Below are 57,671 nucleotides of genomic sequence, written 5' to 3'. Positions count from 1 at the left end.
TTATGGAATAAGAGAAATAAGAACACCTATTTTTGAACATACAGAATTATTCCAAAGAAGTGTAGGAGATACAACTGATATTGTTCAAAAAGAAATGTATACTTTTAATGATAAAGGTAATAGAAGCATTACTTTAAAACCAGAAGGAACTGCTCCAGCTGTTAGAGCTTTCATAGAAAATAGATTATTTAATGAAGCACAGCCTACAAAATTATATTATATATCACCAACTTTCAGATATGAAAATGTCCAAAAGGGAAGACTGAGACAATTTCACCAATGTGGTATAGAAGTATTTGGTTCTAAAGAACCAACAATGGATGTGGAAGCAATTAAAGTAGCTATGGATACTTTAAATAAATTAGGCTTAAAGAGTTTAAGTCTTCATATCAATAATTTGGGATGTCCAACATGCAGAGCTAAGTATAATGAAGCATTAAAGAAATTCTTACAAGAAAATTATGATGGACTTTGTGATACTTGTAAGTCAAGATTTGAAAAGAATCCTATGAGAATCTTAGATTGTAAAGAAAAGAAATGTAATGAAATCACAAAAAATGCTCCACAAATATTAGATTATGTATGTGAAGAATGTGAAACTCATTTTAATACTGTAAAAGAATATCTTGATGTTTTAGGAATTCCTTATGTAGTAGATCCAGGCATAGTTAGAGGGCTAGATTATTATACAAAAACTATTTTTGAAATAATCAATGATGATTTTACAGTATGTGGTGGAGGAAGATATGATAAGCTTGTAGGAGAGCTTGGAGGACCAGAAGTACCAGCAGTAGGTTTTGCAATTGGCATGGAAAGAATAATATTGACTCTTGAAAATGAGGGAATTGAGATTCCAAAAGAAAATCATATTGATTTATATATAGCAGCAAGAGGCGAAGAAGAAAAGAAGATTGCATTTAAGCTTGCAAGTGAATTAAGAGTTTTAGGTGCAAAATGTGAAATAAACCATATGGGAAGAAGCGTAAAAGCTGAGATGAAATATGCAAATAAATTAGGAGCAACATTCACTGTGATTTTAGGTGAAGATGAATTAACTAACAAGAAAATGAACTTAAAGAGAATGAGTGATGGTGAAATTTTTGAAGTTGCAATGAATGACTTGGCGGAAATTGTTAAAATAGTAAGTGAAAAATAGTAAAAAAACTATTGTTAATTGTAAATTTTTGATTTCTATTATACAATAAAGAGAAAGATGTTTTTAAGAACTGCATGATAAAGACAAAGCAGTTTTACCAGTTTCAGTTTATTAAAAATACTGAGGGTTTATATATTGAAATGTTATTTGTAATTTAATTTTCAATACATAAAATATTTATGCCTATAATTAAAGATTATAATGATTAGGCATAACGTAAAAAATTGCAGTGAATTTTTTATTGAACTGTCAACTGATTAAAGGAGGAATAACAAAATGGGTGAAGCTTTAAACGGATTAAAGCGTACAATGATGTGTGGCGAACCTAGAGAAGAACATGTAGGTAAAAAAATTACCTTAATGGGATGGGTTCAAAGAAACAGAAAACTTGGCGGACTTGAATTTATCGATTTAAGAGATAAAACAGGTATTATGCAGGTTGTTTTTGGTGAAGAAATAAATGCTGAAGCTTTTGAAAGAGCTAAAAATGTAAGACCTGAATACTGCTTGGCAGTAACTGGTGAAGTGGTTAAAAGAGAAAGTGTTAATGAAAATATGCCTACAGGTTTTGTAGAATTAAAATGTGAATCTATAAAAATACTTTCTGAATCTGAAACTCCACCAATAATAATAAAAGAAGATTTGGATACAGCTGAAGACATCAGATTAAAATATAGATATTTAGATTTAAGAAGACCTGACATGCAGAGAATCTTCCAGATTAGAAGTAAGACAACCAAAGCTATAAGAGATTATTTAGAAGAACATAATTTCTTAGATGTTGAGACACCAGTTCTTGGTAAGTCTACTCCAGAAGGAGCAAGAGATTATTTAGTTCCATCAAGAAACTATCAAGGAAAGTTTTATGCACTTCCACAATCTCCTCAATTATATAAGCAGTTATTAATGATGTCTGGATTTGACAGATATTATCAAATTGCAAAGTGTTTCAGAGATGAAGACTTAAGAGCTAACAGACAGCCTGAATTTACTCAGGTAGATATGGAATTGAGTTTTGTAGAGCAAGATGACATAATGGAATTAAATGAAGGGTTAATAGCTTATGTATTCAAGAAAGTAGCAGATGTGGATGTTAAACTTCCAATTAAGAGAATGACATTCAAAGATGCCATGGAAAAATACGGTTCAGATAAGCCGGATTTAAGATTTGGAATGGAAATTACAGATATAACAGAAGATGTTAAGAATATGGATTTTGTAGTATTCAAATCTGCAATTGAAGCTGGTGGATCTGTAAGAGCATTATGTCTAAAGGGAGGTGCTTCTCTTGGAAGAAAACCTCTTGATAAACTTGGTGAATTTGTTAAAACTTACAAAGCAAAAGGTCTTGCATGGATTCAGCTTAAAGAAGATGGAATTAAATCATCAATAGCTAAATTTCTTACTGATGATGTTACAGAAGCAATAGTTAAGACTATGAATGCTGAAAAGGGAGATGCTATTTTAATAGTAGCAGATAAAAATTCAGTGGTATTCCCAAGCTTAGGTGCATTAAGATTACATTTAGCTAAAGAATTTGATTTAATAAAAGATAAAAATGAATTTAACTTTACATGGGTTACAGAATTCCCATTCTTTGAATATAGTGAAGAAGAAGGAAGATATAAGGCTTGTCACCACCCATTTACAGCACCTATGGATGAAGATTTAGAATTTGTTGAATCTGATCCAGCAAGAGTAAGAGCTAAAGCATATGACTTAGTATTAAATGGTGAAGAACTTGGTGGAGGATCAATTAGAATTCATGATACAGCTGTTCAGGAGAGAATGCTTAAAGCTTTAGGATTCACTCAGGAAAGAGCTTGGGATTCATTTGGATTCTTATTACAGGCATTGAAATTTGGAGCACCACCACATGGTGGATTAGCATTTGGATTAGACAGAATGATAATGTTCCTTGCTGGAACTGAAAATATCAAAGATGTTATAGCATTCCCTAAGAATCAGAATGCATTCTGTTATTTAAGTGAAGCTCCAAATGTAGTTGAAGAAAAGCAGTTAGATGATTTAGGAATAAAGATTGCTCCTAAAAAAGAAGAAAAAATAGAGGAATAAGAATTATCTTAAATAAGAATGGTGCATTCATTAAATATTTTAGTGAATGCACCATTCTTTAAACGTACAGGAAATTATAGAATTTTTTAAAACTGAAACCTAGTCATACCAATGGATTAAAGAGGTATGGAAAGGCAAAAATGCTTGTTAAGAGCTACAAAAACGATTAATAAATTATTTATTTAGAAGGTTATATCTATGTAAATATGTGTATTGTATTTAAAGATCCAGAGGAAAGAATATATCCATTAGAAGGAATATATTCAAAAGAATGTCTTCCATATATAAAAGAAATGATAGATAATAATTATTATAGGCTTACTTCTCTTGTAAATAGAGTAAATGGAAAATTAAAAAGCAAGATGTTGCGAAAAATATCTATTTTATAAAAGTTTAAAAAAGGATGATTACATATGAAAATGATAAATACAGTAGATGCTGTAGGACATATATTATGTCATGATATAACAAGAATTGTAAAAGATGTAGTAAAAGATACACCATTTAGAAAAGGTCATATAGTGAAAGAAGAAGACATACCAGTACTTCTTTCTCTTGGCAAAGAGCATCTTTATATATGGGAAAAGAAAGAAGGAATGTTTCATGAAAATGAAGCTGCAGAAATTCTTTTTAACATATGTAAAAACGACTATATGAAAGGAACCGAAATAAAAGAAGGAAAAATTGAATTAATAGCTGACTGTGAAGGATTATTCAGAGTTGATGTGGAGCGTCTTGATAAAATAAACGAACTTGATGAAATAATGATAGCAACAAGACATACAAACTATGCTGTAAAGAAAGGCGACAAATTAGCAGGAACAAGAGTAATCCCTCTTATTATTGAAGAAAGTAAATTAGAAGAAGCAAAAAAGATAGCAGGAGATAAACCTCTTTTAGAACTTATTCCTTATAAAAAAATGAAAGCAGGTGTTGTTACAACTGGAAGTGAAGTATATCACGGAAGAATAAAAGATACATTTACACCTGTAATAATAGAGAAACTTAAGGAATATGGAATTGAAGTATGCTGGCATAAAGTTGTAAATGATGATAATGATATGATTATAAATGCTATAAAAGAAATAAAAGAAAGTGGAGCTGATATGATTTTATGTACAGGAGGCATGAGTGTGGATCCTGATGACCTAACTCCGGGAGCAATTAAAAAAAGTGGAGCAGAAATTATTACTTATGGAGCACCAGTTTTACCAGGAGCAATGTTCCTTTTAGGATATTTTGAAGATGGAACACCTATTATGGGACTTCCAGGCTGTGTAATGTATTCTAAAGCAACAGTATTTGATTTAGTGCTTCCAAGAATAGCAGCAGGAGTAAGGGTAACTAAGAAAGAAATAAGCAGAATGGGCCATGGAGGTCTGTGTTTCTCATGTAAGGTATGTACATATCCTAGATGTGAGTTTGGTAAAGGAGCACAATAATATTATGAAATTAAGAATACAACTTGAAGAAGCAGTTTCAATAATGACAGAAGCAAAACCTCCAACAGGATGTAATGTATTAATAGATATAAAATCTGGAACTTCAAAATTAAACAAAGGTGACAAAGTAGATGTAATTTTAATATAATCTATATTAGAAGTGATTGGATGATATGATGTTTTTGGTAAAAATATCATATGTTAAAAAATGAAGTTCTATAATTGGCATATTATATATAAGACAGGAGATGAAAAAACATATGGGAAATAAACTAACTCATTTTGATTCTAATGGAAATGCTATAATGGTTGATGTTTCAGAAAAAAATATAACCAAAAGAACTGCAACAGCTAAAGGAAAAATATATGTAAACAAAGCTGTTATTGATGCAATAATAAATAATACAGTTGAAAAGGGAGATGTTCTCGGTGTTGCACGAGTTGCTGGAATAATGGGAACTAAAAAAACTTCAGAATTAATTCCTATGTGCCATCCTCTTATGATAACCAAATGCAGTGTAGATTTTAATATAAATGAAGAAGATAATTATATTGAAGCAGTATGTACTGCAAAAGTTACTGGAAAAACAGGAGTTGAAATGGAGGCTCTTACAGGGGTAAATATTGCATTACTCACTATATATGATATGTGTAAGGCTATTGATAAGACCATGGAAATCACAGAAGTGCATTTAGCACGAAAAACAGGTGGAAAAAGTGGAGATTTCATAAATGAAAAATAATAAAAATAGTGTGGTAATCTTGAAGGTTTTAAAAATTCGAGTATCCTAAACTTGAAATTGTAAGAAAGGGAAATTCAGAAAACAGTATCTGTAAAAAGGAAAGTTTTCTTGCACTGGCAACTGATACTATGATTAAAAATATTGAAAAACAAGATAAAATAAAGATTCTTGATTTAAATAATACAAATGAAATGGCAGATTTTGTTTTAGAATATTATTATAGGGTGGTGCAATAATGTATGAAAGATGTATACAAAAGAAAAATAGATTATATTAGAATTTCTATTACAGATAGATGTAATCTTAGATGTGTGTATTGCATGCCAGAAGATGGAATAAATTTAATTAAACATGATGATGTTTTGTCTTATGAAGAAATAATGAGGTTATGTACATTATTTTCTAAGGTGGGTATAAGTAAAGTGAAAATTACGGGAGGAGAACCTCTTGTAAGAAAAGATGCATATAAATTAATTAGGAGCATAAAAAAAATAGATGGAATTGACAATGTGACACTGACTACAAATGGAATACTTCTTGAAGAACAGATTGATAATCTTGTAAAATCAGGTCTTGATGCTGTTAATGTGAGTATTGATACTTTAAAAAAAGATACATATAAAGAACTTACCCGTATTGGAGATGTGGAAAAGGTACTTAGAGGAATAAGAAAATCCCTGCAATATAAACATCTGAAAGTTAAGCTTAATTGTGTTCCTATAAAAGGAAAAAATGAAGATGAAATTATTGATTTAATAAAATTATGTAAGAATGAAGATTTAAGCATACGATTTATAGAAATGATGCCTATAGGACTTGGTAAAGACATAAAGGGACTTAATGATGAAGAAATAATGTCCTTAATAGAAAACAAAATAGGAAAACTTATTCCATATAATAAAAAGATGGGTAATGGACCTAGTAATTATTATAGTCTTGAAGGATATAAAGGTAAGATTGGTTTTATAAGCGCAATAAGTCATAGGTTTTGTGAAAATTGTAATAGAGTAAGACTTACATGTGAAGGATTTTTAAAAGCATGTCTTCAATATGAAACAGGTATAGATCTTAGAAAGATGCTGAGAAATGGAAATAGTGATGAAGAAATAATGGAAGTCATAAAATCAACAATATATAATAAACCTAAAAGTCATAACTTTAAACTTGTTAAGAATGAAGAAGAAAATATTGAACACAGAAGAATGTCTCAAATAGGTGGATAAATTTAATTTTATATGCTTAAAAATTAGAAGAAAGAATTAGGAAGAGGCGTAAACAATGGGAAGAGTAATAGCAGTTTGCATAAGTGAAAAAAGAGGAACAGTTAAGAAAAATATTAAAGAATGTAATATTATTGAAGGATATGGATTAGAAAATGATGCACATGGAGGAAATTGGCACAGACAGGTGAGTCTGCTTTCTTATGACAGAGTTAAAGAATTTAATGAAAGAGGCGGAAATGTAAAAGATGGTGATTTTGGCGAAAATCTTTTAATTGAAGGATATGATTTTAAGACATTTCCAGTAGGAACAAAATTTAAATGTAATGATGTAATACTTGAATTGACACAGGTAGGAAAACAATGTCATTCACATTGTGAAATATTTCATAGAGTTGGGGACTGCATAATGCCAAGAGAAGGAGTGTTCACAAGAGTGATTCATGGTGGAAAAATAAGAGTGGGAGATGAGTTTATAGTATGTTCAGAGTAGCGGTGATAACTTCAAGTGATAGTGGATATGAAGGTAAAAGAGAAGATAAAAGTGGTGCTGAAATTGAAAAGATAGTAAAAGAATATGGATATGAGGTAGTGCATAAAATAATTCTTCCAGATGAAAGAAAATTGCTTTCAGATGAAATGAAGAGAATAGCAGATGAAAATATAGCTGATCTTATTTTGACAACAGGTGGAACAGGATTTTCACCAAGAGACTGGACACCTGAAGCGACGATGGACATATGTGAAAGAATTGTACCAGGAATACCTGAAGCAATGAGAGCATATAGTCTGTCAATAACTAAGCGTGCTATGTTAAGCCGTGCTACGGCTGGAATAAGGAAAGAAACATTAATAATAAATATGCCAGGAAGCCCCAAAGCAGTGAATGAATGTTTAGAATATATAATAAGCGAATTAGATCATGGATTGAAAATATTAAAAGGTATTGAATCAAATTGCGCAAGAAAATAAAATATATAGAGTAAAAGCACATATGGTTAACTTTTGTTGTGCACCAAAAGTTAATATATGTGCTTTTTGTATTTGGAGTTTGTAATTTAATGCGTATACTATTAATGGCAATTAGAATAATATAGCATCATTGCTTTATATATATCAATAAACTTTTTGCAAAGCTTACTAATAACTAGATTAAAGAGTTTATCTTATGAAAGAGGATGGAATCTCTTTCATAAGATTTCTTAGAAATACACAATAATTTCTAAAGAGTTTAGATTTTAATTAGAATAATTTTGAGTAGTATTCTACTACTAATGAATCATTAATTTGAATTGGAACTTCATTTCTTTCTGGGAATCGTACAAGACTTCCAGAAAATTCAGCTTCATTCTTAGTTAAATAAGGATAGACATTAAGTATGTTAGATAAGAAATTTTCTCTGAACATTTCGTTCTTTTGAGATTTTTCTCTTAAAGCAACAACATCACCTATGTTAACATTGAAAGAAGGTATATTTACCTTTTCTCCATTAACTAAAATGTGTCCATGTACAACCATTTGGCGAGCTTGAGCTAATGAACTTGCAAAGCCAAGTCTGTAAACTATATTATCAAGTCTACATTCAAGTCTTTTTATTAGAGCATAACCAGTCTGATCTTTATCTTTAAATGCTTTTTTTGCATATGTAGCAAACTGCTTTTCCATAACTCCATAATAAGCTCTTAATCTCTGCTTTTCTAATAATTGTGCACCATAAGCAGATAATTTCTTTGAATCTCTTGCTGAACCATTTCCAGCTCTTTTCATTGCTTTTGGATGACCGTTTACATTTAATCCCAATCTTCTACATAACTTAAATCTTGGTCCCATCATTTTTGCCATATTTTTATCATCTCCGTATTTTCTAAAGATTTGCCGCGATAAAATTAAGCCCATAACTAATATAACACAAAAAAACAAAGATGTAAATGAAAATCATTATCGTTTTAAAATTTTTTTGAAACTTCTCAGAATAAAGGAATATAATGGAAAGAAGTATCTGAAAATTTTTAGCTATTAATATAGAAAAAGCAGTGGGAGCTTTGTTGTTTTTAATTTTTGATTTTATACTTAAGCATATGAGAAAGGAAGAATTCAGAAACTTTGAATTCTTCCTTTTTTATATAAATAATTATAGAAATTTTTAAAATTCAAGTCTAGCAATATCATTAATGGATTAATAGGTGCTAAATAATATAAAGTTTAATAATTTCAATTTATCTTTGAATTTAAATTTGTTCTGGAAAATATGAACTTATGAATAGTAATTCTATTTTTGATATTGTTGAAAAATTCATAAAAAACATAGCAAAGTGTTATGAGAATAGGAATATAAATTAATTGCCATAAAACATTGGAAGATATCCATGAAATATTGAGTGCAGATTCAATATATACTACAGTGTCAATAATTAATGGATGAATTAAGTAGATTCCTAAAGTATGTTTACCTAATTTATTTAATATTGTATTTTTTAAAATATTATTATTTTTTAAGAAGAAGATAAAAATTAAAACAGATAGTGGAATTGTTGAAAAAAAGTAATTTCCAGAATTACTGAATAAAAAGATATACATAAATCGTTCGCATATCATTACACAAAACAGAAGAATTATTGCTACAGAATATTTGAAATTGGAAATTTTCTCTGTAATATTGAGAAGTACTGATTCTTTTTTCTTTATAAATGCGCCCAATATACAATAAAATAATCCATAAAATACTCCATCTCTTACACGCCAGAAAGGTATATTTGTTAAAACAGGAATTAAAATTCCTATAATATTTAATATAAAGGATAGGATTAATGCTTTAGTTAATAAACTCTTACTAATTAAAAAATGCAGTATTGGAATTATAAGAATCATAGCTGATAAATACCATAAGTGATATTTTACGATTCCAGTTCCATAATATATATCACGTATATGAAACTGGTAAAAGTAATTGTGGATATTATAAAATAAATCTTTGAAATTTGTTATGTTAGACATAGTAATTATTATTACACTATAAAGAATATAAATGCCAGTCCATGTTATAAAGGTCTTAATAAGATTTAAAGTATATTTTCTGCTATATTGTTTAGTACATTTATTATAAAAAAAATATCCTGTTGTAATAAAAAATAAAGGAACACAAACTCTTGCGATGGTATTTATGATTTTACCTGTAAGTCCCCATTCCATCTGCCCTATCAATGTGCCATGTACAAACACTACTCCAAAGATACATAGAAATTTTAGTGAATCTAATGAATACTTTCTTTCATTCAAAATTTTTCCCTCCAATTCAAATAGACGTTAATATACATATATTATTTCTTTAAATATAATATTCAAAAATATAGTAATGCTTTCAATAGGAGTAAAATGATAAAAGATTTTATTGTTTAAAATAGTACAATGATTTTTGAATAAATCAACATAATTTATAGTCAAAAATAATTATAAAACATACTTTAATAATATAAGATATGTAAAAAGTGAGGGATTATATATGGATTTGAGTAATGTAAAAGCACTAACTGCAAAGATTTTATCATATATAAAAAATGAATATGCTAAAAAGGAGGATATTCCAAAGGTAACTAATGATTTGACTGATGAATTGAAAGATAACTATGATTCTGCATATGTTCACAGTCAGATAAAACATGCTCCTTATGAAGCAGAAGAAAATAAAATAGACAGTATTACTATAAATAATGTAAAAATGATACCTGATAATAATAAAAATATAAATATAATAATTCCTCAATCAGAATTAAGCAATGATGATATTATAAAAGCTGTAGAATCTGTCATATCAGAAATAGAATCAACTAATTAGCAAATTGAATGATAAAGGGGCGTAATTAAATATAGAATTATAGAAATGATGAAATATTACGCCCCATTGAAAAAGTCTCCATCATGTCAGATTTACAATATATTCATCAGTAGCATTATTGCAGGGCTTTATCAAATTATTCACGACTATTGAATTGGAGGGAACATCAAAATTTATGAAACTGTTTGGAGCGATTAGAACATTGTTTCCGATTGTTATATTTCCAACTAAAGTAGAATTAACGCCAATCCATACTTTATTTCCTATTTTTGGGGAACCTTTTCTTTTACCACGATTTTCTTGACCAATAGTAACTCCTTTATGAATATTTACATTATCTCCTATTATTGCATCCGGATTGATTGTTATTCCAGAAAAATGTCCAAGATAAAGTCCTTTTCCGATAGTAAGGTTATATGGAATTTCAATGGTTTTAAAATTTATAAATAGAACTTTTTTTATTATTCTAAAAAACAGGCATCTGTATTTTTTATCTTCATAATGTTTGCACATTCTCAAAATAACAGAAAATCTAAACCCTTTATTGAAAAAGAATTCTTTTATCAGGCTGAATTTACTGTAATCTTGTTTATATCTCATATAATCAGATTTTATAAGTTTTTTAACATTATAGTTCATAAATATATCTCCAATCGGTTATATAAATTGAAAATTACAGATAGATTTTTATACTAAGATACATATCTGCAAAAAAGTAATCTAATATTATGTATATGCACTCACAAATTAATATAAGTCAGAATATTAATATATTAAGTTATAAAAATCTTAACATTAAATTCATGGTAATAATTAAGAAAAAGGAGAAATTTAAATAATTGAATACAGAAAATATAAAAATATTAGTAAAAGAAATTCTTGATTATATTAAATATAAATATGTATCAAAAAAAGAAATTAAAACAATAATAGATAATCTTAGTAATGTAGATGATAAAAATTATAGTTCAGATAAGGATATTATTTCTCTCACAAGTAATAGAAGAATTCAAAAAGTAGGATCATCAATTGGACAGCTATCTGAACAGATTTTAGTAAAAGGAAATTCATTATTTCAAAAAGATAAATCTAAAATATATTCAAAGGAGTATATAAATGGGTATGTTTTGAGAAGTGTGGGAGATTTGGATGATAATAAATTATATATTAAGGCATCAAATATTCCTGTAATAAATATAGGAGATATAACAATATCTTATGACAACAATACAGCAAGACTTATAAAAATGGAGAATATAGAAAGATTTAAATTGGGAAAATCATATTATTTATATGGTGAAAATAATAGACATATAAAAATGGTGGCGAATTATAAAGAAGGATATGAAGATTATTTTGGATTTACTAATATCTTTAAGTTAAGAGAGTCTGCTGAATTATCATCTTTCAGATTTTACTGTGATGGAGATTATTATGGACAAGGAATCGATGCAGGTGCAGAAAATATATATTTTAAAGATATGACAACAAAAGAAAACAGCAGCAATACTGATTATATTGAAATTTCTTTAGACAGCAGTCTTAAAAGAATAGGAGATATATATGATAGTTTAGATTTAAAAACTGGTTTGTTAAAAAGATTCATTGGCAGTAGAAAGTATAAAAATGGAGATGAAAGTGATCATAATGTACTTACTGATTATAGTACAACTTTTTATATATTGGAACAGCCTATAGAAAAGAAAATAGATATAACACAATGGAGATTGCGATTATTGGAAAATAGTTATCTCATATTGGATAATAATATAATTCCAACAGTTACATTAAAATATAGAAATTCTAATGTGAAATATGTTGAAGGATATTCAAATCCACTTCTTAAAGGTGCAGCAGGAGATGGAATAGAAGATGACAGCAGATTTTTTAATAGTAACTATAATTATATTCCTGATAAATATACATTTAAAATAGATAAAAAGACAGCATTACTTCTTCATAATACAAATATTTTTGGAAATGGAAATGTATTAATAAAAGATTTTCCTTATGATTCAAGAAAATCTCAATTACAGGGGTTCATTAATGCTAAGGATATTAAGGATGAAGTAAAGATGGCAATGAATCTTCCTAATGAGGCAGTACCAAATGGAGCTCAGATGAGAATGAGAGTAAGTGGATGGTTCCCTTTTGAAAGTGCTGAAATACCATCAGGATATAAAGTTATAAATGCATGGGGAGGAGTATATATAATTAAAGGTAAAAAATATCCCAAGAAAGCTTTTGTTCATATTGCAAATCTAACAGTGCTGGGATATAGAGAATCAACCAAAGGCTGGGAGATATTGAACAATCCTGATAATATTTATGGCAAATTTTATTATGAAGACTTTCATAATGAAACATTTTTGAATCCTGCTGATTCTATATCAAATCACATATACACAGCAGAAATAGATTCAAGTTCAAGTGGCAGACTTCTGCATTTATGGTGCAATCAGCATTATGTATCAGATTTGGACACTGATTTTAAATATATATGTGTATACATGGATGCATGGGTTACTGGAGATGGGTCAGGCAGCAGTAATAGTGATGTTGCAGATATTTTTGTGGCAAATGCAGGCAGTGATGTGAGAGTCAATTATGATACTAGTGTAAGAGAAATGTGTGGGGGAAGATTTATAAAATTAAAAAATTATCCAAGAAGATGTTATGCTACTAATTTAAATGCAGATTTGGCAGATGAATATGTTACTCAAGGATTAATAGATAAAATTCAATATTCAGCAGCAAGAGTTTATGGAAGAAGTTATGACAGACCTAGAGCTCCAATGAAGGGAGAATATTATTTTGATTATGAAGTTAATAAGATTTTGTACTGGAATGGTTCTCAATGGGTGGATTCACAAGGAAAAATAGAAAATTAGATGCTATATTGTCTTGAATTTAAGTTATACTGAGAATATTTAAATTATAATGATATTCTCAGTATAATGAAGAAGTGATATATCCTAATCTATTAAAAATTTTTCTACAATTTTTGCAGCATCTTCAATACATCCAGGACATGAACGTTTTACAATACCATCATCGATTCCTTTAAGTTCTTTACATATTGTAGAAGTATTCATTTCTTTAAATTCCTCAGCTAATTTTTTTGCAAGAGCATAAGAAGAAGCTTTTGTACTTCCAGGTTTCACAAGTCCATTACTGTTTTTTAATCCAGCAAGCATGAGAACTCCAGAGAGTGCACCACATGTACTCTGCATGCCACCCATTCCAAGGCCAAAACATTCAGATAATCTAAATGCAGTTTCTTCATCTACTCCAAACAAATCACAATATGTACAAACAATTGCTTGGGCACAATTATAACCCTTATTATGCTTTTCAGCAGTAATACTAATTCTACTATCCATTTTGAAAATTCCTCCCAAATAAATTTTGATTCATTAAAATAACTATTTAAAATCTCTTTAATAGAAGTATAACATTTATAATATTATTTCTGCAAATTTATAATGTAAATAATGAAAATGAATTCACATAAATTTATATTACAAGCATGCAAAAGAATAAAAGTTAGTATAAAGTAAAAAAACCATGCATAAGATTTAGATATAACAATTAGTAAAGTAAAGCTGATTTATGTAGTAAAGCTTTGCTAGGAGGGGTGTGTGGATGCAAGAGATAAATTTTGAAGATAATGAGGTGAAACTCAGGCAGCAGATTTTATCTAAAAAAATATATGAATTTATTAAACGTGCATTTGATATTATATGTTCTATTGCAACATTAATAATAATAAGTCCAATACTTTTAATAGTTTCTGTACTTATTAAAATTGAATCTCCAGGGCCAGTAATATTTATGCAGGAGCGTGTTGGAATAAATAAAAAAACATTTAAAATGTATAAGTTTAGATCCATGGTAGCAAATGCAGAAGAATTAAAATGTAAACTGGTTGAGAAGAATGAAAGAAATGGTCCTATGTTTAAGATGAAGAATGATCCAAGGGTAACTAGAATAGGCAGATTTATTAGAAAGACAAGTATAGATGAATTACCACAATTGATAAACATATTAAAAGGAGAAATGAGTTTTGTGGGTCCTAGACCATCTCTTCCAGATGAAGTTAATCAATTTGAACCATGGATGTTAAAACGATTGATAGTGAGACCGGGATTAACATGTTATTGGCAGGTAGGAGGACGAGATAAGATTGATTATATAGATTGGATGAAACTAGATATTAAATATGTTGATGAAAGAAATATATGGGTTGATTTAAAACTTATATTTAAAACTTTCTTTGTACTTTTAGGTGATAAAAATGCAAGTTAAGATTACAGTATATTATGTTTTAATTAATAATGTATAATTGGCAAATTACAATAAAGTATGAAATTACAGAAAGATTTTTTGATTATTGTGCTGATTCATTTTTAGAATATGTATATGAATTGAAAAATATAAATATATTTTTATAGAAGGAAAATGAGCATTTTCAGTTGTGTGGAAAATGCTTTTTTTAATTCTATATGAAATTATATTTTTGTACAATATATGGATAATTTTAAAAAAGAGCAAAAGCATAAAAATATATGTTGCAATTAACTTTTTACTCTTTTATAGAAATTTATATTACCATAAATAATTTGTGGTAATAACAGGACAATCATTAACATAAAATTAAATATGCAATGATTATGTAATTGTAGTTATATATTAAATCAGATTTCTATTTATATTCAATTGAAAAGAAGGTGGGGTTATGTTATGTGCATTAATAATGGCAGGGGGGAAAGGAACAAGGTTCTGGCCTTTATCTACAGAAGAGAAGCCTAAACAGTTTTTAAACCTTTTGGGAAGCAGAACGATGATTCAAATGACAATAGACAGGATAAGATCCATAATTCCTATGGAAAATATATTTATATGTACTGTGTCTGCATATGTTGGTTTAGTGAAAGAACAGGTACCAGAAATACCAGAAGAAAACATAATAATAGAGCCTGAAGGCAGAAATACTGCACCATGTATTATTTTATCTTCAATTATAATAAACAGAAAATTTAAAGATGCTGTTATGGTAGTACTGCCTTCAGATCATTTGATAAAAAATAATGATGAATTCAGAAACATAATTTTGAATTGTAATGAATTCTTGAAAAAAAATAGAAACGCATTAATAACTATTGGAATGAAGCCAGATAGGTCTGAAACAGGATATGGATATATAAAATATGATGAAAAACCAGAACAAATAATAAATAAAAGTTTTTTAAAAGTTAAGAGATTTATAGAAAAACCTGAATTAAAAAAAGCAGAAAGTTATTTAAGAGATGGAAATTATCTTTGGAACGGAGGAATATTTTTATGGAGGATTTCTGGAATTTTAAATGAGACTAGAGAATACTGTCCTGAAATATATGAAGAACTGAAGAATATTAAAAATGTAAACCAAAATGAATTGGATATGGCTGTAAAAGATAAGTATTTAAAAGTTAAATCTATATCTATAGATTATGCTGTTCTAGAAAAATCAAAGGAAATATATGTTGTACCTGCAGCTATTGGCTGGGATGACATTGGTACATGGAAATCTATTGAAAGATATAAGAAGAAGGATGTATATAATAACATTACAAATAGCAATACATTAATTATTGAGTCTAAGTCTAATATAACAATAAACAATGAAAAAAAAGTAATAATGATAGGTATTAATGATGTATTAACAATAGAAACAGAGGACTGCTTTTATATTATAAATAAAGATTATATGGATAATTTGAAAGAGTATAGAAATGAGATTTAATAAATTTGAATTATATGGGAGGTGTGATAATGTGCAGGATTAAATTATTGAATACTGAAGTTGATAATTTAACTATGGACGAAGCAATAAAAGAAATTGAAAAACTTATCTTAAAAAAGAAGATAAGTTATGTTGTAACCCCTAATGTAGATCATATAGTAAAACTTGAAAGTGATTCGGAAATGAAAGAAGCATATATGAATGCAGATTTGATTCTGACAGATGGAATGCCTCTTGTATGGATATCTAAAATTAAATCCACATCTATAAAGGAAAAAATATCAGGTTCAGATTTGTTTCCCAAAGTATGTGAACTTGCAGCTAAAAAAGGATATACAGTATTTTTATTAGGTGCAGCTCAAGGTGTAGCTCAAAAAGCTGCAGAGAATTTAATAAACAAATTTGATGGATTGAATATAGTTGGAACTTATTCACCTAAATATGGATTTGAAAATGATAAAGAAGAAGTTCAGCATATTTTAAATATCATCAATGATAAAAAACCAGATATACTTGCTGTAGGCCTTGGAGCTCCAAAACAGGAGAAATTTATTTATAAATATAGGAATGAATTAAAAGTACCAGTTTCATTGGCGATAGGCGCAGGAATAGATTTTGAGGCTGGTGTAGTCTCAAGAGCACCAGTGTGGATGCAGAAACATGGAATGGAATGGTTTTATAGATTATGCAAAGAACCAAGAAGGATGGCAAAAAGATATTTAATAGATGATTTTAAGATTATTCCAATAATGTTTCGATACAGGAAACAAAATATAGATAATATAAGGAGGTTTTGATGAATGTTTTAATGGTTGGTGTTGATAGCAAATGTGTTGGAGGAATGCTGACAGTAATTGAAAATTACTTGAATGACAGAGAATTTATAAAAAAGACCAATATGATATATATTCCAACAGTTACCAATTCTTCGAGAATAATTAAAGCATTATTTTTTATAAAGTCATTGATAAAAATAATTTATTATATAAAGTTAAAAAAGATTGATATAATACACATTCATATGGCTGAAAAAGGAAGTGTATTTAGAGAGGGAATTATTGTAATTGTAGGAAAGATGTTTGGCTGTAAAATAATGATTCATATGCATGGAGCTATGATTGAAGATTGGTATTTAAAGCAGTCTGTATGTATTCAGAATATAATAAACAGAATATTTGAAAATGCTGATAAAATTTTGGTTCTTGGAAAGAAATGGAGTGAATTCTTTGAAAAAATTGTGCGAGATAAGGCAAAAATTCAAGTTCTATATAATGCTGTTAAAGTTCCAGAAGAAAACAGATATAACAATAGTGCAAAGCAGATAATATTTTTAGGACTTTTATTAAAAAGAAAAGGAATTGATGATTTTTTACAGGCAGCTCAAAATATCAAAGGTAAATTTAAAGCTCCAATTAAAATAAAATTATATGGAATTGATATTGAAGGAAATATAAATGAAAAAATAAAAAAATTTCAATTAGATGATTTAGTGGAGTATTGTGGATGGCTTACTGAAGAAAAAAAGGAATGGTGTTTTTCAAATACTTTGATAAATGTTCTCCCATCATACAATGAAGGTCTGCCAATGACTATTTTAGAGACTATGTCATACGGAATACCCAATATAACAACAAAAATTGCGGCTATTCCAGAGGCTATAAGAAATGAAGAAGATGGGGTACTAATAAGTCCTGGAGATGTGGAGGCACTTTCTTGTGAAATACTAAAAATGGTTTGTAATTCAGAAATGAGACAAAAATATAGTGAAAATGCATATAGACGTATGAAGAATGAGTTCGATATAAAACAACATATAGATAAGCTTTACAGTATATATTTAAATTTACTTAAAGAATGATCAGTTATATATTCCAATTAACAATGTGCAATTGGCAATGAAGGATAAAATCTTAGCAGAGATTTCTTTAAATTATTATGCAGTTTTATTATTGGAACATATATTAAATTTATTTGGATAGATAAAAGGAGGAAACAAATTAATGGCTGAGATATCTGTAATAATACCAGTATATAATGTTGAAAAATATCTGTCTAAATGTATTGATTCAGTTATTTCTCAGACTTTTAAAGATTTAGAAATTATATTGATAGATGATGGTTCAAAAGATAATTGCAGCATAATATGTGATGAATATTCAAAAATCGATAATAGGATAAAAGTTATTCATAAAAAAAATGGAGGCTTGAGTTCAGCAAGAAATGCAGGATTGAAAGAAGCAACTGGAAAATATATTGGATTTGTGGATAGTGATGACTGGATTGAAAGCAGCATGTATGAAACTTTATATAATATTATGGAAGAATATAAATCAGATATAGTACAATGCAGATTTCTTAAAACTGAAAATGAGAAAGCAGATAGATTATTATTAAATAGCAGTGAGAAAAACATAGAAATCATAAATAATATACAAGCATTGAATAACTTATATAATGACAGATATGTTGAAACCGTAGTTGTATGGAATAAACTTTATCGAAGAAATTTGTTTGAAAATATTATCTTTCCGGAAAATAAAATACATGAAGATGAATTTATAATTCACAAACTGTTATATAAATCAGAAAAAGTAATATTATGTGATCAAATTATGTATTACTATAGGAAAACAGATAAAAGCATTATTAATAGTGGATTCTCTGAAAAAAAGCTTCATAAATTGGAAGCAGTTAAAGAAAGAGCTGATTTTTTTAAAGAGATAAAAAATAAAAATCTATATAAAAAGACACTAATACATTATAAAGATTTATTGATAGAGTATTTTTTCTTATGCAAAATTTATTTATATAAAGATCCATTTCATATGAAAAAAATAAAACGTGAGTATAGGAAGATATTTTTCAGATATTTAGTTAATACTGATAGAAAAGCAGGAGACAGAATAATGGGATTTGCTTTCTGGTTAAGTCCCACTTTGTATTTTATTCTTCATATAAAATGGTTAAATAAATTAATTGGAATAATGAGAAAAAGGATACAGTATATATTTAGTTTTATATATTACAAAAATTATAAAGAATATAAGAACAGAAAAAAGATAATTCATATGCTTACGCCTACATATGGAAACATGGGAGATCAGGCAATAGTATATTCAACCAATCTGTTTTTTAAAGAATTTTATAATGAATATGAAGTGATTGAAATATATGGAGAAGATGTATACAAAACAGCAAAGTCATTAAAAAAAATACTTAAAAAAGATGATTTTATAGTTCTTGCTGGTGGCGGAAACATGAATAACATATGGATTGATGAAGAAATGAGAAGAAGGTTTATAATCAAGACTTTTCATAAAAATCGCATAATTTCGATGCCTCAGACTATAAGTTTTACAGATGATGTGAATGGTAAAAAGGAACTTATAAAAAGTGAAAGAGTATATAACGGTCATAAAAATTTAACAGTCATAGCAAGAGAAAAAAAATCATATGATATTATGAAAGACATATTAAAAAAATCAAGAATATTATTAAATCCAGATATGGTGTTTTTTTTGAATAATATGTACAAACATAATGAGTATAAAAGAGAAAACATCATGGTTTGTTTTAGGAAAGATGCAGAGAGTGTATTAGGAGAAAACAGAAAATTATTAATAGATAGGATTAATGAAGATTATGATAATGTGGTTGTCTCTGACACAGTGATAAATAAAAAGATATATAAGGAAACTCGTGAAATAGAATTAAAAAACACACTGAAAAAATTTCTAAAATCAAAAATTGTCATAACTGATAGATTGCATGGAATGATTTTTAGTGTTATAACCAATACTCCATGCATAGTGATTAAATCATGTGATCATAAAATATCCGGAACATTGGAATGGATAAAAGGTTTAAATTATATAGAATTTATAGAAGATCTGGATTATGACTTTATCAGATTATTGATTAATAAATTATGCAGCTTGGAAAAAATTTCTTCTATAGATTTTCATAATATTTATTTTGATCAATTAAGAAATAAACTAGATGGCAAAAGTATTTAATATTAAAAAAGTATTTAAAGGAGATTCTATTATGGAAAAACTAAAAAGATTTTTAGACTGTTATATTCCAACAGAAACATGTAATTTGAGATGTCATTATTGTTATATAGCACAAATGCGAAATTTCAATAATAAACTGGCTCAATTTAAATGCTCTCCAGAAGTCATAAGAAAAGCACTGTCTAAAGAACGGTTGGGAGGAACATGTCTTATTAATTTTTGTGCGGGAGGAGAAACCCTTCTTGAAGAAGAGGTTGTCAGAGTATTGAAAGCATTACTAGAAGAAGGACATTATGTTATGGTAGTGACTAATGGGACATTAACACAGCGGATTAATGAAATTCTAGAATTTGATTCAGAATTATTGAAAAGATTATTTTTCAAGTTTTCATTTCATTATCTTGAGCTGCTAAAAAGAAATTTGATGGAAACATATTTTGAAAATGTAAAGAAGGTGCGCAGCAGTGAAGCATCATTTACTATTGAACTTACGCCAAGTGATGAATTAATACCTTATATTGAAGATGTAAAAAAAGTTTGTATGGAAAACCTTGGGGCGTTATGTCATGTCACTATTGCAAGAGATGAAAGAACTAAAGACGTAGATGTTTTATCTAAATATTCTTTTGAAGAATATAAAAAGATATGGGGAACTTTTGATTCAGCTTTATTTGATTTTAAAGCTAGTATTTTTTATAAAAAAAGAAAAGAATTCTGTTATGCAGGGGATTGGAGTTTATATATTAATTTAGGAACTGGAGATATGAAACAATGTTATTGGGGAAGGCCTTTGGACAATATTTATAAAAATATTGACAAGCCATTGAATTTTAAAGCTCTTGGTCATAACTGCACTCTTCCTCATTGCTGGGCTGGACATGCATTCTTGACTTTGGGTAATATACCTGAACTTGATACTGTTACTTATGCTGAGACTAGAAACCGTATAGATAGTGAAGGCAGAACATGGCTTAAACCTCAAATGGAACAATTTATGAAACAAAAGTTGAAGTATAATAATGAGGAATATTCATTTATAAAAAAAGAAGAGATAGCTATAGAAAATGATGTGAAATATATAGGTGAAATTCCTAAAAAGATAGCCAATAGGATAAAAGATATTAAAAAAGATAAATAGATTAAAAAAATAATTGCAACATAAATATATGTTCTAATAATAAAACTGTATGATGATGAAATTTTTACAAAATTTCATCATTCATTTTAAATCACAAAATATTTAAAAAGTAAGATTATAAAAAATATTTATTAATGGAAAAATAGAATGACATGTGGGTGAGATATATTAATGGATAATAAAGCATCAAAAATTAAATTTATATATGTTAATACTATTACGGTATTAATAACTCAAGTCATTAATATAATTCTTGGTTTTGTTGTGAGAAAAACTTTTGTAGTTAAGCTTGGAGTAATTTATCTTGGGTATAATTCTGTTTTTTCAAATATATTGTCTATGCTAAGTCTGACAGAACTTGGAGTTGGAGTAGCTATTGCTAGTTTTTTGTATAAGCCTATAGCTGATAATGATACTGAACGTATAAAAGTATTAATGTATATATTCAAAAAAATATATAGGATTTTAGGAATTATTATTGCTGTTATGGGAATTCTAGTTTCTTTTTTATTACCAATATTTATAAGTGATGCAGGTGATGATTTTAGTTATTTAAGGCTTTTATTTTATATAAATCTGGCAGGATCTGTTTCAACATATTATATGGGATATCAAAGAACATTGTTAATTGCTGATCAGAGGACTTATGTTACATCTATGATTGACACTGTATTATACCTAATAGCATCAATAACTCAGATAGTAATCTTATTTATCATTCCTAATTATGTTATTTATGTATGTATAACAATCGGAAAAAATGTATTGTCAAATTTAATTGTGTATTTCAATTGTTCAAAGAAATATGATTATTTAAATAGTGAAATTGATTATTCTATTATAGGTGAATACAAAATTAAAATTAAAAAATATGTTAAGGATGTTTTTATATCTAAAATAGGTGCATATGTATTTTATAGTACAGATAATTTGATTATATCTGCATTTAAGGGATCAATACTCACAGGATTTTTATCAAATTATACCATGATAACAAATATTGTGAGCAATATAGTTGGACAGGTATTAGCCTCTATTCAAGCTACATTTGGAATATATATAAATTCAGAAACTGATATTCAGAATCAAAAAAATATGGTCAATAATTATTTATTCGCCAACTACTTTATAGGAAATTTCTGCATGATATGTATTATGTTTTTGATCCAGCCATTTATTAAAATATATTTTGGCGATAAATTTCTTCTGGATAATAGTACTGCAGCATTATTGGGAATTAATCTGCTGTTTTCAATATTGATTCAGCTTCCAGCTCAGTTATTTGTTATTTATAGACTATTTAAATATGATAAATTAATAATATTGATTTCAGCGTCATTAAATATTGCAATTTCAATTGCACTTATAAATAGAATTGGAATAGATGGTGCATTAATAGGAACAGTAGTAACTTCACTCATTTATTTATATTCACGATTGGTAATTGTAAGCAAAAAGGTATATTCATGTTCACCAATGATTTACTTTAAAAAACTATCATATTACTATATAGTTTCTATGGTTACAGTCTTATTGGTAAAATGTGCAACATCATGGATCACTAAAGTTACATTAAATATATTTGTTATTAAGATTTTTATTGTTGGAATTTTAGCTATTATCGTTCCAGTTCTACTGCTTTCAAAAACTCAAGAGTTGGATTTTCTAATAAAAAAATTATTTTTAGATAAAACAAAAAAAGTAATAGAAAAAATAAAATTGAAAAATGTTTCTGCTGAAAAATAATTTTTAATCATGAAATAGCAAAATCATAATAATTACTGTATGGAATATAAATAGAATATGTATTTCAATAAAAAATCAGAAAAGTAGTTAATGTATATTTTATTGATAAAAATACATTAATTGAAGAAAGGAATAAGATAAAAATAGAAAACATGAAAAAGCATGAATTAATATTCTTAATATGTCTGTTTATTGCAGCAGCAATAGGAATTTCACATAACTATTCAAAAGAAATAGGAAATTATTTGGAATTGAAGAATATGGATTTTGAATATATAGGACAAGGAAAGATTAAAATAAGAGATTTTCCAGGTGAACCCAAGTTAAATCAGATTCAAGGAAAGTTTAAAATAACAGATATTACAGATGAAGTAATTATGGATATGAATCTTCCTAATGAAGCAGTACCTCATGGAGCACAGAAGAGGCAGCAGATAGGAGGATGGTTTCCATTTGATAATATAAAAATGCCTGAAAATTTTAATAATATTAATCCATGGGGGCAGATATTTATAGCTGATGGAGAGGAGTATCCTGAAAATGCAAGGCTTCACATAGAAGACCTGGCTCTCATATGTTATAAAAATTCAACAAAATCCTGGGAAATAATTAATGAGCCCAGTAAATTGTATGGATCATTCTATAAAGAAAATTATTCAGATCAAAGCGAGCAGAAAGCTGAAATTGAATTTACTAAAAATGGAATAATAGTAAATATTGATTCTTCAAGCAGAGGAAGATGTTTTCACTTTTGGACTCCTCCTGTAAAAATAGAAGATCCAGAGGATATATTGTATGTTACGGTTTATTGTGATGCATGGGTTACTGGAGAAAATATAGAGAATAAATTTGTATTTAATGCAGGAGCTGATTATAAAAAATTAGATTCTCAAGGTAATGGAAATGATATAAAAGAAATTGTTGGAGGAAGATTTAAGATACTTAAAGATAAGAAAAGAAGAGTATATGCTACTAATTTAGCATATGACAAATACTTTACTATATGCAACCAAAAAATAATTGATGATTTATATTAAATAATATACAGATATTTTTTATGATTAATCAGAAAAAATTAAATGAACTATTAAGAATAAAAAGGGGGATGGTGGGTAAATTATGAATCAAGAAGAAATAAAATTAAGGGATATTTTCATAATTTTAAAAAAGAGAATTAAATCTATAGTGGTTATAACTGCTTTTATTGGTGTTTTATCAACAATTTTGAATTTTTACATTGCTATCCCAATGTATGAGAGCAATGCAAGGATCTTTATTGGAATGAGCAAGGAAGATAACAGACAATATAATATGAATGAGTTGAAAACATATAAGGAATTTATTTCAACGTATGTCGAAATAATAAAAACTAAAGATTTAATTAATAAAGCTATAGATGATGCAAATGTAGATAGAAATGCAAAAGAAGTATTAGATAATCTTGAGGTAGTGGATATAGATAATACTCAGATAATACAGATAACATATAAAGATACAGATCCTTATTTGGTTAAGAATATAGTAGATTCAATATCACAAGAATTTATAAATAAATCAAAGGAGATTATACCAGGAGGAAGTGCTGAATTAATAGAGACAATTGAACTTCCAGATGAACCTGCTTATCCTAAAAAGAAACTCAATCTTCTTATTTCAATTGTTATGGGATTTATATTAAGCAGTGTATTGGCAATTTTTGTGGAAAACTTTGGAGATAAGCAGTTATCTGCTGAACAAATAGAATCTGTTTCTGAATTAATGGTGATAGGATCAATACCAAAGTATAAGAGATGTAAAGGAGTATTTTAAAATGCTTGGGTTAAAAAATAATAGAAGCAATGTAATAGAAGCATATAAATCTTTAATAATAAATATAGAGAACAATTTAGGAAATAATAATGTTAAGGTAATAGCAGTTGTAAGTTATACAGGAAAACAAGGTAAAACTACAGTATGCAAAGATTTGTCTTTATCTCTTGCGAAAAAAAATAGAAAGGTATTATTAATTGACTGTAATTTTAGAAAACCATCACTCAATAATGTTTTCAAAATAAAAGCAAAAGAAGGAATATTAGATGTTCTTTTAAATGAAAAAGATTTATATCAGGTTTTATTCAATTATAATGAAAACCTTAAAATATTGACAGCAGGTGGAACTATAAACAAGCAGACAGATATTATAGATTGCGATAAGATGAGTGAATTATTAGAGGATCTAAGAGAAAATTATGATTACATTATTTTAGATACACCAAAGATGGATTTATATACAGATGCACAGATTTTAGCCCAAAAATCTGATGGAGTTATTCTTGTTGTAAAGGAAGCAAAAAATAGTTTAGATTTAATACTAAAGTTAAAAAAGAAATTAAACATAGTAAAAGCTAACATTTTGGGAATAGTCTTAAATGAGTCTAATGCAGATTATAATTGATTTCTTGTTACTAAAAAAGCATATTTTTTAAGGGAGAAATAATGAATATATTATATGTAACTTTTTCATTCAATGTTGGAGGAATAGAAAAATTATTGGTTGATGTTATGAACACAATAGCTGATATTAAAGAAAATAATGTTTTTTTATGCGTAATTAATAATAGTTATGATAAAAATTTATTAAAGAGCTTAAACAGTAATGTAAAAGTTATTCTGCTCAACAGACCAGTAAGTGGAAGAAAGCTTGAATTTATAATAAAATACACAAGAATTATTTTTCAAAATAAGATTGACATAATACATTGCCAGATGGAAAATGCAGTCAAGTTTTCAATTCCAGCTAAAATTTTAAAACCAGCTGTAAAAATATTTACTACGGTTCATGATACCAAAATTTATAGCAGTTTAAAATATTATGAAGTTAGTATAGATAAATTTTTTTGCAATAAAATCATTGCCATATCAGATAGTGTAAAAAAGGAGATATTATCGAGAGGAGTAAAAGAACATAAAATAGTAAAAATATATAATGCTGTTGATATTGATAAATTTAGCATAAAATCATGTGAAGCATTTGACAAAAGAAAAATAGTGATTGGAAATGTTGCAAGGCTTATTCCAAGAAAAAAAGGACAAGATTTATTGATAAAAGCAGTATCAAGATTGAAGAGCAAATATCCAAAAATAAAATGTTTATTTGCAGGAGGAGGTGAAGAGCAGGATGAGAGCATAAATAGATTAAAAGTGCTTTGTCATTCTTTAAATGTTGAAGAAAATATTGAATTTTTAGGAAATGTAGATGATATATCTGGATTTTTAGATAAAATAGACATATTTGTTCTTCCATCTCGTTATGAAGGTTTTGGAATTGCATTGATTGAAGCTATGGTAAAAGGAATACCATGTATTGCAAGCAATATTGATGGACCTAAAGAAATAATAAATGATGATAGCCTTGGATTATTATTTGAAAGTGAAAATATTGATGATCTGACAGAAAAACTGGAATATAGAATTAATAGTATGAATATTGATAGAAATATTATAAGAAAATATGTAATTAAAAATTTTGATATAAGATTTATGGTAAAGAGACTGCTGGATTTGTATGTAACATAGTATATAAATTAAAAACATATTATAAATAAAATATACAGGGAATGGATGGAAAGGTGGTTAAAGTGTTTGAGAATATAGTAAAAATAGACTTCAATAAAAAAATATATGTATGTTTCATATTGGAGCTTATAATGTGTTTTATGTTTGATGCAAAATTTAACACAAGCTTATTTCTTATAGCTATTATCTTTGATATAGCTGTACTTTTGAGTATTTTTATATTCAATAGTGATTCTGCAATAATAGCAATGACGCTGATATCTTCCTTTACTCTAACTTATATGGCAGAAAATTTGGGATTCCCTGAATATATAAAATATATTCAGGATTGTTTTATATTGATGATGGCAGTTAAGCTCATAATGTTTTGTATAAGAAGAGACACAAAGATATATAATATTTATCACATATTATTTCTATTTATAAGCTTTTCAATTTTATCCTGTATTTTTAATAAATGCAGCATATTTTTATATATTCGAACTTTATATTTTGATTATATAAGATATTTTATAATTGGAATTTTTTTAATAAATTCAACTATATCAGAAGAAAAAATAATTAAATATATTAAAATTTTATGGTATACATTGTTATTTCAGATTCCATTAGTTATTATCCAATATTTTTGGAGTCTGAATAATTGGAAAGCTAAAAATCCAGGGGATATAAGGCAGGATTATTTATCAGGAATAATAGGAGGAAGGGGAACAACTGAATTAGGATTATTGATAACAATTGCACTAAGCATATTATTTGTATTATATATTTTTAATAAAGTGAAATTCATAAGTTTTCTAATAAGCACACTTCTTCTTGTTACAATTTCAATACTGGCTGAAGTAAAATTCATATTGATTCTCCTTCCGTTGATGTTTCTAACTATGACGCTGAAAAAACTTAATTTAAAATCAATATGTATATTTGCTCTAATCCTTCTGATTATGGGAATAGGTTCTGTGCAGCTTGTGAAAATATATCCTGAATTTAAAAATTTCTTCAATACTCAATCCATTAAAAAGTATTCTAAAGATTCATATGCATCGTCAGGGATAGGACGAAGCAATTCATTTATAATCGCAAATGATTTGCTTATGAATAATCCTTCAAATGCAATGATGGGATATGGAATTGGAACTGCAGATACAATATCTCCTAAATATAGATTTTCAGCTTTCAATGTATCACAATATATGATTGAATGCGGATATATGGGAGTATTGTGTATATACGGAATGTATATATATGTAATATGCATATCGTTGAAGCTAATTAAATATGGAAGAAGAGATTTTGAAAGGATTTTAGGATATTCAGGTATTATATCAATAGAAGTCATGATTATAGCTACTTTTTATAACAGATCTATGGTAAAAATCAATTTTGCTGTTTTGGCATGGATGATAATTGGGTTGATTTACAAGTATTATTGTTTAAATAAAGAAGAAAGAAGAATTATGATAATAAAGGATGGAAGTGTTGCTGGTGAATTTGAAAAAGCTATTAATAAGCATAGTAGTACCTGTGTACAACAATGAAAACAGAATACATCAATGTGTAGAATCGTTATTGAATCAGACTTTAAAGGATATTGAAATAATTTTAATAGATGATGGTTCAAGTGACCAAAGTGGAATTATCATAGATGAGATGAAGTCTAAGGATTCAAGAATAAAAGCAATTCATCAAGAAAATAAAGGTGTATCAAATGCTAGAAATATTGGAATAGAACTTGCAGAAGGCCGATTCATTGGATTTATAGATTCAGATGACTATGTAGATTGTCAAATGTATGAAAAATTATACAATAAAGTAATAAGTGAGAATAGCAGCATGGGAATGTGCCGTTTTTGTATTGTTGATAGTTATTTAAAAAAAGAAGAAATGTGGAATTTTAATATAGAAGATAATAATATTGCTGAATATATGTTTAAAGATATGATTGGGAAAAATAATGAAATTGATTTTAATACCAGTGATACACTAATGGGGAGTGTATGTAGATGTATTTATGATAAAAATATCTTAAATTTAAATAATATAAGATTTGATGAAGATACGACATATGCAGAAGATCTTCTGTTTAATTTAAAGTATATAAAAGGAATAAAAAATATATCATTAATCAATGAACCACTATATTACTATCATATTAAAAAAGATTCTTTATCTTCAGCATATAGAGAAAATTTCTATACTATCATTAGAGAGCTTATGGTTAAAATTGAGAAAATATCGGATGATTATACCATGGATAAGAGAATAAATTATGCATGGTTTAAATATTTAATAGAAGTTTTAAGGAATTTAACCATCAATGTTAGTTTTTTTAATTCCAATAGGTATAGGAAATTGAAAGCAATAGTAAATGATAAAGAAAACACAGTTAGACTTAAAAATATAAGATTAAAAAAATTAAATATGAAAAATAAGTTCTTTTATATAATATTAAACAATAATTCTGTTTTTTTAATGGGAATATTTTATATGATGCGCTATATAAAAGATGCTGCAAGAAAAATTATCATGAGGAGGATCTGATATTGTGTATGAGTCAGGAATAACGGTCATAATACCAATATATAATAGTGGAAAGTATTTAGATGAAATGCTTGATTCAGTATATAATCAAACTTTTGAGGATTATAATGTTGTTTTAATAAATGATGGTTCTAGTGATAATTCAGAAGATATAGCATTAAAGTATGTTAAAAAAAATTCTAATACTAAATATATATATCAGAAAAACAAAGGAGTATCTGAAGCTAGAAATACTGGAATTGCTGAAATAAGCAAAAAATATACTTTGTTTTTAGATTCAGATGATTATATTAACAAAAAAATGTTTGAAAAAATGTATGAGAAAGCTGAGAGAGTACAAGCAGATATAGTTATGTGCAGTTATAAAACAATATATGATAATTGTAGTAAAACGGAAGAAGTACATTTGAATATGGATGAAAACAATATATATTCAAATACACAAGTTATGGAAATGATGCTTAAAATGAAGATTGAGGGACAGCTGTGGAATAAAATGTTTCTAAGTAAAAGCCTTGTTGATTTTCATATCAAATTTGAAAGAGGAAGGATAATTGAAGATTTATTTCCTGTTGTAAGTCAAGTCAGCAGAGCAGAAAAGATAGTTTATATAGATGAACCTTTATATAATTACAGACAGAATTCAATGTCACTTCTTCACAGTAATAAAGAACTTGATGTAATGAGAGATCAAGTTTTTGCATATAAGAAAATAGCTGAATTAGTAAAAGAACATAATATTGTGAGTAAAGAAATATACAGTTTTTTCATAGCTTTTACAGAAGCATCAAACATAAAAAAATGTGTTGAAATGAATTTAAAATGTAATAATGATATTTACAAAAAATATGAAATTGATAATATGAGCATAAAAGATATTTTTATTAGTAAAGTTTCAATTAAAGTAAAAATAAAACTCTGCCTTTTCAAAATGAGAATATTACATGTATTTTACTATTTATCAGTTAATATTGGAAAAATGCGCAGATGTTCAGCATTATTTATTAAAACAGAGTAATAAATAAATAGATGAATTCATATATTAACATATAACAACAAAAGTAAAGAAAATTTATAAGAAGGTAAAGAAATGGGGTGATCAATATGACGGAGAAAGAAATAAGCATAGAAGATATTCTTTACATTTTAAAAAAACATATGAGATTTATAATGATATTTACAATAATTACAACAGCTGCAGCTGTTATTGTAAGCTGTTATTTTTTGGTTCCCAAGTATGAAGCATATACAAAATTATTTATAGGAAAAGAAATAGCAGTATCAAAAGAAGGAATTAAAAATCAGGAAGAAGCATATTGGTACAATGAACAGGCATCATATAAAAATACTGATGTTGAGATGTATCAAAAATTATTAAAAACATATGTAGAAATTATAACAACAAATGATTTAATTGATAGTGCAATAGAAGGAAATATGGATGAATTAACTTCAGAAGATATTTTAATGGGATTAAATGTAATACCAAGAGATGACACTCAGATATTGGAAATAAGCTATAGAAATGAAGATCCTGTACTGGCTAGAGATATTGTTGGGAAAATTGTAAAGGAATTTATAAAAACATCATCAGATATTATTCCAAATGGAAATGTACAAGTTATTGAAAGTGCAAAGATACCATATGAACCAGTAAGTCCTAATAAAAAAATCTATATTTTATCAGGATTTCTAGCAGGGTTTATTTTTAGTACAGGAATAGTATTTTTAAAAGAATTTATAAACAGCACCTTTAAAGTAAAAGAAGATGTTGAACAGGTTTTGGGAATACCTGTTATTGGAGCAATACCAGATTCTATTTAGAAAGTGAGGAGTATTTATGCTTTTTAAAAGGAAAATGGAGAATACGATTAATAAAGAAAAAAATATAGGATTCATTGTAGAAGATAAGCCCAAATCAATTGAAGCAGAGTCATATAGAACATTAAGAACTAATATACAGTATTCATCCTTTGATAAGAAAATAAGAATAATAGCAGTTACCAGTGCAGAAGCAATGGAAGGAAAGTCAACGGTAGCTGGAAATTTAGCTATATCTTTTGCTCAAAATGAGGAAAGTGTGATTCTTTTAGATTGTGATTTAAGGAAACCTTCACTCCATAAGAAATTTGGAATATCAAATCTTATTGGATTGTCGGAAGTTCTTATAGGGGATGTTAGCTTAGAAGATGCTGTTCAGTTTAGAAATAATAATCTGGATATACTTACATCTGGCAAAGTACCACCTAACCCATCAGAAATGCTTTCATCTTCAGCTATGTCAGTATTACTTGAAAAACTTAAAGAATCATATGATGTAATAATTTTAGATAGTGCACCAATTTTAGCTGTTACAGATCCTCAGATACTGTCAGTTAAAGCTGATGGAACAGTACTTGTTGTAAGGGCAGAAAAGACTAAAAGGGAATGTGTTATTGAAGCAACAAATTTGTTAAAGAAAGTAGATGCTAATATAATTGGAGTTATTCTTAACAGAATAGAAGGAAATCGAGGAAAATATTATAGCTATTATGGAAGTGATTTGAATAAAAAAGAAAGATCATACAAAAAAAGAAAGAAAAGGAATTTAAATGATAGACATACATTCTCACATAATACCTAGTATTGATGATGGATCAAAATCTATAGAAATGACATTGGAAATGCTTGAAGGGGCACAAAAGGATGGAATAAATCAAATAGTAGCAACGCCTCATTATATTAGGGGGTATGCAGAAGAGAATATAAGCAGAGTAAAAAAATGGGTGGAATATATTAATTCCATTGTTAAGAAAAATAATATGAATATAAATATTTATTGCGGACAAGAAGTATATTTTACAAATAACATTTTAGATGATTATTTTCAAAATAACATAGGGACAATAAATGGCACTAGATATATGCTTATTGAATTTCCTATGCATAAAATGGATGATGAAATTTTTGAAAAAATATATGAACTTCAGATTAGAGACATAATTCCTATAATAGCTCATCCAGAACGTTATGAGTATTTTATTGAGAAACCTTTTATGATTAATGAATTTATAAAAGAAGGATATTTATTTCAAATGAATTCAGGAAGTATTAGCGGCAGGTATGGGAAAAATGTAAAAAAAACATCTGAATTATTTTTAAGAAATAATATATATAATTTTATTGGATCAGACGCTCACAATAATTTTGATAGAAACATGATGATAAGAGCAGATTTAGAATTGACATATAAAAAAAATAGACATATTAGAAATATTGTTGAAGAAAGTTCTATTAGTTTAATGAAAAATGAGAAAGTGAATTTTTATGGAGAAAAAATAAAATTCAAAAAAGTCCGTACATTTTTTTAAAGGCATGATTTTAAGTAAACAGCTAAATACATGTGAGGTTGGTAAAGTTATGAATAAACTGATTATAAATGGATTGTTTTATACTCAAAGAACAACGGGAGTGCAGAGATTTGCAAAAGAATTAATAAGAGAATTGGATAATGTTATTGAAAAGAATAAAATTTCAATCATTGTTCCTGATTATGCAGAAAATATGCCACAATATAAAAATATAGAAATCATACATTATGGAAAGATGAAAGGGATGTTATGGGAACAGATAAATTTATTTTACTATTTAAAGAAACATAATATGATAAGCTTAAGTTTATGCAATTCTCAGCCTGTTTTCTGTCCAGGTATAATGTGCATACATGATGCTGCATATAAAACTCATCCAGAATATTTTAAGACTATCCATGGGAAATTATCGGTATATTGGCATAGGCTAAATTTTTGGATTGCTAAAATTCAAAAGCATCCAATTATAACAGTATCATATTTTTCTAAATATCAATTGATAGATACTTATAAAATAAAACCAGAAAGACTTCTTGTAATTGGAAATGGATGGCAACATATGAACAGAATAGATGAAGATGATACAATTTTAGAAAAAAATAACCTTAAGCGTGGAGAATTTTTTTTTACATTAGGAAATATTAATTATAACAAAAATACTAAATGGGTATTAGATTTTGCAGAAAAAAATCCTGAATATATTTTTGTTTTAAGTGGGATTAAAGTGAAAAACAGCAGTATAGATATTCCACATACAGATAATGTAAAATGGCTTGGATATTTATCTGATGGAGAAATAAAATCATTATATAAACATTGCAGGGCATTTATTTTTCCATCAATTCATGAAGGCTTTGGAATTCCACCAATGGAAGCACTTAGTCAGGGAGCAGAGATAATTATAGCAAATACAACTTGTTTGCCTGAGATATATGGAAATTCTGCACATTATATAGATCCTTATGATATTAATGTGGATGTTGAAAAATTATTGAAAAAAGATGTGGGTAGTAAGAAATTAGTGCTAAATAAGTATTCATGGAAAAAGTCAGCTGAAATTTTAAAAGAATTAATTTATAAATACAATTAAGCACTGGTATTATGGTGGAAGAGAATGAGAATATTAATAATAAATTCATATTATTATCCAAATATGATTGGTGGGACTGAACATAGCTTGAAATTATTAGCTGAAGGCCTCACTGCTATTGGACATGATGTTTGTATATATTCAATTGATAATTTAGAGTCAGATGAACTGATATATGAAAATATAAATGAGGTTAATATATTTCGCGGCTTGGCAGGACTATATGATATGAAAGCAAAGATGAGGATTACTAAAAGCAGGTTTAAATTATGGAGAAATAAAATAATAGAGATAAATAATAGAGGAGCAGTAGAAGAATTAGAAATGGTTATAGAAAGGTTTAAGCCTGATATAATCCATACAAATAACTTATTTGGAATATCTGCTTTTATTTGGAAGGTTATAAAATTAAAAGGAATTCCAATCATTCATACTTTGAGAGATTATTGGATGATAACGCCAACATATTCATTGGATTATATGAAGAAAAACAAGTTTTTGAACAGTATGCATAAGATTTATCAATGGCATTATAGAAGACTGAGCAGATTTGTTGATGCAGTTACAGCACCGTCGCAGTTTACATTAGATAAATTTATTGAATACGGATATTTTTCTGAATCGAAGCATGTTAAGATAAGCAATTGTGTAGAAATTGATTATAGTGAAATGAGAGATATTATAAAAAAGAGAAATGCCAGTAACAGTAATACGATTGGATTTATTTTTGTTGGAAGTCTTATACCTATCAAGGGAATTGATAAGCTGATTTCTACATTTATGGATATAAAGAATGAAAATATTAGTTTAACTATATGTGGGTCAGGTTCATTGAAAGACAAGATTTTAGAAGCATGCAAACTTGATAATAGAATAAAATATTTAGGTCAGCTTAAAGAAAGTCAGTTAAGAGAAGTTTTTTTGAAAAATGATGTGCTCATTATACCATCTGTTTTTGATGAGCCTTTTGGAAGAGTAGTGATTGAGGCTAATTTGTACGGACTGCCTGTTATAGGATCTAGAAAAGGTGGAATAGTTGAAATAATAAATAATATAAAATCAGGAGTGTTATTTGATATAGAAGATAAAAATGATTTTAAAGAAAAAATTAAATTATTTAGCAGTAGAAGTTATATAAAGTCATTTTATCCAGCAATATTAAATGGAATTCATAAATATTCACTAGAAGAACAGATAAAAGAATTTTTAAGTTTATATTCATTAATATTAAATGTATAGGGAGTAAAGTACAAGAGAACTTATAGAGAAATTCTATGTTTAAGGGGTACTATTTATGAAGCATATAAGTTCAGTATTAAAAAGAAAAGTAAAAGTTGAAAATATTATTTTTTTTGTTCTGCTTTTTCCATTTATACAACCAAGAAATTGGGAGAGCAGGCCTGAATTGAAAAATATATATAATTTATATTCTGCAATTGCCAGTGTAATCATTTTAGCAATATGGTGTATTTATTATATGAAAAGAAAAGAAAATTCTAAATTGATTTTCTTTATAGTCAGCTATTATTCAATTTATATCATTTCTACATTTTTAAATAGTCATGAAAATATTAAAAATACATTATTTAATTGTATTTGTACAATTTCATTTCTGATGCTTGTAGATATATGGGCTAAGAGAGATTTTAAAGTACTGTTGAAAACACTAGTTGTATTATTTTCAACTTTTATTATAATAAATTTTATTTTAATGGAGTTTCTTCCAGGGACTTTATTTAGAAGAGAATTTGATAAGCATTTAGTTTATTTTTTAGGAGAAAAAAATTCTTTAAGTTTTTTTATAATTCCAGCAGTTTCATGCATTATAGCATATTATCATGAATATCATAAAAAAATTAAAAAACTGGGAATAATTCTAATTTTTGTTGCAATATATGAGTTATTTAGAACAGGATCAGCTGGAAGTATTGTAGCATTACTATCAGGAATGATTTTGATGATTATGAATAAATTAAAATTTAAAATTAATGTATATCATTTTATGTTGTTATATATAATTATGTTTATATTATTAGTTTTTGTACAGAATTCTGCTTATTACAGCTATTTTATACATGATATTTTAGGAAAGTCATTGACGTTTAGTGATAGAACTACATTATGGAATCAGTCATTAGACATGATAAAAAAATTTCCATGGTTAGGGCAGGGCGGTTATTTTATAAATAGATGCAGATTTTTATATCATAGTGGATATTATTCTTCACATAATGCTTTACTTCAATCTGCAGTTGATGCAGGAATTATTTCTATAGTGTTTTTTTGCATGAATATGAAAATAGCATGTAAAGAACTTCATAAGAATAGAGAAAAGCAAATAGCACAGGATATAATTATTGGAATTATATGTATTATGCTCACTTTTCTTATTGAGGCATTTACATTTAAGTATTTATATATGCTTTTAGTATTGGGAGTGAATATAAAAAAGCTTAACATAAAAACTGTACTTGAAAAATAATTTTTATGTTTTTTAAATGGAAAAAGGGATTTTGGAGAATTCATCTGTAAAGAGGTGACAATTTTGTGAATTACTCAATAATTAATTACAATAATATAAAAAAAGTGTTGAGAGGAAAGGGACTTAATTTATATTATAAATATTCTAAACCGTGTTTTGGAATAAATACGCAAGAAAAACGCCATAAAAAAATAGTAATTTCTTTAACGAGTTATCCTGCAAGATTAAATACCTTACATCTGTGTATAAAAAGCTTGATGAATCAGACATATAAACCAGATAAAATAATACTATATCTGGGAGAGGATACTAAAAGATCAGATATTGGATCTGATTTAATTGAACTTAAAGATTATGGATTGACAATAATAACTGATGTAGAAAATTTAGGACCTCATAAGAAATACTATTATGCAGTTAAAGAATATCCAAATGATATTATAATTACAGTTGATGATGATGTAATATATGATGAACTGTTAGTTGAATCATTAATAGATTCTTACAATAAATATCCAAACTGTGTGTCTGCAAGAAGAGTTCATAAAATATTGACAGATTCTATAGGAAAGATAAGACCTTATAATTCATGGCAGTGGAATTGTAAAAATATTTTAGATCCATCAAAAGAATTATTTGCAACTGGGGTCGGAGGAGTCTTGTATCCTCCAGAGTGTTTAAATAGTGAAGTATTTAATAAGGACAATATAAAAAAGCTATGTATGAATGCTGATGATGTGTGGCTTAAGTTTATGGAAATTATGAATGATACAGCTGTAGCATGGGTTAATTCATATATAAACCATCCAGCAGTTATTAATGGAACACAAGGATTATCAGCTTTAAATAAATCTAACGTCTTACGTTGTCAAAATGATGTATACATTGAAAGAATGTCAAATTATTTTCAATGCAGCTTATTAGGCAGATGAATAGAGGGGAGAAAAATTGCTTTAAATGAAGTCAAGAACTTTTAAATCAATGCGCAATACTTCACTGGCTGTTGTATCACAGATTATAAACAGTGCTTTATGCTTTATTAAAAGGACAATATTCATATATGCTCTTGGAAATGAGTATCTTGGATTTAATGGGCTTTTTAGTGATATACTAACTATTCTATCATTAGCAGAACTAGGTGTTGGAACAGCAGTTTTATATTCTATGTATAAGCCAGCGGCTGAAAAAGATCGAAAAAAAATGAGTGCGCTGTTAAATTTTTATAGACATATTTATATGATTATAGGTATTTTTATTACAGCATCAGGGCTGTGTTTAATTCCATTTCTTAATTTTTTTATTTCAGATATAAATTATTCTAAAGAAGTCCCCATAATATATATATTGTATTTATTTAATACATCATGCAGTTACTTTTTCATATATAAAAAAAGCATACTTATAGTAGAGCAGAATTATTATATAATTTCCATTATTGAAATCATAGCGACATTATTTCAAAATACATTTCAAATTATAGTATTGTTGATTTTTAAGAATTTTTTAATTTATTTAGGGGTGCAGATTGCAGGAACATTAATTAATAATATCTGCATTTCAATTTATATTGATAAAAAATATAAGTATTTAAAAGAAAACAAAAAAGAAAAGCTGGATAAAAAAACTAGAGGTGTTATCTTTAAAAATATTATGGCCATGTTTTTTAGCAAAATCAGTTCAGCAGTTGTAACTTCAACAGATAATATATTAATTTCCAAGTTTGTAAGTACAATTCTTTTAGGTCTGTATTCAAACTATACAATGTTTGTATCAGTAATCAGACTTATATTTGGAAAAACTTTTGAAGCCATTTCAGGAAGTGTAGGAAATTTAATTGTTACAGAATCTAAAGAGAAATCTTTTGAGAATTATCATAAGATATGGTTTTTAAATTTCTGGCTTATAGGTTTTTGTAGTATTTCCTTATTTATTCTCATAAATTCATTTATTGAACTATGGATAGGACAGGGATATGTATTAAATATTACTATAGTTTTTTTTATATGTTTAAATCTGTATATGAGACTCATTCGAAATACATCATTAACATTTATTGAATCATATGGATTGTTTACAAGTATAAAATGGAAATGTATTGCAGAAGCTGTTATAAACCTTATTGCATCTTTATTTTATTTAAAAATATTAAATTTAGGCATAATAGGGGTTTTGCTTGGAACTTTTTCCAGCAATATATTGACTAATTTTTGGTATGAGCCATATGTTATTTACAAAAAGGAGTTTAAGAGATCATTAAATGATTATTTTATTAAATTCATAAAATATATTACTGCAGTGTTCATAACTGGAATAACTATATATAAAATTTGTGATTTTATTACCATTAATAATTTATATTCAAAATTTGTCGTTAATTTAATAATATGCTGCTTTCTCATTAACATTATGTTTTGTGTATTTTTTTATAAAACAAAGGAATTTAAATATTTCTCAAATTGTATTATTAAGATATTAAATAATTTAAAAAAGTCATGATTATTTAGACAACAAGTTTGTAAAATTCATCAAATTAATAAGTAAAGTTTATATATTTCAATAAGGCATGTAGTCAGGGAGGAATAGTAGTATTATGAAAATTACGGTGGTTGGAATAGGTTATGTAGGATTAGCCAATGCTATTCTTTTAGCACAAAATAATCAGGTATATGCAGTAGATATACTTAAAGAAAAAGTAGATATGGTAAACAATAAAAGATCACCGATTGAAGATAAAGAGATAGAAGAATATCTTAAATACAATAGATTAAATTTATCAGCTACAATTGATGCAGAATCTTCCTATAAGGAATCCGATTTTGTTATTGTAAGTACTCCAACCAATTATGATCAAAAAAAGAATTGTTTTAATACAACAAGTGTAGAAGAAACTGTTAAAAAGGTTCTACAAACTAATTCTAATGCAGTTATTGTTATAAAATCAACAGTTCCTGTAGGTTATACAGAATTATTAAGAAAAAAATTAAAAACGGATAATATAATTTTTAGTCCAGAGTTTTTGAGAGAAGGACATGCGTTATATGATAATTTATATCCTTCTCGAATTATTGTAGGAATATCAAAAAACAATAGAAGATTATATGAAATAGCAGATAAATTTGCTCATCTTTTACATGAAGGTGCTTTAAAGAAAAATATTCCTATTCTTATTACTGATTCAACAGAAGCAGAAGCAGTGAAACTTTTTGCTAATACATATCTTGCATTAAGAGTTTCTTTCTTTAATGAATTAGATACGTATGCAGAAGTAAGGGGACTTGATTCCAGACAGATAATAGATGGAATATGTTTAGATCCACGAATTGGATCATATTATAATAACCCATCTTTTGGATATGGAGGTTATTGTCTTCCAAAGGATACAAAACAATTGCTGGCAAATTATGAGCAGGTACCTAACAATATTATAAGAGCTATTGTAGAAGCAAATAACACAAGAAAAGATTTTATTGCTGAACGTATTCTTGAAAAGGTAGGATATTATGATAGGAGATGGATTGATAAAAAAGAAAAATGTGTAGTTGGGGTATATAGATTGGCTATGAAATCTAATTCAGATAATTTTAGAGAAAGCAGTATACAGGGAGTAATGGAACGCATTAGAAATAAAGGAATAGAAACAATAGTTTATGAGCCTGCATTAAAGGAAGATGTGTTTTTGGAAAGCAGAGTAATAAGAAGATTAGACGAATTTAAAAATATATCAGATATAATTATAGCTAATAGATATAGTAATAAATTGGAAGATGTTATGGAAAAAGTTTATACAAGAGATTTATATTTTAAGGATTAGAAATTCAAAGTTATAAATTAAATAAATAATATAAACTTTATTATTAATAAATAAGGTTAAGAGACAGTATTTTTAAAGAGGTGATTTTTGGTGAATGATTCCCAGAGATTAATCATAAATATTTTAAAAAATTCTCTTAATAATAAGAAAAGTGAAATTTATCTTCAAAAAATGAGTATATGGAATAAAGTCATAAAATTCGCAAGAGAGCATGAAATAAGTTCACTTATATACTATTTAATAGAACGCAGTTCATTAAAATGCATAGATAAACATATTTTGAACAGCTGGAAAGCTGATGTCATTAAATCTAATATGTCTCAGTTAAAAATTGAAAGTGAAATAAATAAAATAATTTGTGGATTTAATAAGATGAAAATAAAAATTGTGTTATTAAAAGGATTAATTCTTAAAAACTATTATCTAAAGCCTGAATTAAGAACAATGGGAGATGGAGATATTTTGATTCAGGAAAAGGATTATAAAAAAGCAGAAAAATATTTATTGGAAGAGGGATATGCTTTATATAAAGAAAAGAATTCTGTGCATCAAGGGTTTATAAATGAAAATGGAATACTGATAGAACTACATTGGAAATTAATAAATAATGAAAATTATATAGCAGATACAGAAGAATTTGAAAACAATATATGGAATAGATGTGTATGTTCTAGTATTTATGGAGAGTATGTTTATTCACTAAATAACGAAGATTTTCTATTACATTTATTTATTCACATGGCTAAACACATAAGAGTCAGTGGATTTGGCTTGAGACATTTATATGATATAGCACTTTTTATAAAAAGAAACTATGAATCGATAAAATGGGAAGAATTCTATTTTATGGCTAAAAAAAATAATGCTTTGAAATTTTCTAAAGGAATTCTGCTTATTATTAATGATATTTTTGAAGTAAAAATTCCTCGGGAAATATTAAATGATAACACAATTAAAAAATCTGATTTGAATTTATTGCTGGAATGGGTATTGTCACATGGTGTATTTGGCGTAAATAACATAATCAACGGATTAACATGTGTGTATATGAATAGAAGAATGTATAAAAATAATATAAAGTTAAAATCTGAAACAGTATCAAGTGCAGCAGAAACTAAAATGGCACAAATAAATATCAAAAAAAGCAGGATATTACGGTCAGTAGAATTGTTTCATGAATTCATGTATATAATCTTCATTAAGTATGGAATCATTAATTTTTTTAGAAATTTTTGCAGATCACTCATTAATGGAGAGAAAAAAATAAAAATATTGAACAGGTTCAATTTATAAAAAATAAAATTTGAGGTAAGATGAATGAAAAATGATTTTAAAGTATGTCAAAGTAAATCAATAGATTGTGCAGTTATAGATGGTGAAGCTGTAATGATGGATTTAGAAAGAGGAACATACTATACATTAAATTCTGTAGCAGCTAATATATGGAATATAATAGAGGATGAAATATATATAAGCAAAATAATTGAAAAGCTATTAGAAATATATGATGTTGATTTTGAAACATGTGAAAAGAGTCTTTTGAAGTACTTGAATTATATGGATAAATATGGACTTATTGTAATGCTATGATTAAATTTTATGTACTAAAATTTAATCATATAGGCATATTTATTATTAAAGATATTATTTTTAATGTAAATAATATTGACATAATTTATGAGGGGTGTTAATAATGAGGAAAAAATTGTGGGAGGAACCTAAAGTAGAACAGCTAAATTTAAAAGAAATAGCTGTAATTTGTACATGCAGTGGATGGAGCTCATACCAGCCTTGTACACAAAGGAGGCCATCACATGGAAACAGGCCTTTTGATCCACCACCACGTCATGAATAGAAATATAAATATACAAATGATTACAATGCTTAAAGAGCAATATGTTCTTTAAGCATTTAAAATATGTAAATGAAAGGAGCTAAAATATTGGAATCAGTTATCAAAAGAAGAATATATGAATTTATGTCATATTCTTATGAAAAAAAAATTTTAATGTTTAGGGTGTTTTTTATCATGGGGGTGTCAAGAGCAGCCATATTAATATTACCTGAAAATAAATTAAGATCATATTTTGGAGAAAAAAATAGCGAAACTCCTTACATAGCAGAAGAAAAATATTATAAAGCAGCTGAAAATATAAGCTGGGCTGTGAAAAAAACAGCTCCTTATACACCATGGAAAAGTCAATGTCTTGTTCAAGCATTAACTGTGCAGAAAATGCTAAAAAGTAAAGGGATAAGCAGCACTTTGTATTTGGGCGTAAATGGAAAACGCAAAAGCGAGATTAAGGCACATTCATGGTTAAGGGTTGGCAGCAGATATGTAATTGGTGGAAGTGGTGAAGAGTACCATATCATTGGAAAATTTAAAAGTGTAATTTAGCTGGGAGTTATTATGAAGTATTATAGAATTTATGGATTGAAAGTTAAATCACAAATAAAATTAGATGAATTAATAGAGATTAAAGATGATGAATGTAATTGCAAAATAGATGTTGAAATAAAAATTGAAAAAATTCCAGATGAAATTATTGAAAAGATTGCCAGGATTAAAGATAAGAACAGATTTTGCGAATATAGTGAATCTGAATGCTGGTTTTATATATGTGGTGTAGCTGCATATAGAATATACGATGGAAAATACATTTCGATTCAGCCAGTAAGTAATTGTATAGATCAGAAGATAAAGACATTTCTTCTTGGAGGAGCATTTATATGTCTGCTTCTTCAGAGAAAATTTATAGGAATACATGGAAGTGCTGTTGCGGTAGGTGATTCATCTATAGTGATAACTGGAGAGTCTGGTGCAGGAAAATCAACACTGTTATCTGAATTTGTGAAAAAGGGGTATAAGTTTTTAGCAGATGATCTTTGTGCAGTTGAATTTAGTGATAATGGAGAAATTAATATTAATTCTGCTTATCCACAAAGAAAACTCTGCCGAGATGCAGCAGAATGGTTTAATTATAGTTTAGATAATCTTAAATGGATAGATGAAGAAAGGGATAAATTTGCAGTAGATTCAATGGAGACATTTATTTATGGAACAAAAAAATTGAAAGCTATATTTGAAATTAATGTTATAAAAAATGAAATGAATCATGTCATGATCAAAGAAATTAAAGGAATAGAGAAATTTAAATCAGTAGTGGATAATTTATATGAGAGTAATATTGTGAAATGTCTGGGGATAAAGGGTAAAATTTTTGAAAATATAACAAAACTGTCTCAGGAAGTTCCATATTATAAAATATATAGACCTTATGGGATTTTTACATTAGCAAAGCAGTTTCAATTAATTAAATCAATAATAATATAGAAAACAGACTATTGTTCTTGAGAGTATTATGAACAATAGTCTGTTTTTATTAGATTCGCATTTTCCAATTTAAAGACAGTATCACATATGGATAAGGCAGCTGGTCTGTGAGTGATAAAAATACAAATTGGATTATAATCTAAATGTCTGATAGAATCTAATATTTTTAGTTCTGTTTCCATATCTATAGAGCTTGTAGCTTCATCTAGAAGAAGAATTGGAGATTTTTTTAGAAATGCCCTTGCAATAGCAATTCTCTGAACTTGTCCCCCAGAAAGAGCATCACCTTTTTCTCCAATTACAGTATTTATATTTTCCTTTAAGGAATTTACAAAATCAAAAGCATATGCACATTTTAAAGCTTTAGAAATTTCATTCATATGTGCATCTGGTTTTGCAATTTTTAAATTATCTAAAATTGTTCCTGAAAATAATGTATTACCTTGAGGAACATAAGATATTAAATTTCTATGATTTATATTTAAAGGTTCAGAATTAATTAATATAGAACCGCTGTCTGGAGAAATTAAAGATAGTATGAGATTTATAATAGTTGTTTTACCTTCGCCAGAAGCACCTATAAGTCCTATTATTTCTCCTGAGTGAACAGTGAAGGATACATTATTTAATATATGTTGATGTTTGTTGTAACTAAAATTAACATTATAAAAAGATAATGTATAAGAAGAAAGATCATTTGTATTATCTGAATTTTTCAAAATATATGGATTATATTCCTGAGTTAAGGAATCCATTTCCATTATTCTTTCAGAAGCAGCTAATGCAGAGATAAGCTGAGGAAAAGCAGAAGATAATCCATAAACTGGCTGTTGAATATTGGTAAATAACTGAAGCATTGCAGTTAAGCTTCCAAAATTCTGCTCAATTCCAGAAGCAATATTAAAAGTTCCCCATATAAAAACCATGAAATATCCCAAAAATGAACTTAATGAAAATAGTCCGTTAGATATGCAGTTAAAGTAATTTCTTTTAACAACTAAATGAATTTTATCTTTTTGAATTTTATCTAAATTTTTAAGTTTAATTTTTTCTAAACAAAAACTTTTTATTATAATTATGTTTATGAAACTTTCTTGAAGAAAACTATTGTATTCAGTTTCTTTTTTCTGAAGTTCTAAATAAAAGTATTTAAGTTTTTTTCCATAAATTTTACTCAGCAATATTAGAAAAGGAAATACGGATATTGAAATTGCTGACATAAATGGAGAGAGAGAGAAAACTGCAAAAAATGATGATATAAACATAACTGATAGGGATACTATATTGGGAATAGTATATATAATCATATTTGAAATAGTATTTATGTCATTAGTTAAACGAGTTAAAAATTCCATGCTGTGATATCTGTTATAATCATTAAAATTACTGTGAATTATATGATTATAAAGTTCTCTCTGAAGCTTGTTTTTTATATTTTCAAAACAATAGGATGAAAAAACTGTATCAACAGTGTTTAAAATTATACGAGTTAAAAATAATATTCCAAGAATAATAATAGAAATTATAGCTTTATTTATATTGTTAATAGATGCTGAATCGATTATATATTTTGTTACAAATGCTGTAAAAACACTAATTACTGAATTTAATGAACATATAATAATTATTATTATTAAAAAAGGAATACTGAATTTGGACTTATGAAAAGTCCAATAAAATTCTTGTAATATTTTTTTCATCGTTAATCCTTTCTACATTGTAAAGTGATATATATTGCAATTGACAATAAAGGATGGAATCTTAGAAGCAGTATTTTTATGTGATTAGATAAATTTTAAGTGTAACTTTAATCTGTAAATAATTTATAATGATTTGAATCAGTTTTCATAAATAAATTTGTGTATTTTCTTTATAGTAGATTCTTCATCAAATACATAATAGTAGATACCATCTATTATTTTACCTTCAGCATCTGAATTTTCAGGGAATTGATGTTCTAATATATCAATGTTGTCAAGAGAAATAAGATCCATACACAATGAAAGGATTTCTGAGCCATTGAGATTTGTGCTTACTAATGGAAGAAGATTATCAAGTAAAGAAGGATAGGAGGTTATAGGCAGATCTTTTAATTTTTCAAAGACGGTCTCAAGTACTATGCGCTGTCTATGGCTTCTCTCAAAATCACCACCATCAGTATATCTTATTCTTGTATAAGCTAAAGCCTGAGTTCCATCTACATGTTGAATTCCACTGCTATTGATATCAGGAGAAGATGTATTATTTTTGGAATTTAAGCTATGAATATATTTGTTTATATATTTTAATTCATTCTCATTTATATCTAATGTTATTCCTCCAATGGAGTCAATCAATACTGGAAATGAGGTTAAATTTACTGAGACAAATTGTGTAAGGTCAAGATTAAAATTGTCATTCAATGTTTTAAGTGTAAGTTCTGGACCACCAAAAGCATATGCATGATTGATTTTATCTTTATGAGATTTATTATGAATTAAAACATAGGAATCTCTTATTATTGAAGATAATTTTATTTTATTGTGTTCAGTATCTAGGGTTGCTATAACTATGCAATCTGAACGTCCTATGTTGTCTTCACCAGAGTCTATTCCTAACAAGAGTATATTTTTAATATATTTATTTGAGGTTTTACTATTTGATGAATTATCATCATTTTTTAATTTATTGTTATTATTTATTTCAGAATCTGCTTTATTATCTGAAAGATTTACTTTATTAAAATATGAAATGGAAAAAAGTGATATAAGAATTGTTGTTATGGTTATCATTGAAAAGACAATAGTTTTTTTCTTCATAATTAATACATCCTTATTATAATTTTCATATCTACATAAAAGTATATGTAGATTATAAATTTATTATGTATAATAAGATTTATGTTAACAGTGGGTTCTATTATGTAAATTAGTGAATACTAATATTATTGTAAAGTAATCTTATAGAAACTAGGTGTATAAAATATAATTTTGAAGGCAGAGGTGTTTTCTATGAAAATAATAATAATCTATTTGTTATTAGTAATGACAATAATAATCTTTTTTTATTCAGCTCATAGAAAGTGGTAAGAATATTAAAAATAATCGAATCTGTAAAATGAAAATATTTTACATTTCATTTGAACTATTTGCAATAAAATCAATTTAGAATATATATTGCAATTTACAATGAATGATGAAATTTTTTTATATGTATCAGATAAATTTTAATATTGCAATATATATTTTTTATAATGGGAATACAGAAATTGTATTGTGCATATATATTATTGTAAGAGTGCTCTAGGCATGAGTTTAATAATATTTATGGAGGAAAAGTTTATAATGGTTGAAAGAGCGGTTCTAAAGCGTAATGCCAAAGATCAATTACATGGAAAATGGGGACTTGCAATAGCAGCATTTGTAATCAGTGCTATAATTCCTTGTATAATCAGTACAATAGGTTCAATGTTTGAATCATCAGCGGTGGCTATAATTGGTATTATTGTTGCTATAATAGTATCAGGACCTATAGTATATGGATTATGTACTTTCACTTTAAATGTAGTAAGAGGAAAAAATTCAGCAGTATCAGATATTTTTGCAGGATTTAATGGAAAAATATTTATTAAATCAGTTGTTATAATTATTTTGATGTCGGTAGCAATAGGAATTGGATATATGATTTTTATAATTCCAGGAATAATTTTAGGTCTTATGTTTTCTCAAGCTTTTTTCATTTTAGTGGATAATAATGATATGTCTGCAATCGATTGTATGAAAACCAGCTGTTCTATGATGTCAGGAAATAAGGGCTATTTGTTTGTATTATTATTGAGCTTTATTGGGTGGTTTATACTAGGACAAATAACTTTTGGAATTGCTATGTTATGGGTATGTCCTTATTACAATATTACATTAGGAAATTTCTATAATGAGTTAAAAGACAATAAAACTGCTTAAAAATTAATTTGACAGGAATAATTATAATATAATAAACTAAAAATACACCGTTAATAATGGATAGTTATCTTTTATTTATAGGTGTATTTTTTATTCTGATCGTTATAATTTTACATTGAAGTTATATTTAATTATTGGAAAAAATAGTATATTGAAAATTAAAAAATAATAAATTATTGAGATATTATAAAAAAATATGGTAAAAAATTATGATTGGAATTATAATGGAATAGTATACTGTTATTTAAATGGTAAATTCAAGGGGGGCAAAACATGAAAAAGATAAAAATAGCACTACTAGGATTGGGGAATGTTGGTCGTGGTGTTTGGATGATTTTAAATTCTAATAAAGAAGAAGTAATGAAAAGATGTGGCTATGAAGTTGAAGTAGCTAAAGTCCTTGTAAGGAATAAGAACAAACCTAGACCTGTAAAGATTCCAGATGAAATTGTAACAACTGATTTTAATGAAATACTAAATGATGACAGCATAAAGATAGTTGTTGAAGTTATGGGTGGAATGGAACCAGCAAGAGAATATATGCTTAAATGTATGGATAAGAAAAAACATATAGTAACAGCTAATAAAATGCTGCTTGCAACAGGTGGAGATGAATTATTCCAAAAAGCTGATGAAATGGGAATAATGTTCCAATATGAAGCTAGTGTAGCTGGTGGTATTCCAATAATCAAAGGAATAGATGAAAGTCTTACAGCTAATAAGATAGAAACTTTATATGGTATTGTAAATGGTACTACAAATTATATTTTAAGCAAAATGGAACTTGAAGGAGCAGCTTTTGATGATGTATTAAAAGAAGCACAAGAAAAAGGATATGCAGAAGCAGATCCAACTTCTGATATTGAAAGTTATGATGCTCAATATAAACTTGCAATTCTTGCATCTTTAGCATTTGGAACTAAAATAGATGTGGATAACGTTTATAGAGAAGGTATAACAAAAATAACTGACGTTGATATGAAATATGCAAGTGAATTCAAGATGGCAATAAAGCTTCTTGCAATAGCAAAAGAAGTTGATGGAAAGGTAGAATTAAGAGTTCATCCAACAATGATTCCTAAGAAACATCCTCTTGCCAATGTATATGACTCTTATAATGCAGTATTTATAAAAGGTAATGCAGTTGGTGACTTAATGTTTTATGGAAGAGGTGCTGGAGACCTTCCAACAGGAAGTGCAGTTGTAAGTGACATTGTATCTATAGTAAGAAGTGATGTTAATACTGAAAATGAAAATCCAGTAGTTAAGAATAATCTATGGAAGAGAGAAATCAAAGCTATGGATGAAGTTGAAAGCAAGTATTATGTACGAGCTACTGTACTTGATGAACCTGGAGTTTTAAGTGAAATTACAACAATTTTTGGAAAGAACAATGTAAGTCTTCGTTCTGTAATTCAAAAAGGTGATGAAGAAGATGGATTTGTTACAATAGTTTTAGTAACTCATAGAACTATTGAAGGTGAATTTAATAAGGCTATTGATGAAATAAAGAAATTAAATGGAGTAAATAATATCAATAGTGTTATAAGAATTGAAGATTTTAAAGAAAGATAAAATCATTGACATAAAATTGTAAAAATGATATTTTAAATGTATAAGTTATACGACTGACGGAAGTGGAATAAACCACATGAAGTATAGCTGTAAAAGAGCCGACCGTCTGGGCAGAAGAGCCTAGATAGCGGCTCTTTTATAGTTGATTTAAAGTTTTTTTATCAATTATAGATAAAAAAGGAGAGTGTATAACCATGAAAGAAATAAAATTAAAGTATGGATGCAATCCAAATTAAAAGTATGCTGAAATTTCTATGAATGGAAGGGAATTACCTATAAGAATTCTAAATGGAAATCCAGGATATATTAATTTTTTAGATGCATTTAACAGCTGGCAGTGTGTAAAGGAACTTAAGGAAGCAGTAAAACTTCCATGTGCAGCATCATTTAAGCATGTAAGTCCAGCAGGAGTGGGAGTTGGAATTCCATTAGATGATACTTTGAGAAAGATTCATTTTGCACCAGAAGGCAACTGTCAAAAATAGCAGCAGCTTATATAAGAGCACGTGGAGCAGATAGAATGTCTTCTTATGGTGATTTTGTTGCATTGTCTGATGAGTGTGATAAAATTACAGCTGAATTTTTAGCCCATGAGGTTTCAGATGGAATTATTGCACCATCATATTCAAAAGAAGCATTAGAAATATTAAAAAAGAAAAAAAGAGGAACTTATGTTGTTATAGAAATAAATCCTGATTATGAACCAGAGGAAATGGAAAAAAAGCAGGTATATGGAATTACTTTTACGCAAAGCAGAAATAATATAAAAATTACAGAAGATGCTTTGAAAAATATTCCTACTACAAACAAGGAAATACCGGAAAATGCTAAAATCGATCTTTTAATTTCAATGATAACACTTAAGTATACTCAATCTAATTCAGTATGTTATGTTAAAGATGGTCAGGCCATAGGAATAGGAGCTGGACAACAATCCAGAATACATTGTACAAGGCTTGCAGGAAATAAGGCAGATATATGGTTCTTAAGACAGCATCCAAAAGTTTTAAATCTTAAATTTAAAGAAAATATAAAGAGAGCAGATAGAGATAATGCAATTGATACGTACATATCAGATGATTATATGGATGTATTAGAAGATGGTGTATGGGAAAATGTATTTGCAGAAAAACCTCATGTATTGACAAGGGAAGAAAAGAAAGAATGGATTAAGAAATTGGAAGGAGTATCTCTTGGTTCAGATGCATTTTTCCCTTTTGGTGATAATATTGAAAGAGCAAGGAAAAGCGGTGTTTCTTATATAGCCGAGCCTGGAGGATCAATCAGGGATGATAATGTTATTGAAATGTGTAATAAATATGGAATTGTAATGGCATTTACAGGAATAAGATTATTTCATCATTAAAAACAGATAAAGATATGTCTTGATATTTTAAGCAAATAAAGGATTCTTAAACGGGGGATATAGTTATGAAATATTTTTTCTTTGATGTAGACGGAACTTTAAAACCATACGGAAAAGCTATACCATATTCGACTAAAAAAACAATACAGAAATTACAACAAAAAGGAAATAAGATTTTTCTTGCTACAGGAAGAAGAAAAAATGAGATTGGATCAATAATGAAGGAATTAAACATAAAAAATGCTATATGTGCAGGGGGAGGAACTGTAATTATTGACAATAAAGTTGAAATGGAAAAATATTATTCAGAAGAACAACTTGAAAAGATTCTTTGTGAATGTGAAAAAAATAATGTAATAATGGTTAGTGTAGGTGAAGGAAGATGTTATACTTCAAATAAGGGTTTATATGTCAAAATTTATAGATTTTTAATGAAAATCTATTCAAAGAGCAGAAATTTTAAGATGGGATCAGTTCAAGGATGTGCAGGGGCAAATTATACAGATATTAAAATTATGGATAGATATGAATTTCTGAAACAGCACACACAAAAATTAATTTTTTTTAATACCAGAAATATTGATAAAATTGAGTCATTAAAAAAATATAAAATTTACGATGAAAAGATATGGAAAACTATAGAATTTGACTTTAAGGAAGAAGGAATTGAATATATTAGAAGAAAGTATGATGTAAATCTTGACAACATAGTTGTATTTGGTGATGGAATAAATGATATAGGAATGTTTAAATATGCAAATAATTCAATAGCTATGGGAAATTCAAATGATGAGATAAAGAAAATTGCATCATTTACAACTAAAAGATGTGATAAAGATGGAATAGAATATGCATGCAGTCATTTTAAATGGATTTAGGTTTGTATTTGAAAGAATAATGTTTTTGATGAAAACAGCTTTATAATGCTGATTTTATTTAAAGGCATTATTTTTTTGCTATTTAACTCTTTTTTAACATGTATGTAAAACCTTATTAACGAACTAAAGGTATAGTAATAATTAGGAAAATATTAACATGTAGGTGTTTTAATTAAAAACATATTTTTATGTAGGCTCTAGTCAGTATTTAATAAAGTTTTTGCAGATTATATGAATAAACTTTATTAGAACTTATATAAATATTTTTAAGAAGGTGGATATAAGGTTTATGATTGCAGATAAGATTGAAATAAAAGTTAACAATAAGTTATCTTTTACTGGATTGAAAAAAAGTATAATTAAAAATTTTAACAGAAAAATAAAAGATTATAGTATAAAGAAGAAAATATCTTTTGGCTTTGGGTTGATTATGATTGTTAATATAATCTTTATAACAAGTTTACTTTTTAATATGGGAATAATGTCTCAAAAGATAAGCAGGCTTTATAATGGACCATTTTCAACTAATGATATGGTATGTGATACAAGGGTATCATTAGTAAAGATAGATAGGTATATGTATCGCGCAATGCTTGAAAGTGATGGAGAAAGAATAAATAAATTTTTAAATCTGGCAGATGAAGAAGAAAATATTTTGAAAGATAAATTGTCACAGTTAAATGAAATTCAGAATTTTAATGATTTTCAGACTATGGATGAATTTGAAAAAGAGTTAAACAGTGCACTTGAGGATAGAAAAAAGATAAGTGAATCATTGTTAAATGGGGATAAATACGCAGCTAAAATACTTATGGGAAGCGGCTATAAATCAAAGATAGAAAATTGTGAAGAATCTATTAAAAAGATATATGATTTAGCACATTCAAATGCAGTAAATTTCATAAAAGCATCACATTTCAATAGAAATATTACATTTATAACAGCTTTTTTAGGGTTATTATTTCTTATGCTAATATGTTTTTTTATAACAAAATATATAACCTGTTCAATATTGGAAGGGATAAATCATATTATAGATGTTTCGAATAATCTTGCATCAGGAATATTAAAGGCTAATGATGAATATGATTCAAAAGATGAGATGGGTATGATGAGTCGTAATTTAAATGGGACAATATCTGTTTTGGGAAATTATATTAAAGATATATTCAATGTATTGAAGGAATTGTCCAAAGGTAATTTGAGAACCAAAGTAAATATAGAGTATAATGGAGATTTTCTTGAAATTGAAGAAAGTCTCAATAATATAATAGAATCACTAAATAGTGTATTTTATAATATAAACAATGCATCATGTATTGTTTCAAAAGGAGCAAAAGATATATCAATAACAGGGGAGGCACTGTCAACTGGATCTGATCAGCAGGCTAAGGCAATAGAAGAGGTTGTAGAAAGTATAATAGACATATCAGATAAGATAAAAGATAATACAAAGAATGCAGTCGAAGTTGATGGATTGTTTGATAATACAAAAAAGATGATTAGTGATGAAAACAAGAATATGGGAGAACTTCTAAAGTTAATGGAAGACATAAATAATTCATCAGAGAAAATAAATGAAGTCATATATACAATAAAAGCAATTGCTGAGCAGACAAATCTTCTTGCATTAAATGCTTCAATTGAAGCAGCAAGAGCTGGAGAACATGGAAAAGGATTCTCAGTGGTAGCACAAGAAGTATTAAAACTTGCAAATAAATCACAGGAAGCAGTAGGGAGTACTTCTTCAATAATAAGAAGTTCACAGAAATGTGTACAGTATGGAACTGAAATGGTACATAAAATATCATCTGATCTAAATATAATATGGTCTGATGTAAATGATGTTTCAAAACTCATAAAAAAGATAACTTCGTCATCAGAAGAACAACTGCTTCATATAAATTCAATAACAGGAAAAATTGACGATATATCCTGTGTTATTGAATCAAATTTAGAAATTGTAGAAAGAACAAAATTGTCAGCAGATGAGCTTGCAGAAGAATCAGAACATCTTGACAATGAAATTAAAAAATTTAAACTTAGCATTTAAGTGATTCTTGAGAGGATAGGATCAAATTGAATGTACCAAATGAAAAATAAAACTTAATGAGTCAGACATAAAAATGAAATAACATTGTTAGAGCATTGATATTAGGGTAGGTTTTTCCATATATATATGTAAAAAATATATATATATGTAAAATCTGTAATTCCCGCAAAAACAACAAAAACACCAATTCCGAAGGAACTTAATTTTAAATGTATAGAAGAAATAAACAAGATAGTTGTAGAGGCATCTGTAAAACTTGGAGATATTATAATTAAAAACATATTAGGGACAGGATTTCATATTGTGGCATGCAGAAATATGGATAGAGCACAATAATATATGGAGCTTTAAGAAGAAGCATATTAGAGATGAGATTAGGTAATTATAAAAAATAAAGCTTTAAAGTAAAAAAACAATAAAAAGTAAAGTTTATAATGTTGAAAAATCTGATTTTATGTGATAAAATAAATACATAAAGAAAGAGATAATGGGGTCTCAAAAGTAATAATGAAATCCCTTTATCTCTTTTTTGTTGTTTGATATGAATTTATACAACATGTGATATAAGTTATATTTGTTATATAAAGAGTATATTATTAAGCAAAAACTATAATAAGCCCCCAAAAGGAATATTTCTAGGATGTAGTGACTGCTTATGCCATTGCCATTCATTGCATTCATAAATACAATTTCCACATATATTATTGTTGTATTTAAAGAAGTATAACCTTTTATAATATATGGACCTCTGTATTTTGACAGCTTAAATACAGAGGCTTTTTTTACAATATTCATAAAGTTAATGAAAATATAATAAACTCAAAAAGGTTTATGTATTACAATAATGTCGAATTAGGAAATAATAAAATTAGGATAACAAATAAATTTTTATCAAATTAGATATATTAATAAGTTATAATTTAGAAAAAAATAAGTGAAAAAATTGACGGTTTTAAGAAGGGCTGATTCAAGAATTGGCGCAGATGATAATATTTACAAAACAATAGAAAATTTATAATAAAGTATTGTTTTTTATATTTATTCATGATATAATGATAATGTTCTGAAGAGGAACTATTAATATTCGAAGATTTAATTTAATTAAAAATTTCTCCTTATGAGAAAGTATTAGTTGACTAAGTCTTTAAATAAGGAGGAAATAAAAAATGGAAGATAAGACTATTGTATGTAAAGATTGTGGAAAGGAATTTGTTTTCACAGTTGGAGAACAAGAATTCTACAAAGAAAAAGGATTTGAAAATGATCCTGTAAGATGCCCAGAATGCAGAAGAGCTAGAAAGCAACAAAACAATAGAAGATAATTTATATTGTAATAAAGTCACAGGAGTTTACTCTTGTGACTTTTTATTATGAACTTTATTTAGTCTGTAAGCGAATGAGAAACATAAAACAATCTACTATAAGAGAAGTGATGGCTGTTAATTAAAGAAAAAAGCTGCCGCACAAAGATTAAGCTGCACCACATATTGTATTAAATAATTTGCTTGATACATTATGCATAGCAGATAGATGGATTTCTTAATGCAGCAGCTTTTGAATTAAGAATTAAGACTTAAATTTAATTTATATGATTACTTTGAAAGCCTTCTCTTTTTATTGAATGTTTTTTGTTGTTAGGATTATGATTTTGATTCTCTTCTGTTATAGGTGTCTGGTAATTGCATTTTTTCATTCTTGAAAATTTATTGTCTGGCTGACTATCTTTTGCCATTATTAATCCCTCCATATTAAATAAATTATCCAATTTTATTTTTTCACATGCAATAAAAAATATTCTCACATTAAATAGAAAAGATAAGTATAATTATGTTATAATATGTGATAATTATATATACTGTACTTTGAAATCATATAGAAATAAAATCAAAGAACAAATGCAGCACATTTATAAACTTAAAGAAGGTGAACAATTTTGTCAGTAAAAATAGTAACAGACAGTACCAGTTATATACCTGAAGAATTAATAAAAAAATATGATATAACAATAGTTTCACTTAGTGTGATGATAAATAATAAAAGTTATAAAGAAACTGAAATTGATAATGTTGAATTTTATAGACTTATGGATGAAATTAATGAAATACCTACTTCATCTCAGCCTTCATTAGATGATGTGGTTAAAGCTATGGAAGCAAATGTAATACAAGGAAATGATGTGTTATGTATATTTTTATCATCTAAAATGAGCGGCACTTTTTCCAGTGCACATATTGCTAAAGAAATGGTTTTGGAAAAATATCCTAAAGCTAATATTGAAATATTTGATTCAGAAACAAATTCAATGCAGATGGGATATGAAGTAATAGAAAGTGCTAAATATGCATATGAAGGAATGAATATTAAAGAAGTTATAGAAAAAGCTGAAAGTGTAAGAAAAAACAGCAGATTTTTATTTGTTCCTGATACACTTAAATATCTAAAAAAAGGTGGAAGGATTGGAAGTGCATCAGCGCTTCTTGGAAGTATACTTCAAATACGGCCAATACTTACAGTTGAAAATGGAGAAACTACAGTATTTGAAAAGGTAAGGACAAAAAAGAAGGCTGTGGATGTAATAATAAATAAAGTTGTAGAAGATTGCAATAAAAATCCTGCTGGAGGAGTAATTGTACATCATATTAATTGTGAAGATGAAGGAAGAAAAATGGCAGAAAAATTAGAAAAAGCATTGGGCATTACAGTTAATATCCAATCTATAGGTCCTGTAATAGGAGCTCATGTAGGACCAGGTTCTGTAGGAGTTGCATATTTTACTTTGTAGGATTATGTGATTAGATTGAAAGTTTTTAAAAGGAAACTGTTACATTAAAGATTATATATGAAAAGCTATGACTTGAGTATGTAATCTTTGTGTAACAGTTTTTTTTATTAAAAATGACATTGTTTTTATGTATAGAGTACCAAGTTTTCATTAATAAGTCGATTTCGTACTATTGGACCTATTATTGCAACAGCTACAGTTTTTATAAAATCACCCAAAAGAAATGGAACAACTCCAGATATTAATGCAGCTGTGAATGTTAAATGAGCACTGTAAGCAAGCCAGAGTGTACCGAAGGCGGAACTAAAAATTTTTCCGATCCACATTCCGAAAAATGAAATCAATGGCTTGTTATACCATCGGTCAATAAAAAATCCACTAATAGCAGCCATTAAAATAAATCCAATAAGATAACCTCCTGTTGGTCCTGCTAATTTTTGAAATCCTCCTGAAAAATTAGAGAATACAGGAAGTCCTATTCCTCCAAGCAGTAAATATATTAAATAACTCATAACAGTCCTTTTAGTTCCTATTACATATAATACAAAGTAAATTGCTAAATTAGTAAGGGAAACTGGAACTGGTGTAAAAGGAAGGCTTAAAGAAAATGGACCAGCAATGCAGATAACTGCTGACATCATGGCAATAAGGACCAAATCTTTAACTTTATTTTTAGACATATAGTCTTTTTTTCTATATTCAGGTTTTGTAATCATTTTATGCAAGGACCTCCTTTAGATTTGTTTGATTTTCATTTTTAAAAAATTTATCATCACCTTTTAATGTATATCCAATTTCTTTAAGGAGTTTTTGATCTTTATTGGTATTTGTACCTCCAGTAGTTAACAAGTCTCCAGTCAGTGCCGCATTAACGCCGGATGTAAATAAATCTTTTCCACCATCTTCAAAATAGCTTCTTCCAGCAGCAATTCTAATATCTGCTGTAGGATTGATATAACGGAAAATAGCAATTGAACGTAAAATATCCTCCTTTTTCATTGGTGATAAATTTCCTAAGGGAGTACCTTTTACTGGAATAAGGGCATTAATTGGAATAGAACGAATTCCTAGTTCAGATATGCTGAGGGCCATATTAATTCTATCTTCCCAAGATTCTCCCATACCTATAATCCCGCCACAGCACAGATCTAGTCCAGCATCTTTGATTTTTTTTATTTCTCTGATTTTGTCTTGAAAAGTATGGGTTGTACATATATTTTTGAAATTTTCTTCTGATGTTTCAATATTTTCATGATACATACTTACTCCAGCTTCTTTTAAACGCTTTAAATCTTCCAAGGACATAAATCCATGAGACGCACATAAGATCATATCTGGAAATTCTTCGTGTATTTTCCTGTAAGCTTTAAGAGCTTTCTCCAAATCTTGTTTACTTATTGCTCGCCCTGCTGTAACAATACAATATCTATCAATATTATGTTCTGCAGCATCCTTGGCGCCTTTCATAATTGTATTAATATCTATAAAATCTGATGATATACAAGAAGTTTTATGATGTGCTGATTGAGAACAGAATTTACAATTTTCACTGCATTTTCCGCTTTTTCCGTTAATTATAGAACAAAGATCAGCTTTATCTCCACATAATTCTTTTCGAATCATATCTGCTCCTTTTGTTAATATTTCGAGATTTTCTGTAATCAAAAAGGAAAGATTTTCTCCTCTTTTTAGTCTTCGGCCTTTTATAATGTCTTCTGCTAAACTCATATTATTTCCTCCTCACAATTGTTAACTTATA

55 protein-coding genes, 1 pseudogene and 1 riboswitch (1 of these 57 running past the window's edge) are annotated in these 57,671 nt (G+C 27.4%); of the genes and pseudogenes, 47 read left to right on the top strand and 9 right to left on the bottom strand.

Features of this window, described 5'->3' with window-relative positions:
• The 9 genes from hisS to Q0F58_RS01905 all read left to right on the top strand — a co-directional run.
• Positions 1–1,156, top strand: partial view of a histidine--tRNA ligase gene (hisS, locus tag Q0F58_RS01945; protein WP_294371799.1) — the 3' portion only. The gene continues 104 nt to the left of window position 1, outside the view; 1,156 of the gene's 1,260 nt are visible here — the last part of the coding sequence; the start codon falls outside the window, past its left edge; the stop codon is at positions 1,154–1,156.
• A 276-nt stretch (positions 1,157–1,432) separates the two neighbouring features.
• Positions 1,433–3,232 (top strand): aspartate--tRNA ligase, encoded by a 1,800-nt coding sequence (gene aspS, locus Q0F58_RS01940; RefSeq protein WP_294371795.1) that lies wholly within the window; start codon positions 1,433–1,435, stop codon positions 3,230–3,232.
• Positions 3,233–3,438: 206 nt separating this feature from the next.
• On the top strand, positions 3,439–3,621 hold the full coding sequence (locus tag Q0F58_RS01935) for a hypothetical protein (RefSeq protein WP_294371791.1): 183 nt from the start codon (positions 3,439–3,441) through the stop codon (positions 3,619–3,621).
• A 24-nt stretch (positions 3,622–3,645) separates the two neighbouring features.
• Entirely contained in the window at positions 3,646–4,674 is a 1,029-nt protein-coding gene (locus tag Q0F58_RS01930) for a molybdopterin-binding protein (protein ID WP_294371789.1), read from the top strand.
• A gap of 4 nt (positions 4,675–4,678) precedes the next feature.
• Positions 4,679–4,822 carry a hypothetical protein gene (locus Q0F58_RS01925; protein WP_294371786.1) on the top strand — a complete coding sequence of 48 codons (144 nt, stop codon included), beginning with the start codon at positions 4,679–4,681 and terminating at the stop codon, positions 4,820–4,822.
• Positions 4,823–4,934: 112 nt separating this feature from the next.
• Positions 4,935–5,417, top strand: coding sequence for a cyclic pyranopterin monophosphate synthase MoaC (moaC, locus tag Q0F58_RS01920; protein ID WP_294371785.1), 483 nt, complete (start codon positions 4,935–4,937; stop codon positions 5,415–5,417).
• A gap of 239 nt (positions 5,418–5,656) precedes the next feature.
• Entirely contained in the window at positions 5,657–6,640 is a 984-nt protein-coding gene (gene moaA / locus Q0F58_RS01915; RefSeq protein ID WP_294371782.1) for a GTP 3',8-cyclase MoaA, read from the top strand.
• A gap of 55 nt (positions 6,641–6,695) precedes the next feature.
• Complete coding sequence (locus Q0F58_RS01910) at positions 6,696–7,130, top strand: MOSC domain-containing protein (protein WP_294371780.1); 435 nt, start codon at positions 6,696–6,698, stop codon at positions 7,128–7,130.
• Complete coding sequence (locus Q0F58_RS01905; RefSeq protein WP_294371777.1) at positions 7,118–7,609, top strand: molybdenum cofactor biosynthesis protein B; 492 nt, start codon at positions 7,118–7,120, stop codon at positions 7,607–7,609. Before Q0F58_RS01910 ends, Q0F58_RS01905 begins: the two co-directional genes overlap by 13 nt.
• Positions 7,610–7,879: 270 nt before the next feature.
• Here the strand turns inward: Q0F58_RS01905 and rpsD are convergent, their stop codons facing one another.
• Both rpsD and Q0F58_RS01895 read right to left on the bottom strand, forming a co-directional pair.
• Positions 7,880–8,479 (bottom strand): 30S ribosomal protein S4, encoded by a 600-nt coding sequence (gene rpsD / locus Q0F58_RS01900; protein WP_294371774.1) that lies wholly within the window; start codon positions 8,477–8,479, stop codon positions 7,880–7,882.
• 369 nt (positions 8,480–8,848) lie between these two features.
• The gene (locus Q0F58_RS01895) at positions 8,849–9,913 is read right to left on the bottom strand and encodes an acyltransferase (protein ID WP_294371770.1); all 1,065 of its coding nucleotides are present in this window, start codon (positions 9,911–9,913) and stop codon (positions 8,849–8,851) included.
• 223 nt (positions 9,914–10,136) lie between these two features.
• Here Q0F58_RS01895 and Q0F58_RS01890 point away from each other — a divergent pair, with 223 nt between their 5' ends.
• The gene (locus tag Q0F58_RS01890) at positions 10,137–10,469 is read left to right on the top strand and encodes a hypothetical protein (protein WP_294371767.1); all 333 of its coding nucleotides are present in this window, start codon (positions 10,137–10,139) and stop codon (positions 10,467–10,469) included.
• Positions 10,470–10,550: 81 nt separating this feature from the next.
• Here the strand turns inward: Q0F58_RS01890 and Q0F58_RS01885 are convergent, their stop codons facing one another.
• Positions 10,551–11,108, bottom strand: coding sequence for a serine O-acetyltransferase (locus Q0F58_RS01885; protein WP_294371764.1), 558 nt, complete (start codon positions 11,106–11,108; stop codon positions 10,551–10,553).
• A 200-nt stretch (positions 11,109–11,308) separates the two neighbouring features.
• Between Q0F58_RS01885 and Q0F58_RS01880 the strand changes: the two genes are divergently transcribed.
• Complete coding sequence (locus Q0F58_RS01880) at positions 11,309–13,360, top strand: hypothetical protein (protein WP_294371763.1); 2,052 nt, start codon at positions 11,309–11,311, stop codon at positions 13,358–13,360.
• Positions 13,361–13,444: 84 nt separating this feature from the next.
• Here the strand turns inward: Q0F58_RS01880 and Q0F58_RS01875 are convergent, their stop codons facing one another.
• Positions 13,445–13,852, bottom strand: a complete 408-nt coding sequence (locus Q0F58_RS01875) for a C-GCAxxG-C-C family protein (RefSeq protein ID WP_294371761.1) — start codon at positions 13,850–13,852, stop codon at positions 13,445–13,447.
• A 262-nt stretch (positions 13,853–14,114) separates the two neighbouring features.
• Between Q0F58_RS01875 and Q0F58_RS01870 the strand changes: the two genes are divergently transcribed.
• The 28 genes from Q0F58_RS01870 (at position 14,115) to Q0F58_RS01735 (ending at position 43,317) form a co-directional block, all read left to right on the top strand.
• Positions 14,115–14,777 (top strand): sugar transferase, encoded by a 663-nt coding sequence (locus Q0F58_RS01870; protein WP_294371758.1) that lies wholly within the window; start codon positions 14,115–14,117, stop codon positions 14,775–14,777.
• A gap of 430 nt (positions 14,778–15,207) precedes the next feature.
• The gene (locus Q0F58_RS01865; protein WP_294371756.1) at positions 15,208–16,254 is read left to right on the top strand and encodes a mannose-1-phosphate guanylyltransferase; all 1,047 of its coding nucleotides are present in this window, start codon (positions 15,208–15,210) and stop codon (positions 16,252–16,254) included.
• A 29-nt stretch (positions 16,255–16,283) separates the two neighbouring features.
• Positions 16,284–17,051 carry a WecB/TagA/CpsF family glycosyltransferase gene (locus tag Q0F58_RS01860; protein ID WP_294371754.1) on the top strand — a complete coding sequence of 256 codons (768 nt, stop codon included), beginning with the start codon at positions 16,284–16,286 and terminating at the stop codon, positions 17,049–17,051.
• The gene (locus Q0F58_RS01855) at positions 17,051–18,112 is read left to right on the top strand and encodes a glycosyltransferase family 4 protein (RefSeq protein WP_294371751.1); all 1,062 of its coding nucleotides are present in this window, start codon (positions 17,051–17,053) and stop codon (positions 18,110–18,112) included. Before Q0F58_RS01860 ends, Q0F58_RS01855 begins: the two co-directional genes overlap by 1 nt.
• A 142-nt stretch (positions 18,113–18,254) precedes the next feature.
• Positions 18,255–20,270, top strand: a complete 2,016-nt coding sequence (locus Q0F58_RS01850) for a glycosyltransferase (RefSeq protein WP_294371750.1) — start codon at positions 18,255–18,257, stop codon at positions 20,268–20,270.
• A 31-nt stretch (positions 20,271–20,301) separates the two neighbouring features.
• Complete coding sequence (locus tag Q0F58_RS01845) at positions 20,302–21,408, top strand: radical SAM protein (RefSeq protein WP_294371749.1); 1,107 nt, start codon at positions 20,302–20,304, stop codon at positions 21,406–21,408.
• A 171-nt stretch (positions 21,409–21,579) separates the two neighbouring features.
• Positions 21,580–23,154, top strand: coding sequence for a lipopolysaccharide biosynthesis protein (locus Q0F58_RS01840; protein WP_294371747.1), 1,575 nt, complete (start codon positions 21,580–21,582; stop codon positions 23,152–23,154).
• Positions 23,155–23,306: 152 nt separating this feature from the next.
• Entirely contained in the window at positions 23,307–24,191 is an 885-nt protein-coding gene (locus Q0F58_RS01835; RefSeq protein ID WP_294371746.1) for a hypothetical protein, read from the top strand.
• Positions 24,192–24,273: 82 nt separating this feature from the next.
• A complete protein-coding gene (locus Q0F58_RS01830; protein ID WP_294371744.1) occupies positions 24,274–24,963 on the top strand; it encodes a YveK family protein in 690 nt (229 codons plus the stop codon).
• Position 24,964: 1 nt separating this feature from the next.
• Positions 24,965–25,588: a CpsD/CapB family tyrosine-protein kinase gene (locus tag Q0F58_RS01825; RefSeq protein ID WP_294371740.1), complete on the top strand. Its 624-nt coding sequence runs from the start codon at positions 24,965–24,967 to the stop codon at positions 25,586–25,588.
• A gap of 41 nt (positions 25,589–25,629) precedes the next feature.
• Positions 25,630–26,709: a glycosyltransferase gene (locus Q0F58_RS01820; RefSeq protein WP_294371738.1), complete on the top strand. Its 1,080-nt coding sequence runs from the start codon at positions 25,630–25,632 to the stop codon at positions 26,707–26,709.
• 62 nt (positions 26,710–26,771) lie between these two features.
• Complete coding sequence (locus Q0F58_RS01815) at positions 26,772–28,247, top strand: hypothetical protein (protein ID WP_294371735.1); 1,476 nt, start codon at positions 26,772–26,774, stop codon at positions 28,245–28,247.
• Positions 28,195–29,250 (top strand): glycosyltransferase, encoded by a 1,056-nt coding sequence (locus Q0F58_RS01810; protein ID WP_294371731.1) that lies wholly within the window; start codon positions 28,195–28,197, stop codon positions 29,248–29,250. The genes Q0F58_RS01815 and Q0F58_RS01810 overlap by 53 nt, the downstream gene beginning before the upstream one ends.
• A gap of 4 nt (positions 29,251–29,254) precedes the next feature.
• Positions 29,255–30,268: a glycosyltransferase gene (locus Q0F58_RS01805; protein ID WP_294371729.1), complete on the top strand. Its 1,014-nt coding sequence runs from the start codon at positions 29,255–29,257 to the stop codon at positions 30,266–30,268.
• An 86-nt stretch (positions 30,269–30,354) separates the two neighbouring features.
• Complete coding sequence (locus Q0F58_RS01800) at positions 30,355–31,074, top strand: YveK family protein (protein ID WP_294371728.1); 720 nt, start codon at positions 30,355–30,357, stop codon at positions 31,072–31,074.
• A gap of 16 nt (positions 31,075–31,090) precedes the next feature.
• Complete coding sequence (locus Q0F58_RS01795) at positions 31,091–31,873, top strand: CpsD/CapB family tyrosine-protein kinase (RefSeq protein ID WP_294371725.1); 783 nt, start codon at positions 31,091–31,093, stop codon at positions 31,871–31,873.
• Positions 31,842–32,600 (top strand): tyrosine-protein phosphatase, encoded by a 759-nt coding sequence (locus tag Q0F58_RS01790; RefSeq protein ID WP_294371722.1) that lies wholly within the window; start codon positions 31,842–31,844, stop codon positions 32,598–32,600. The genes Q0F58_RS01795 and Q0F58_RS01790 overlap by 32 nt, the downstream gene beginning before the upstream one ends.
• A gap of 49 nt (positions 32,601–32,649) precedes the next feature.
• Positions 32,650–33,690 carry a glycosyltransferase family 1 protein gene (locus tag Q0F58_RS01785; RefSeq protein ID WP_294371719.1) on the top strand — a complete coding sequence of 347 codons (1,041 nt, stop codon included), beginning with the start codon at positions 32,650–32,652 and terminating at the stop codon, positions 33,688–33,690.
• Between the two features lie 24 nt (positions 33,691–33,714).
• Positions 33,715–34,929, top strand: coding sequence for a glycosyltransferase family 4 protein (locus tag Q0F58_RS01780; protein WP_294371716.1), 1,215 nt, complete (start codon positions 33,715–33,717; stop codon positions 34,927–34,929).
• Between the two features lie 55 nt (positions 34,930–34,984).
• Positions 34,985–36,172 carry an O-antigen ligase gene (locus tag Q0F58_RS01775; RefSeq protein WP_294371710.1) on the top strand — a complete coding sequence of 396 codons (1,188 nt, stop codon included), beginning with the start codon at positions 34,985–34,987 and terminating at the stop codon, positions 36,170–36,172.
• Between the two features lie 65 nt (positions 36,173–36,237).
• Entirely contained in the window at positions 36,238–37,104 is an 867-nt protein-coding gene (locus tag Q0F58_RS01770; RefSeq protein WP_294371708.1) for a glycosyltransferase, read from the top strand.
• Between the two features lie 25 nt (positions 37,105–37,129).
• A complete protein-coding gene (locus tag Q0F58_RS01765) occupies positions 37,130–38,668 on the top strand; it encodes a lipopolysaccharide biosynthesis protein (RefSeq protein ID WP_294371704.1) in 1,539 nt (512 codons plus the stop codon).
• Between the two features lie 94 nt (positions 38,669–38,762).
• Complete coding sequence (locus tag Q0F58_RS01760; RefSeq protein ID WP_294371701.1) at positions 38,763–39,983, top strand: nucleotide sugar dehydrogenase; 1,221 nt, start codon at positions 38,763–38,765, stop codon at positions 39,981–39,983.
• 90 nt (positions 39,984–40,073) lie between these two features.
• Positions 40,074–41,276, top strand: coding sequence for a nucleotidyltransferase family protein (locus Q0F58_RS01755; RefSeq protein WP_294371697.1), 1,203 nt, complete (start codon positions 40,074–40,076; stop codon positions 41,274–41,276).
• Between the two features lie 24 nt (positions 41,277–41,300).
• The gene (locus tag Q0F58_RS01750) at positions 41,301–41,573 is read left to right on the top strand and encodes a PqqD family protein (RefSeq protein ID WP_294371695.1); all 273 of its coding nucleotides are present in this window, start codon (positions 41,301–41,303) and stop codon (positions 41,571–41,573) included.
• A gap of 103 nt (positions 41,574–41,676) precedes the next feature.
• Positions 41,677–41,838 carry a hypothetical protein gene (locus tag Q0F58_RS01745; protein WP_294371693.1) on the top strand — a complete coding sequence of 54 codons (162 nt, stop codon included), beginning with the start codon at positions 41,677–41,679 and terminating at the stop codon, positions 41,836–41,838.
• A 69-nt stretch (positions 41,839–41,907) separates the two neighbouring features.
• Entirely contained in the window at positions 41,908–42,381 is a 474-nt protein-coding gene (locus Q0F58_RS01740; RefSeq protein WP_367118143.1) for a lasso peptide biosynthesis B2 protein, read from the top strand.
• Positions 42,382–42,393: 12 nt separating this feature from the next.
• Entirely contained in the window at positions 42,394–43,317 is a 924-nt protein-coding gene (locus Q0F58_RS01735; RefSeq protein ID WP_294371690.1) for a hypothetical protein, read from the top strand.
• A gap of 26 nt (positions 43,318–43,343) precedes the next feature.
• On the opposite strand, the gene Q0F58_RS01730 is transcribed toward Q0F58_RS01735, so the two are convergent.
• The gene (locus Q0F58_RS01730; RefSeq protein WP_294371688.1) at positions 43,344–45,017 is read right to left on the bottom strand and encodes an ABC transporter ATP-binding protein; all 1,674 of its coding nucleotides are present in this window, start codon (positions 45,015–45,017) and stop codon (positions 43,344–43,346) included.
• Positions 45,018–45,155: 138 nt separating this feature from the next.
• Positions 45,156–46,115, bottom strand: a complete 960-nt coding sequence (locus Q0F58_RS01725; RefSeq protein ID WP_294371686.1) for an LCP family protein — start codon at positions 46,113–46,115, stop codon at positions 45,156–45,158.
• 489 nt (positions 46,116–46,604) lie between these two features.
• On the opposite strand from Q0F58_RS01725, the gene Q0F58_RS01720 reads away from it, so the two are divergent.
• The 7 genes and pseudogenes from Q0F58_RS01720 to Q0F58_RS01690 all read left to right on the top strand — a co-directional run bounded on the left by Q0F58_RS01720 (position 46,605) and on the right by Q0F58_RS01690 (position 54,452).
• Entirely contained in the window at positions 46,605–47,258 is a 654-nt protein-coding gene (locus tag Q0F58_RS01720) for a DUF975 family protein (protein WP_294371683.1), read from the top strand.
• A gap of 273 nt (positions 47,259–47,531) precedes the next feature.
• Positions 47,532–48,833 (top strand): homoserine dehydrogenase, encoded by a 1,302-nt coding sequence (locus Q0F58_RS01715; RefSeq protein ID WP_294371680.1) that lies wholly within the window; start codon positions 47,532–47,534, stop codon positions 48,831–48,833.
• A 39-nt stretch (positions 48,834–48,872) separates the two neighbouring features.
• A riboswitch (ZMP/ZTP riboswitch) is annotated at positions 48,873–48,952 on the top strand.
• 135 nt (positions 48,953–49,087) lie between these two features.
• Positions 49,088–50,199 (top strand): annotated as a pseudogene (locus tag Q0F58_RS01710) (phosphoribosylaminoimidazolecarboxamide formyltransferase).
• A gap of 65 nt (positions 50,200–50,264) precedes the next feature.
• Positions 50,265–51,077: an HAD family hydrolase gene (locus Q0F58_RS01705; protein ID WP_294371678.1), complete on the top strand. Its 813-nt coding sequence runs from the start codon at positions 50,265–50,267 to the stop codon at positions 51,075–51,077.
• Between the two features lie 289 nt (positions 51,078–51,366).
• Entirely contained in the window at positions 51,367–53,130 is a 1,764-nt protein-coding gene (locus Q0F58_RS01700) for a methyl-accepting chemotaxis protein (protein WP_294371675.1), read from the top strand.
• A gap of 135 nt (positions 53,131–53,265) precedes the next feature.
• Complete coding sequence (locus Q0F58_RS01695; protein ID WP_367118144.1) at positions 53,266–53,466, top strand: DUF1667 domain-containing protein; 201 nt, start codon at positions 53,266–53,268, stop codon at positions 53,464–53,466.
• Positions 53,467–54,296: 830 nt separating this feature from the next.
• Positions 54,297–54,452 (top strand): zinc-ribbon domain-containing protein, encoded by a 156-nt coding sequence (locus Q0F58_RS01690; RefSeq protein WP_294371673.1) that lies wholly within the window; start codon positions 54,297–54,299, stop codon positions 54,450–54,452.
• A 257-nt stretch (positions 54,453–54,709) separates the two neighbouring features.
• Here Q0F58_RS01690 and Q0F58_RS01685 read toward each other — a convergent pair whose 3' ends face one another.
• On the bottom strand, positions 54,710–54,862 hold the full coding sequence (locus Q0F58_RS01685) for a hypothetical protein (RefSeq protein ID WP_294371671.1): 153 nt from the start codon (positions 54,860–54,862) through the stop codon (positions 54,710–54,712).
• A gap of 201 nt (positions 54,863–55,063) precedes the next feature.
• Between Q0F58_RS01685 and Q0F58_RS01680 the strand changes: the two genes are divergently transcribed.
• Entirely contained in the window at positions 55,064–55,912 is an 849-nt protein-coding gene (locus Q0F58_RS01680) for a DegV family protein (protein ID WP_294371669.1), read from the top strand.
• Positions 55,913–56,037: 125 nt separating this feature from the next.
• Here Q0F58_RS01680 and Q0F58_RS01675 read toward each other — a convergent pair whose 3' ends face one another.
• Positions 56,038–56,628, bottom strand: coding sequence for a biotin transporter BioY (locus tag Q0F58_RS01675; RefSeq protein ID WP_294371666.1), 591 nt, complete (start codon positions 56,626–56,628; stop codon positions 56,038–56,040).
• A 1-nt stretch (position 56,629) separates the two neighbouring features.
• Complete coding sequence (gene bioB, locus Q0F58_RS01670) at positions 56,630–57,640, bottom strand: biotin synthase BioB (RefSeq protein WP_294371663.1); 1,011 nt, start codon at positions 57,638–57,640, stop codon at positions 56,630–56,632.
• Positions 57,641–57,671 lie beyond the last annotated feature (31 nt).

It is taken from the genome of uncultured Clostridium sp., assembly GCF_934754915.1.
GTDB lineage: Bacteria > Bacillota > Clostridia > Clostridiales > Clostridiaceae > Clostridium.
Note: the sequence above shows the minus strand (reverse complement) of the source record. Positions and strands in the feature narration are given on the sequence as shown.

Coding starts and splice junctions, on each gene's coding strand:
- moaA (WP_294371782.1), top strand. CDS start 5,657: ATGAAAGATGTATACAAAAGAAAAATAGATTATATTAGAATTTCTATT.
- Q0F58_RS01730 (WP_294371688.1), bottom strand. CDS start 45,017: ATGAAAAAAATATTACAAGAATTTTATTGGACTTTTCATAAGTCCAAA.
- Q0F58_RS01735 (WP_294371690.1), top strand. CDS start 42,394: ATGAAGTATTATAGAATTTATGGATTGAAAGTTAAATCACAAATAAAA.
- Q0F58_RS01825 (WP_294371740.1), top strand. CDS start 24,965: ATGCTTGGGTTAAAAAATAATAGAAGCAATGTAATAGAAGCATATAAA.
- Q0F58_RS01740 (WP_367118143.1), top strand. CDS start 41,908: ATGAAAGGAGCTAAAATATTGGAATCAGTTATCAAAAGAAGAATATAT.
- Q0F58_RS01745 (WP_294371693.1), top strand. CDS start 41,677: ATGAGGAAAAAATTGTGGGAGGAACCTAAAGTAGAACAGCTAAATTTA.
- Q0F58_RS01765 (WP_294371704.1), top strand. CDS start 37,130: ATGAAGTCAAGAACTTTTAAATCAATGCGCAATACTTCACTGGCTGTT.
- Q0F58_RS01720 (WP_294371683.1), top strand. CDS start 46,605: ATGAGTTTAATAATATTTATGGAGGAAAAGTTTATAATGGTTGAAAGA.
- Q0F58_RS01930 (WP_294371789.1), top strand. CDS start 3,646: ATGAAAATGATAAATACAGTAGATGCTGTAGGACATATATTATGTCAT.
- Q0F58_RS01925 (WP_294371786.1), top strand. CDS start 4,679: ATGAAATTAAGAATACAACTTGAAGAAGCAGTTTCAATAATGACAGAA.
- Q0F58_RS01865 (WP_294371756.1), top strand. CDS start 15,208: ATGTTATGTGCATTAATAATGGCAGGGGGGAAAGGAACAAGGTTCTGG.
- Q0F58_RS01725 (WP_294371686.1), bottom strand. CDS start 46,115: ATGAAGAAAAAAACTATTGTCTTTTCAATGATAACCATAACAACAATT.
- Q0F58_RS01715 (WP_294371680.1), top strand. CDS start 47,532: ATGAAAAAGATAAAAATAGCACTACTAGGATTGGGGAATGTTGGTCGT.
- Q0F58_RS01790 (WP_294371722.1), top strand. CDS start 31,842: ATGATAGACATACATTCTCACATAATACCTAGTATTGATGATGGATCA.
- Q0F58_RS01800 (WP_294371728.1), top strand. CDS start 30,355: ATGACGGAGAAAGAAATAAGCATAGAAGATATTCTTTACATTTTAAAA.
- Q0F58_RS01835 (WP_294371746.1), top strand. CDS start 23,307: ATGAAAAAGCATGAATTAATATTCTTAATATGTCTGTTTATTGCAGCA.
- Q0F58_RS01855 (WP_294371751.1), top strand. CDS start 17,051: ATGAATGTTTTAATGGTTGGTGTTGATAGCAAATGTGTTGGAGGAATG.
- Q0F58_RS01775 (WP_294371710.1), top strand. CDS start 34,985: ATGAAGCATATAAGTTCAGTATTAAAAAGAAAAGTAAAAGTTGAAAAT.
- Q0F58_RS01690 (WP_294371673.1), top strand. CDS start 54,297: ATGGAAGATAAGACTATTGTATGTAAAGATTGTGGAAAGGAATTTGTT.
- Q0F58_RS01840 (WP_294371747.1), top strand. CDS start 21,580: ATGGATAATAAAGCATCAAAAATTAAATTTATATATGTTAATACTATT.
- Q0F58_RS01750 (WP_294371695.1), top strand. CDS start 41,301: ATGAAAAATGATTTTAAAGTATGTCAAAGTAAATCAATAGATTGTGCA.
- aspS (WP_294371795.1), top strand. CDS start 1,433: ATGGGTGAAGCTTTAAACGGATTAAAGCGTACAATGATGTGTGGCGAA.
- Q0F58_RS01910 (WP_294371780.1), top strand. CDS start 6,696: ATGGGAAGAGTAATAGCAGTTTGCATAAGTGAAAAAAGAGGAACAGTT.
- Q0F58_RS01675 (WP_294371666.1), bottom strand. CDS start 56,628: ATGATTACAAAACCTGAATATAGAAAAAAAGACTATATGTCTAAAAAT.
- moaC (WP_294371785.1), top strand. CDS start 4,935: ATGGGAAATAAACTAACTCATTTTGATTCTAATGGAAATGCTATAATG.
- Q0F58_RS01785 (WP_294371719.1), top strand. CDS start 32,650: ATGAATAAACTGATTATAAATGGATTGTTTTATACTCAAAGAACAACG.
- Q0F58_RS01780 (WP_294371716.1), top strand. CDS start 33,715: ATGAGAATATTAATAATAAATTCATATTATTATCCAAATATGATTGGT.
- Q0F58_RS01890 (WP_294371767.1), top strand. CDS start 10,137: ATGGATTTGAGTAATGTAAAAGCACTAACTGCAAAGATTTTATCATAT.
- Q0F58_RS01845 (WP_294371749.1), top strand. CDS start 20,302: ATGGAAAAACTAAAAAGATTTTTAGACTGTTATATTCCAACAGAAACA.
- Q0F58_RS01885 (WP_294371764.1), bottom strand. CDS start 11,108: ATGAACTATAATGTTAAAAAACTTATAAAATCTGATTATATGAGATAT.
- Q0F58_RS01760 (WP_294371701.1), top strand. CDS start 38,763: ATGAAAATTACGGTGGTTGGAATAGGTTATGTAGGATTAGCCAATGCT.
- Q0F58_RS01850 (WP_294371750.1), top strand. CDS start 18,255: ATGGCTGAGATATCTGTAATAATACCAGTATATAATGTTGAAAAATAT.
- Q0F58_RS01860 (WP_294371754.1), top strand. CDS start 16,284: ATGTGCAGGATTAAATTATTGAATACTGAAGTTGATAATTTAACTATG.
- Q0F58_RS01685 (WP_294371671.1), bottom strand. CDS start 54,862: ATGGCAAAAGATAGTCAGCCAGACAATAAATTTTCAAGAATGAAAAAA.
- Q0F58_RS01705 (WP_294371678.1), top strand. CDS start 50,265: ATGAAATATTTTTTCTTTGATGTAGACGGAACTTTAAAACCATACGGA.
- Q0F58_RS01875 (WP_294371761.1), bottom strand. CDS start 13,852: ATGGATAGTAGAATTAGTATTACTGCTGAAAAGCATAATAAGGGTTAT.
- rpsD (WP_294371774.1), bottom strand. CDS start 8,479: ATGGCAAAAATGATGGGACCAAGATTTAAGTTATGTAGAAGATTGGGA.
- bioB (WP_294371663.1), bottom strand. CDS start 57,640: ATGAGTTTAGCAGAAGACATTATAAAAGGCCGAAGACTAAAAAGAGGA.
- Q0F58_RS01820 (WP_294371738.1), top strand. CDS start 25,630: ATGAATATATTATATGTAACTTTTTCATTCAATGTTGGAGGAATAGAA.
- Q0F58_RS01700 (WP_294371675.1), top strand. CDS start 51,367: ATGATTGCAGATAAGATTGAAATAAAAGTTAACAATAAGTTATCTTTT.
- Q0F58_RS01830 (WP_294371744.1), top strand. CDS start 24,274: ATGAATCAAGAAGAAATAAAATTAAGGGATATTTTCATAATTTTAAAA.
- Q0F58_RS01795 (WP_294371725.1), top strand. CDS start 31,091: ATGCTTTTTAAAAGGAAAATGGAGAATACGATTAATAAAGAAAAAAAT.
- Q0F58_RS01935 (WP_294371791.1), top strand. CDS start 3,439: ATGTGTATTGTATTTAAAGATCCAGAGGAAAGAATATATCCATTAGAA.
- Q0F58_RS01905 (WP_294371777.1), top strand. CDS start 7,118: ATGTTCAGAGTAGCGGTGATAACTTCAAGTGATAGTGGATATGAAGGT.
- Q0F58_RS01870 (WP_294371758.1), top strand. CDS start 14,115: ATGCAAGAGATAAATTTTGAAGATAATGAGGTGAAACTCAGGCAGCAG.